51 protein-coding genes, 1 tRNA gene and 1 pseudogene (2 of these 53 cut by a window edge) are annotated in these 57,289 nt (G+C 57.8%); 14 read left to right on the top strand and 39 right to left on the bottom strand.

All coding sequences use genetic code 11. The features are described from left to right. Both EQM14_RS00520 and EQM14_RS00525 read right to left on the bottom strand, forming a co-directional pair. Positions 1-394, bottom strand: partial view of a potassium channel family protein gene (locus tag EQM14_RS00520; RefSeq protein WP_128741122.1) — the 5' portion only. The gene continues 230 nt to the left of window position 1, outside the view; only the first 394 of its 624 coding nucleotides appear in the window; it begins with the start codon at positions 392-394; its stop codon lies off the left edge, out of view. Between the two features lie 444 nt (positions 395-838). Continuing rightward, a tRNA-Arg gene (locus EQM14_RS00525) sits at positions 839-916 on the bottom strand. A 146-nt stretch (positions 917-1,062) separates the two neighbouring features. Between EQM14_RS00525 and EQM14_RS00530 the strand changes: the two genes are divergently transcribed. Continuing rightward, the gene (locus EQM14_RS00530; RefSeq protein WP_164918897.1) at positions 1,063-1,989 is read left to right on the top strand and encodes a dipeptidase; all 927 of its coding nucleotides are present in this window, start codon (positions 1,063-1,065) and stop codon (positions 1,987-1,989) included. Between the two features lie 188 nt (positions 1,990-2,177). On the opposite strand, the gene EQM14_RS00535 is transcribed toward EQM14_RS00530, so the two are convergent. From EQM14_RS00535 to EQM14_RS00545, 3 genes are all read right to left on the bottom strand, one after another. After that, positions 2,178-2,579, bottom strand: coding sequence for a C-GCAxxG-C-C family (seleno)protein (locus tag EQM14_RS00535; protein ID WP_128741124.1), 402 nt, complete (start codon positions 2,577-2,579; stop codon positions 2,178-2,180). 202 nt (positions 2,580-2,781) lie between these two features. Further along, on the bottom strand, positions 2,782-4,707 hold the full coding sequence (locus EQM14_RS00540) for a glycoside hydrolase family 13 protein (protein ID WP_128741125.1): 1,926 nt from the start codon (positions 4,705-4,707) through the stop codon (positions 2,782-2,784). 20 nt (positions 4,708-4,727) lie between these two features. Continuing rightward, the gene (locus tag EQM14_RS00545; protein ID WP_128741126.1) at positions 4,728-7,157 is read right to left on the bottom strand and encodes a glycogen/starch/alpha-glucan phosphorylase; all 2,430 of its coding nucleotides are present in this window, start codon (positions 7,155-7,157) and stop codon (positions 4,728-4,730) included. A 349-nt stretch (positions 7,158-7,506) separates the two neighbouring features. On the opposite strand from EQM14_RS00545, the gene zapA reads away from it, so the two are divergent. The 6 genes from zapA (at position 7,507) to EQM14_RS00575 (ending at position 12,650) form a co-directional block, all read left to right on the top strand. Further along, positions 7,507-8,025 carry a cell division protein ZapA gene (zapA, locus tag EQM14_RS00550; protein ID WP_205703182.1) on the top strand — a complete coding sequence of 173 codons (519 nt, stop codon included), beginning with the start codon at positions 7,507-7,509 and terminating at the stop codon, positions 8,023-8,025. After that, complete coding sequence (locus EQM14_RS00555) at positions 8,015-10,105, top strand: U32 family peptidase (RefSeq protein ID WP_243112569.1); 2,091 nt, start codon at positions 8,015-8,017, stop codon at positions 10,103-10,105. Before zapA ends, EQM14_RS00555 begins: the two co-directional genes overlap by 11 nt. Further along, the gene (dut, locus tag EQM14_RS00560; protein ID WP_128741127.1) at positions 10,102-10,554 is read left to right on the top strand and encodes a dUTP diphosphatase; all 453 of its coding nucleotides are present in this window, start codon (positions 10,102-10,104) and stop codon (positions 10,552-10,554) included. Before EQM14_RS00555 ends, dut begins: the two co-directional genes overlap by 4 nt. 96 nt (positions 10,555-10,650) lie before the next feature. After that, a complete protein-coding gene (locus tag EQM14_RS00565) occupies positions 10,651-10,908 on the top strand; it encodes a DUF4321 domain-containing protein (RefSeq protein WP_128741128.1) in 258 nt (85 codons plus the stop codon). 38 nt (positions 10,909-10,946) lie between these two features. Next, the gene (locus EQM14_RS00570) at positions 10,947-11,519 is read left to right on the top strand and encodes a Maf family protein (RefSeq protein ID WP_128741129.1); all 573 of its coding nucleotides are present in this window, start codon (positions 10,947-10,949) and stop codon (positions 11,517-11,519) included. A 114-nt stretch (positions 11,520-11,633) separates the two neighbouring features. Then, positions 11,634-12,650, top strand: a complete 1,017-nt coding sequence (locus EQM14_RS00575; RefSeq protein WP_128741130.1) for a rod shape-determining protein — start codon at positions 11,634-11,636, stop codon at positions 12,648-12,650. A 48-nt stretch (positions 12,651-12,698) separates the two neighbouring features. Here the strand turns inward: EQM14_RS00575 and EQM14_RS00580 are convergent, their stop codons facing one another. Genes EQM14_RS00580 through EQM14_RS00590 form a run of 3 tightly spaced genes read right to left on the bottom strand, consistent with a single transcriptional unit; the run spans position 12,699 to position 14,610 of the window. Beyond that, positions 12,699-13,466: a class I SAM-dependent methyltransferase gene (locus EQM14_RS00580; protein WP_128741131.1), complete on the bottom strand. Its 768-nt coding sequence runs from the start codon at positions 13,464-13,466 to the stop codon at positions 12,699-12,701. Positions 13,467-13,499: 33 nt separating this feature from the next. Further along, on the bottom strand, positions 13,500-14,237 hold the full coding sequence (locus tag EQM14_RS00585; RefSeq protein ID WP_128741132.1) for an AAA family ATPase: 738 nt from the start codon (positions 14,235-14,237) through the stop codon (positions 13,500-13,502). Positions 14,238-14,265: 28 nt separating this feature from the next. Beyond that, the gene (locus tag EQM14_RS00590) at positions 14,266-14,610 is read right to left on the bottom strand and encodes a GIY-YIG nuclease family protein (RefSeq protein WP_128741133.1); all 345 of its coding nucleotides are present in this window, start codon (positions 14,608-14,610) and stop codon (positions 14,266-14,268) included. A gap of 172 nt (positions 14,611-14,782) precedes the next feature. Between EQM14_RS00590 and EQM14_RS00595 the strand changes: the two genes are divergently transcribed. Next, positions 14,783-15,094, top strand: coding sequence for a hypothetical protein (locus EQM14_RS00595; protein ID WP_128741134.1), 312 nt, complete (start codon positions 14,783-14,785; stop codon positions 15,092-15,094). Positions 15,095-15,401: 307 nt separating this feature from the next. Then, complete coding sequence (abc-f, locus tag EQM14_RS00600) at positions 15,402-16,880, top strand: ribosomal protection-like ABC-F family protein (RefSeq protein WP_128741135.1); 1,479 nt, start codon at positions 15,402-15,404, stop codon at positions 16,878-16,880. Between the two features lie 63 nt (positions 16,881-16,943). On the opposite strand, the gene EQM14_RS00605 is transcribed toward abc-f, so the two are convergent. Further along, positions 16,944-17,696 (bottom strand): DUF2087 domain-containing protein, encoded by a 753-nt coding sequence (locus tag EQM14_RS00605; protein ID WP_128741136.1) that lies wholly within the window; start codon positions 17,694-17,696, stop codon positions 16,944-16,946. A 141-nt stretch (positions 17,697-17,837) separates the two neighbouring features. Here EQM14_RS00605 and EQM14_RS16850 point away from each other — a divergent pair. Together EQM14_RS16850 and EQM14_RS00620 are read left to right on the top strand one after the other, a co-directional pair. Beyond that, positions 17,838-18,725, top strand: a pseudogene (locus tag EQM14_RS16850) (MFS transporter); the annotation flags it as partial. An 83-nt stretch (positions 18,726-18,808) separates the two neighbouring features. After that, positions 18,809-19,057, top strand: coding sequence for a hypothetical protein (locus EQM14_RS00620; protein WP_128741139.1), 249 nt, complete (start codon positions 18,809-18,811; stop codon positions 19,055-19,057). Here EQM14_RS00620 and EQM14_RS00625 read toward each other — a convergent pair. Then, a complete protein-coding gene (locus EQM14_RS00625) occupies positions 19,032-20,204 on the bottom strand; it encodes an MFS transporter (RefSeq protein ID WP_164918899.1) in 1,173 nt (390 codons plus the stop codon). The two genes, EQM14_RS00620 and EQM14_RS00625, sit on opposite strands and share 26 nt — an antisense overlap. 241 nt (positions 20,205-20,445) lie before the next feature. Here EQM14_RS00625 and EQM14_RS00630 point away from each other — a divergent pair, with 241 nt between their 5' ends. Further along, positions 20,446-21,396, top strand: coding sequence for a DUF4349 domain-containing protein (locus EQM14_RS00630; RefSeq protein ID WP_128741141.1), 951 nt, complete (start codon positions 20,446-20,448; stop codon positions 21,394-21,396). Between the two features lie 28 nt (positions 21,397-21,424). Here EQM14_RS00630 and EQM14_RS16175 read toward each other — a convergent pair whose 3' ends face one another. The 19 genes from EQM14_RS16175 to EQM14_RS00720 all read right to left on the bottom strand — a co-directional run bounded on the left by EQM14_RS16175 (position 21,425) and on the right by EQM14_RS00720 (position 41,731). After that, positions 21,425-21,592, bottom strand: coding sequence for a hypothetical protein (locus EQM14_RS16175; RefSeq protein WP_164918900.1), 168 nt, complete (start codon positions 21,590-21,592; stop codon positions 21,425-21,427). Positions 21,593-21,728: 136 nt separating this feature from the next. After that, the gene (locus tag EQM14_RS00635; protein ID WP_128741142.1) at positions 21,729-22,766 is read right to left on the bottom strand and encodes an ABC transporter substrate-binding protein; all 1,038 of its coding nucleotides are present in this window, start codon (positions 22,764-22,766) and stop codon (positions 21,729-21,731) included. A 23-nt stretch (positions 22,767-22,789) separates the two neighbouring features. Further along, a complete protein-coding gene (locus EQM14_RS00640) occupies positions 22,790-23,677 on the bottom strand; it encodes an ABC transporter permease (protein WP_128741143.1) in 888 nt (295 codons plus the stop codon). 17 nt (positions 23,678-23,694) lie between these two features. Further along, complete coding sequence (locus tag EQM14_RS00645; protein ID WP_128741144.1) at positions 23,695-24,483, bottom strand: ABC transporter ATP-binding protein; 789 nt, start codon at positions 24,481-24,483, stop codon at positions 23,695-23,697. Positions 24,484-24,561: 78 nt separating this feature from the next. After that, positions 24,562-24,930 carry a Na-translocating system protein MpsC family protein gene (locus EQM14_RS00650; protein WP_128741145.1) on the bottom strand — a complete coding sequence of 123 codons (369 nt, stop codon included), beginning with the start codon at positions 24,928-24,930 and terminating at the stop codon, positions 24,562-24,564. 396 nt (positions 24,931-25,326) lie between these two features. Continuing rightward, a complete protein-coding gene (locus EQM14_RS00655) occupies positions 25,327-26,616 on the bottom strand; it encodes an FAD-dependent oxidoreductase (RefSeq protein WP_128741146.1) in 1,290 nt (429 codons plus the stop codon). Between the two features lie 161 nt (positions 26,617-26,777). Beyond that, positions 26,778-28,541, bottom strand: a complete 1,764-nt coding sequence (locus EQM14_RS00660; protein WP_128741147.1) for a trypsin-like peptidase domain-containing protein — start codon at positions 28,539-28,541, stop codon at positions 26,778-26,780. Positions 28,542-28,553: 12 nt separating this feature from the next. Next, positions 28,554-30,071, bottom strand: a complete 1,518-nt coding sequence (locus EQM14_RS00665; RefSeq protein WP_128741148.1) for a sensor histidine kinase — start codon at positions 30,069-30,071, stop codon at positions 28,554-28,556. Positions 30,072-30,098: 27 nt separating this feature from the next. Further along, positions 30,099-30,788 (bottom strand): response regulator transcription factor, encoded by a 690-nt coding sequence (locus EQM14_RS00670; protein ID WP_128741149.1) that lies wholly within the window; start codon positions 30,786-30,788, stop codon positions 30,099-30,101. 264 nt (positions 30,789-31,052) lie between these two features. After that, positions 31,053-31,751, bottom strand: coding sequence for a hypothetical protein (locus EQM14_RS00675; protein ID WP_128741150.1), 699 nt, complete (start codon positions 31,749-31,751; stop codon positions 31,053-31,055). Between the two features lie 7 nt (positions 31,752-31,758). Next, positions 31,759-33,270 (bottom strand): lysine--tRNA ligase, encoded by a 1,512-nt coding sequence (gene lysS, locus EQM14_RS00680; RefSeq protein WP_128741151.1) that lies wholly within the window; start codon positions 33,268-33,270, stop codon positions 31,759-31,761. 121 nt (positions 33,271-33,391) lie between these two features. Next, positions 33,392-33,877 (bottom strand): transcription elongation factor GreA, encoded by a 486-nt coding sequence (greA, locus tag EQM14_RS00685; RefSeq protein ID WP_128741152.1) that lies wholly within the window; start codon positions 33,875-33,877, stop codon positions 33,392-33,394. 156 nt (positions 33,878-34,033) lie between these two features. After that, entirely contained in the window at positions 34,034-35,368 is a 1,335-nt protein-coding gene (locus EQM14_RS00690; RefSeq protein ID WP_128741153.1) for a S41 family peptidase, read from the bottom strand. A 19-nt stretch (positions 35,369-35,387) separates the two neighbouring features. Further along, positions 35,388-36,581: a murein hydrolase activator EnvC family protein gene (locus EQM14_RS00695; RefSeq protein WP_128741154.1), complete on the bottom strand. Its 1,194-nt coding sequence runs from the start codon at positions 36,579-36,581 to the stop codon at positions 35,388-35,390. Continuing rightward, the gene (ftsX, locus tag EQM14_RS00700; protein WP_128741155.1) at positions 36,571-37,482 is read right to left on the bottom strand and encodes a permease-like cell division protein FtsX; all 912 of its coding nucleotides are present in this window, start codon (positions 37,480-37,482) and stop codon (positions 36,571-36,573) included. Before ftsX ends, EQM14_RS00695 begins: the two co-directional genes overlap by 11 nt. Continuing rightward, positions 37,472-38,158: a cell division ATP-binding protein FtsE gene (gene ftsE, locus EQM14_RS00705; RefSeq protein WP_128741156.1), complete on the bottom strand. Its 687-nt coding sequence runs from the start codon at positions 38,156-38,158 to the stop codon at positions 37,472-37,474. The genes ftsX and ftsE overlap by 11 nt, the downstream gene beginning before the upstream one ends. 164 nt (positions 38,159-38,322) lie before the next feature. Beyond that, positions 38,323-39,408 carry a PucR family transcriptional regulator gene (locus EQM14_RS00710; RefSeq protein ID WP_128741157.1) on the bottom strand — a complete coding sequence of 362 codons (1,086 nt, stop codon included), beginning with the start codon at positions 39,406-39,408 and terminating at the stop codon, positions 38,323-38,325. 252 nt (positions 39,409-39,660) lie between these two features. Next, complete coding sequence (locus EQM14_RS00715; protein ID WP_128741158.1) at positions 39,661-40,773, bottom strand: ABC transporter ATP-binding protein; 1,113 nt, start codon at positions 40,771-40,773, stop codon at positions 39,661-39,663. A 223-nt stretch (positions 40,774-40,996) separates the two neighbouring features. After that, positions 40,997-41,731 carry a pseudouridine synthase gene (locus EQM14_RS00720; protein WP_128741159.1) on the bottom strand — a complete coding sequence of 245 codons (735 nt, stop codon included), beginning with the start codon at positions 41,729-41,731 and terminating at the stop codon, positions 40,997-40,999. Between the two features lie 418 nt (positions 41,732-42,149). On the opposite strand from EQM14_RS00720, the gene EQM14_RS00725 reads away from it, so the two are divergent. Continuing rightward, complete coding sequence (locus tag EQM14_RS00725) at positions 42,150-43,115, top strand: IS30 family transposase (protein ID WP_128741069.1); 966 nt, start codon at positions 42,150-42,152, stop codon at positions 43,113-43,115. A gap of 209 nt (positions 43,116-43,324) precedes the next feature. Here EQM14_RS00725 and EQM14_RS00730 read toward each other — a convergent pair whose 3' ends face one another. The 7 genes from EQM14_RS00730 to EQM14_RS00760 all read right to left on the bottom strand — a co-directional run bounded on the left by EQM14_RS00730 (position 43,325) and on the right by EQM14_RS00760 (position 52,742). Beyond that, a complete protein-coding gene (locus tag EQM14_RS00730) occupies positions 43,325-44,506 on the bottom strand; it encodes a sugar ABC transporter permease (protein WP_128741160.1) in 1,182 nt (393 codons plus the stop codon). 12 nt (positions 44,507-44,518) lie between these two features. After that, the gene (locus EQM14_RS00735) at positions 44,519-46,042 is read right to left on the bottom strand and encodes a sugar ABC transporter ATP-binding protein (RefSeq protein WP_128741161.1); all 1,524 of its coding nucleotides are present in this window, start codon (positions 46,040-46,042) and stop codon (positions 44,519-44,521) included. Between the two features lie 83 nt (positions 46,043-46,125). Beyond that, positions 46,126-47,277: a sugar ABC transporter substrate-binding protein gene (locus EQM14_RS00740; protein ID WP_243112570.1), complete on the bottom strand. Its 1,152-nt coding sequence runs from the start codon at positions 47,275-47,277 to the stop codon at positions 46,126-46,128. 283 nt (positions 47,278-47,560) lie between these two features. Next, positions 47,561-48,637: a sugar ABC transporter substrate-binding protein gene (locus tag EQM14_RS00745; RefSeq protein ID WP_128741162.1), complete on the bottom strand. Its 1,077-nt coding sequence runs from the start codon at positions 48,635-48,637 to the stop codon at positions 47,561-47,563. A 5-nt stretch (positions 48,638-48,642) separates the two neighbouring features. After that, positions 48,643-50,235, bottom strand: coding sequence for a response regulator (locus EQM14_RS00750; RefSeq protein ID WP_128741163.1), 1,593 nt, complete (start codon positions 50,233-50,235; stop codon positions 48,643-48,645). Further along, complete coding sequence (locus EQM14_RS00755) at positions 50,213-51,763, bottom strand: sensor histidine kinase (protein WP_164918902.1); 1,551 nt, start codon at positions 51,761-51,763, stop codon at positions 50,213-50,215. Before EQM14_RS00755 ends, EQM14_RS00750 begins: the two co-directional genes overlap by 23 nt. Then, positions 51,753-52,742: a sugar ABC transporter substrate-binding protein gene (locus EQM14_RS00760; RefSeq protein WP_128741165.1), complete on the bottom strand. Its 990-nt coding sequence runs from the start codon at positions 52,740-52,742 to the stop codon at positions 51,753-51,755. The genes EQM14_RS00755 and EQM14_RS00760 overlap by 11 nt, the downstream gene beginning before the upstream one ends. A 398-nt stretch (positions 52,743-53,140) precedes the next feature. On the opposite strand from EQM14_RS00760, the gene EQM14_RS00765 reads away from it, so the two are divergent. Continuing rightward, a complete protein-coding gene (locus EQM14_RS00765) occupies positions 53,141-53,335 on the top strand; it encodes a hypothetical protein (RefSeq protein WP_128741166.1) in 195 nt (64 codons plus the stop codon). 127 nt (positions 53,336-53,462) lie between these two features. Here the strand turns inward: EQM14_RS00765 and EQM14_RS00770 are convergent, their stop codons facing one another. The 3 genes in view from EQM14_RS00770 to EQM14_RS00780 are tightly spaced (each overlapping or abutting the next) and all read right to left on the bottom strand, a layout consistent with a single transcriptional unit that may run on beyond the window. Next, complete coding sequence (locus EQM14_RS00770) at positions 53,463-55,817, bottom strand: hypothetical protein (RefSeq protein ID WP_128741167.1); 2,355 nt, start codon at positions 55,815-55,817, stop codon at positions 53,463-53,465. Next, positions 55,814-56,527, bottom strand: coding sequence for an HAD family hydrolase (locus EQM14_RS00775; protein WP_128741168.1), 714 nt, complete (start codon positions 56,525-56,527; stop codon positions 55,814-55,816). Before EQM14_RS00775 ends, EQM14_RS00770 begins: the two co-directional genes overlap by 4 nt. Then, positions 56,527-57,289, bottom strand: partial view of a UbiA prenyltransferase family protein gene (locus tag EQM14_RS00780; RefSeq protein ID WP_128741169.1) — the 3' portion only. Its footprint extends 209 nt past the window's final position; the window shows 763 of its 972 coding nt (coding positions 210-972); its start codon lies off the right edge, out of view — the gene reads right to left on this strand; its stop codon occupies positions 56,527-56,529. Before EQM14_RS00780 ends, EQM14_RS00775 begins: the two co-directional genes overlap by 1 nt.

Consider the following 57,289-nt stretch of genomic DNA (forward strand, 5'->3'; position numbering starts at 1 on the left):
GCGTCAGCGCGGTTGCCATGGCGTCCCCCGCCAGGTTGGTCGGGCATACCGTCTTTAGGCCGAAGCGTTTGAAAATATTTTCGCGCAGGGGGTCCGAAATGCGCGCCACAACATTTTCAATCCCGAAAAATTCACGCGCCATCTGCGAAACCGTGATGTTCAGGTTGTCGTCCGGCGTAACCACCGCCATGGCATCGCAGCCCTCCACGCCGGCGCTGCGGAGGACCTTGCTGTCCATCGGCATTCCGACAACGGTGATGCCTCCGAACTCTTTTTTCAGATTGTGAAAGGAATCCGGGTCCGAGTCCACAACGGTGACGTCATGGCCCTGCTCATCCAGGATACCGGCAAGCCGTGAGCCAAGGCGTCCGCAGCCGATCACGAGTACGTTCACTTTCGTTCCCTCCTGCTGTTCCGATGTCTATTTTTTTGAAAAGCCGCTGCCGCCGGCCAAATGATCCGAAAGAAGAAAAAACAATCGGTGGATATGAACACAGGCGGGTTATAAAAACCCGCCTGTGTTTATTTTGGCCCGCCCGGAGGGATTTACCGGCAGTCTTACCGCCGACGGCTGGCGGCACAGCCGCGGCGCCGCTCCTCGCTGAAATTGTGCCGCAGGCACAATTCCCGGACGCTCGGACCCTTTCGGGTTCGAATCCCTCTGGGGGATTTGTGAAAAACGTTGGCCCGCCCGGAGGGATTTACCGGCGGTCTCACCGCCGACGGCTGGCGGCACAGCCGCGGCGCCGCTCCTCGCTGAAATTGTGCCGCAGGCACAATTCCCGGACGCTCGGACCCTTTCGGGTTCGAATCCCTCTGGGAGATTTGTGAAAAACGTTGGCCCGCCCGGAGGGATTCGAACCCCCGGCCTTCAGAATCGGAATCTGCTGCTATATCCGGACTTAGCTACGGGCGGATAACTACTGTATTATAGCACAGATGCGGCAAAAGTCAAATGCCAAAAAAAGAAAAGAAACCGCATCTTCAATTTTTCCTGTTTCCCCGCCCCAAATCTGTATTATAATAGAAAAAATCAAGGCAAAAACCGGAAAGGGGCATCATATGAAATATTTTGACCTGCACTGCGACACCGCGTCGGAGTGCTGCAAAAAAGGGCTTGGGCTTTCCTACAACGGGCTGCACATCAGCCTCGAAAAAACGGAGCGGTTCGAGCGGTGGGCTCAGGTGTTCGCGGTCTGGATCAGCGACGACCTGCGGGGGGAGGCCGCTTTCCGCTATTTTCAGGAGGTCACCGCGGATTTTAAACGGAAACTTTCCGCGGAGAAGGGGAAGGCGCCCGTTTTCTGCGTGGATGGGCCGGAACTGGAAAAGGCGGATTCCGCCGGGAAGAATATGGCACTGCTCTCCATTGAGGGCGGCGCCGCGCTGGGCGGCGAGCTTTCGCATCTGAACGAGGCATGGGAAACGGGCGTGCGCCTGATGACCCTGACCTGGAACGGACCGAACGAGCTCGGTGACGGCTGCATGACGCCAGGAGCCGACGGCCTGGCCCGATTCGGGAAAGAAGTCGTGAAACAGATGGGCGAGCTCGGCATGGTGGTCGACGTGTCCCATCTGTCGGAAAAAGGGTTTTGGGACGTCGCCCGGCTGGCGAAAGGCCCGTTTGTCGCGACGCACTCCGACTCGAAGGCGGTCGAGGACCACCCGCGCAACCTGACGGACGATCAGTTTCGTGAAATCGCGCAGCGCGGCGGTCTGGTCGGGCTGAATCTGTACGCGCCGTTTGTCGGCGGCGAAGGCTCGATCGACGGCCTGCTGCGGCACGCGGAGCATTTCCTGGAGCTTGGCGGCGAGGGGACCGTCGCGGTCGGCGCGGATTTCGACGGCTGCAAGCTCCGGGCCGAAATCCAGGGAGTCGGGGACATGGGACTGCTTTACGACGCGATGCGCGCGCGGTTTGGTGAAGAAATCGCGGACGGCATTTTTTTCCGCAACGCGTACCGGTTTTTCACGGCAGCGTACCGCTGAACCGATGCTCCATCCGGAACGCGGGGAAGGCTGAGTTTGGCGGGAGAGCTGAGGCGGACGCCTCCCGGTGACAAGGAAGCCTGACGCGTGTGATACGTAGGGCCTGCCAGGGCGCGCGGGAAAGCGAACCGATAATCTCCATCAGCTGTGTCCGACACAGCCACTTCCGGTCCGGAGGACTGATGTCGTCAGGCGTTCCGCTCTTTGGCGAACTCCTCAAACACGTCCGCGGCAAGCATCACGGTATCGAGGCACCGGGTCTCTTCCTTCTTGTACTTTTGGGTGAGCGCCGAGCATTCCGTGTCTCCCAGCGTTTCGGTGAATTTTTCCACCAGTGCGGCACACTGCTCTTTAAAACCGGGCGTCGCGTGCGCGCGCTCCCCAACGCTCATCTTTCCGAGGGCGGCGATGCAGGCGCAGAGCGCCCCGCAGGTTTTTCCGCAGCCCAGCCCCGCGCCGAAGCCGGCGACCAGCTTGAACGCTTCTTCCGGAAGGTCCAGATGGTATTCGTCGTCAATGGCGTGCAGGGTCGTTTCCGCGCAGTTGTTGTCTTTTACTAGGTAATAATCGCGAACTCTGTCTCGAAGCATGGTATCATCCTCTTTATTTTTATTAAGTGAGCCGCCGTGGCGGACGCATAGCGTCTTTTGCGCCTACGGCGTTCACGGCTTTCGCTTTCGGGAGGTTCCTTCTGTCCCGCCAGACTAAGCAAACGGCTTTTTCCGTTCTGACTGGCGGGCCGTCCCGACCGGATGGTCCGCTCCTAAGGCGGACACACAGTGTCTTTCGCGCCTATGGCGTTCCCGGCTTTAGCTTTCGGGAGGTTCCCGCCAAACAAAGCAGACGGCTTTTTCCGTTCTGACTGGCGGGCCGAAGACGCAGCGTCACGCTGCCGAACGGCGGAAGGGTCAGAACGCCGCGCGCGTCCGGGATGCTGCCGAACACCGGCTCCGCGGCGCTCCATTCGGGCGGTACCACCACCTGGCGCTCCTCCGGGGCGCGATTGACCGCGCAGAGCAGCGAATCTCCTCCGCCGGAGCGGATGTAGCAGAGCACGTCGCCGGAGGCCGCGACCGGAATCAGTTTCCCGTCCTTCAGGCACTCGCACCGCGCGCGCAGCCTTCCGAGTGCCCGGTACCAATCCGTCAGTTCCTCGTCCTGCCGCCCCCACGGGAACGGGGCGCGGTTGAACGGGTCCGCGTAGCCCTCCATCCCGGCTTCATCCCCATAATAAAGGCACGGAACACCCGGCAGGGTGTATTGAAGCAGCGACGCGCAGCGCAGCAGGGCCAGCCCCCGGCGGCGCTGTTCCGGAGAAAGCCGCGCCGCGCTCTGCCATTCGCGTCCCCGGCCCCGGCGCGGCTCCCCGGCCAGCACGGTCAGCGCGCGTTCCGTGTCGTGCGTTCCGATGTTGTTCATCAGGACCCGCACCACCTGCGGCGGATAGTTCTCCAGCACCGAGAGAATCGTCTCCATTGCCGCCGCCGCATCCCCGCCGGTCAGAAAGCTGAGGATCGCGTTGCGGAACGGGTAGTTCATCACGCTGTCGAGCTGCTTCCCCAACAGGTATTGCCGCCGTTTTCCGTAGGCGACCTTGTTGGAGGCGTCCTCCCAGACCTCGCCCGCGATCAGCGCGTCCGGTTTCTCCGCTTTCGCGGCGGCGCGCAGGGCTTCCAGAAACCCATCCGGCAGTTCGTCGGCCACGTCGAGCCGCCACCCCGCGGCTCCGGCCCGCAGCCAGCGGCGGATGATCCCGTTTTCCCCGCAGATATATTCTCTGTACTCCGGGTTCCCTTCCTCAACGTTCGGCAGAGTGGGGAAGTTCCACCAGCAGGCGTATTCATCGGGCCAGTTTTTAAAGGAATACCACGGATAATACGGAGATTCTTTCGATTGATACGCGCCCGGCCCGGAGTAGCGCCCTTCCCGGTTGAAATAGATGCTGTCGCTGCCCGTGTGGTTGAACACGCCGTCGAGCAGCACGCGGATGCCAAGCTCCGCCGCCGCCCCGCACAGCGCGCGGAAATCGTCCCCGTTCCCCAGCAGGGGGTCTGTTTTCGTATAGTCCGCCGTGTTGTACCGGTGGTTCGAGTGCGCCTCGAAGATCGGATTGAGGTACAGGCAGGTCACGCCGAGGGATTTTAAATACGGCAGCTTTTCCCGGATGCCCGCGAGGTCGCCGCCGAAATAGTCGGAGTTCGTGATCTTCCCTCTCGTGTCCGGCCGCCAGTCCGGCGTTTCGTCCCAGTCTCCGTGCAGCTTCCGGTCCGCCGGAACGCCGTCTTTTTTCTGCCCGGAGGAAAAAAATCGGTCCGGAAAAATCTGGTACAGCACCCCGCCAGCCAGCCAGTCCGGCGTCGCGAACTCTTTCCCGCAGACCGTCAGCTGCCACCGCGCGCCGCCGTCGAACCCGGCTTCGCCGCCCGGCCCGCGCGTCAGGCGGCGGGGCCCGCACGGCGTTTCCAGTTTAAAATCATAGAAATAGACGCCCGGCTCCTCGGCGGGGAAATGGCATTCCCACCATTCCGCCGCGTCCCCGTTCATGCCGCACCAGAACAGGCCGAACACCTGCTCCGGCCCGCCCGCGCCGTTCCGGACGATCAGATTTACGCCGGAGCAGCCAAGATTGCGCGGCAGCGTGATCTTAAAATGCACGCGGGTCCCGGCGGGCACCGCCCCCACCGGATCGCGGTAGATCGAGTTGCGGGAATTGAACATCGCGCATTCCCCCCGGTCCCTTAATTGACGCGTTTTCCGTGCGGGTCCGGAGCGGGCGACGCATGCCAGATCCCCTCCGCATATTCGCGGATCGCCCGGTCGGCTGAAAAGATTCCCGCCTGCGCCGTGTTAATCAGGCACATTCTCCGCCATTTCGCCGTGTCGAGATAGAGCTGCTCCGACCTAAGCCGCGCTTTTTCAAAGGAAGCGAAATCCGCCAGAACCATATAGGGGTCGGAGGAAAGCAGCGAATCCGCGATGTCCCGGAACGAAACGCCGCAGAATCCCGCGTCCATCGCGGCAAGGGCGGCTTTCAGCTCCGGGTTGTGGTCCGCGATGGCGCGCGGCTGGTAGCCGGCCTGTTTCAGTCCCTGCGCCTCCCCGGCATTCATGCCGAACAGGATCATGTTGTCATCTCCGACCGCTTCGCGGATTTCGATGTTCGCGCCATCCAGCGTGCCGAGCGTGACCGCGCCGTTGATCATGAATTTCATGTTGCCGGTCCCGCTGGCCTCCGTCCCCGCGAGCGAAATCTGTTCGCTGAGGTCCGCCGCCGGCATCAGAAGCTCCGCGAGCGTCACGCGGTAATCCTCCAGATAGATGACCTTCATCTTTTGGTTGACGCGCTCGTCGGCGTCGATCGTTTTGCCCAGATCAATGATAAAGCGGATGATCTGTTTTGCAAAGTAATATCCGGGCGCGGCCTTCGCGCCGAACAGATAGGTCCGCGGCGTGAACTCCATTTCGGGGTTCTCGCGCAGGCGCAGGTAGTCGGTCAGAATCTGCAGAGCGTTCAGGTGCTGGCGCTTGTATTCGTGCAGCCTTTTCACCTGCACGTCGAAAATCGAGTCCGGGTCGAGATCGACGCCATTTTCCCGTTTGACGTACCGGGCGAGCCGGAGCTTGTTCTCCCGTTTGACCGCCGCCATTTTTTCCAGCGCCGCCGGGTCGTTCTGATAGTTCATCAGGTTTTGGAGCTCGGAAGCGTCTCGCACGAAGCCGTCCCCGATCAACTCGGTCAGGAGCGCGGCCAGGCCCGGATTCGCCTGGCAGAGCCAGCGCCGGTGCGCGATCCCGTTGGTCACGTTCGTAAATTTTTCCGGCATTTCCGTATAAAAATCGTGGAACACGCGGTCCTTCAGGATTTCGGAGTGCAGCTTCGAAACTCCGTTGACGCTGTGGCAGGAAACCACGGCCAGATTCGCCATTTTAACGAATCCGTCGTTCCACGGGGCCATGCGGCCCACCTTGTAGCCGTCCACGCCCCGGTTGTGCATCCCGGCGCAGAAGCGGCGGTTGATTTCCTCCACGATCTGGTAGATGCGGGGCAGGCGCATGCGGAACAGGTCGATTCCCCAGCACTCGAGCGCCTCCGCCATCACCGTGTGGTTCGTGTAGGCGAAGACTTCCCGCACGATGTCCCACGCGGCGTCCCAGCCGTAGCCGCACTCGTCCAGCATGACGCGCATCATCTCGGGAATCGCCAGCACCGGATGCGTGTCGTTCAGGTGGATTGCGGCGCAGTCGGGCAGGTTGTCGAGCGTCCGGTTCTGGAACAGATGGTGCCGGATAATGTCCTGCACGGCGGCCGAAACCAGGAAATACTGCTGCGAAAGCCGGAGGCTTTTTCCCTCCGGATGGTTGTCGTCCGGGTAGAGCACCTTCGTGATGCTCTCCGCCGTCGCCTTCTGCTCGACGGCGCGCAGGTAATCCCCGCCGTTGAACAGATTCATGTCGAAATCCTCGCTGGTCGCCGACCACAGCCGAAGCCGGCTGACGCCCCGGCCGTCCATTCCCGGAACATAAAGGTCGCTCGGCACGGCCGTGACCTTCGTGTAATTCTTGTGGTTCACCACATGAAACCCGTTGTTCCAGTAGTCTTCGATCTTCCCGTTGAAATGGACCTCCACGCTTTTTTCCGGCTCGCTCCGGAGCCAGATCTTGCCGCCCGGAAGCCAGAAGTCCGGCAGCTCCGTCTGCCAGCCGTCCACCAGCTTCTGCCGGAAGATGCCGTACTCGTAGCGCAGGGAATACCCCGTCGCCGGGTATCCGAGCGTCGCCAGCGCGTCCAGGAAACAGGCCGCGAGACGGCCCAGCCCCCCGTTTCCGAGGCCCGCGTCCGGCTCCTGCTCGTAGAGCGCGTCGAGCTTGAGTCCCAGCCCGGAAAGCGCCTGCCGGTAATCCTCCTCGATTCCCAGATTGAAAAGGCAGTTTTTCAGCGAACGCCCCAGAAGGAACTCCATGCAAAGATAGTAGATGTGTTTGGTCCCCGCTTTCTCGGCTCCCCTGATAAATTCGCTGCGCCCCTTCTCCATCAGGTCGCGCACGCACAGCGCCGCGGCCTTGTAGCACTGCTCGTCGGTGGCGTTCTTCAGGCTGACCCCGAACACCAGCTCCAGCATGCTGCAGATGGACTCCTGTATCTTTTTGACCGGCTGCCTGTAAATCATCGGAACGGCCCCCCGATTTCATCAAATTTATTTCTGTCTATGATACACCAATATTACCGCTTTTTCAAGTGCAGCAACGCATCTTCACAGCGTTCTTTGAAACTGCCCGTTTTTCCCTATATGACGCGGTTTTCAGGCAATTTTCAAATTTTATTTCAATGCGCTTACTAAAGAACATTTTTCAGCGGAATTTATACACTTTCACTAAAAAATGAAATTTGCTCCGCCTGTTGTTTTCCCCGTGGGAAAAGGCCTTATAAAAAGTCGGAATATCCCTTTCATATTATAGCGAAATAGATTATAATAAGCTATATAAAAAACGCGGCTTTCACGAAAGGGAATGAATGATTTGAGCAAAAACAGGATCAAACTGAATATCTGCGGCTGTGAATGCGTCGTCAGTTCCGAGGACAGCGAGGGGTACATGCGCTCCGTCGGCGAAAAGGTCCAGAAGACCATCGAGGCGATGCTGGACCGGAACGAGCGCATCTCCATCACCATGGCCGCGATCTCCGCCGCGTTAAGCTACTGTGACGACGCCAACAAGGCGGCGGACGCGGCGGAAAATCTCCGCACGCAGATCAAGGATTATCTGGAGGATTCCTCCCATGCCCGCCTGGAGGCGGAGGAATCCCGCAGGGAAATCGAGCGCCTGAAGCGCGAGATCCAGACGCTGCGCGCCCGGCTCTCCGCCGCGGGCGAAACGCCGCCGGAGGGCGCTTCCCCGGAAAAAGCGCCGCCGATCGCTCCGGGGGCGGACGTGCCCCGCCCGCAGACGGGCAGCTTTTCCCGCGTGACCCCCCAGGCGGACGGCCCGGACCCCGAGGGATTCATGAGCTTTTTCGAAAAGAAAACCGATGAGCCATAAGATTGAGATTCTCGCTCCGGCCGGTTCGCCGGAAAGCCTGACGGCAGCCGTCCGCGCGGGGGCGGATGCCGTTTATCTGGGCGGGGCCCAGTTTTCCGCACGGGCGGGCGCAAAGAATTTTTCACAGGAAGAACTGCGGCAGGCCGTGCAATATTGTCACGCGCGTGACGTGAAAGTATACCTCGCGGTCAACACGCTGCTGCTGGACGATGAGCTCCCCGCGGCGCTTGATTTCGTGCGCTTTGCCTGCTCCCTTCCGGTGGACGCGCTTCTGGTGCAGGACATGGGCCTCGCCTCGCGCCTTCTCCGGCACGCGCCGGGCTTAAGGCTGCACGCTTCCACCCAGACCGGCGTCCACACGCCCGCGGGGACAAAAGCGCTGTACGATCTCGGCTTTCAGCGGGTCGTTTTAGCCCGCGAACTCTCCCTGGAAGAAATCTCGGAGATCCACCGCTCCTGCCCGATCGAACTGGAAACTTTTGTCCACGGCGCCCTGTGCATGTCGGTCAGCGGGCAGTGCTATTTCAGCTCCGTGCTCGGTTCCCGCAGTGGAAACCGGGGCATGTGCGCGCAGCCCTGCCGCCTGCCGTTTTCGGCGCCGGGGGGAACGGGGCACGACCTGAGCCTCAAGGACCTTTCCATGATCCCGCGGCTTTCGGAGCTCTCCGGGGCGGGCGCGGTCTGCGCAAAGATCGAGGGCAGGCTCAAACGGCCGGAATACGTCGCCGCCGCCACCGCCGCCTGCCGTTTCGCGGCGGACGGGAAGGAAATCCCTTCGGGGCTTCTGAAAAATCTCGGCGCGGTTTTTTCGCGTTCCGGCTTTACCACCGGCTATCCGGACGCAAAGCGCGGCCGGGCCATGTTCGGCGTGCGCTCGAAGGAAGACGCGGCCGCGGCGACCGGGGAGGTTCTTTCCGGGCTGAAGAATCTTTATTCCAGGGAATTTATAAAAATTCCCGTTGATTTTACGCTGAAAATCAAATATAATAAGCCGATGCAGTTGACCGCCGCCGACCGGAACGGCATGGAATTCACCGTTTGCGGGGCGGTACCCGAACGCGCGGAACACCGTGCGCTCGATGGGAAACGATGCGAAGATCAGCTTTCCAAAACAGGCGGAACACCGTTTTACGCGGACCGCGTCGCCGTGGACCTGGACGATGGGCTGACGGCGCCTGTTTCCGAACTGAACCGCATGCGGCGCGAAGCTCTGGAAACCCTGCTGGAACGCCGCGCCGACCGCCCCGGAATTCCGTGGACGGACTGCGGCGATCCCGGTTTTGCGCCCCACCGTGCGGGGCCGTTCCGGTTCCGGGCGCGGTTTTCCCGCGCGGAACTGCCCGAAAACGCCAAAAAGCTGGAACTTTGCTACATCCCTTATCATACGGAACCTCACCGTATCGCGCGGCTGCTCGAAGAGGGATTCCAGGCGGCGGCGGAACTGCCCCGAGGCTTGTTCGGCATGGAGAGCGCCGTTCGGCGAAGCCTGGAAAACGCGAAGGCCGCCGGCGTCACGGACGTCTGGGCCGGCACGCCCGACGGGGTCCGGCTCGCGCTGGACTGCGGTTTTACGGTTCACGGCGGGTTTTCCCTGAACATCACAAATACCCCCGCGCTGGAATTCTACCGGTCGATGGGCGTGGCCGACGCGGAGCTTTCTTACGAACTGACGCTGCGGCAGGCGGCGCGCATCGGCGGCTCCGTGCCGCGCGGGCTGTTCCTTTACGGCAGGCTTCCGCTGATGCTCTGCCGGAACTGCCCGGCCGCGAATTCGCCGAAGGGCTGTCTTGCCTGTAAATCGTCGCCGGAGCTGACCGACCGCCGCGGCGTGAAATTCCCGGTGCAATGTTACGGCGCGTGCAGCGAGGTGCTCAACTCCGTCCCGCTGTCGCTTGCCGGCCGCATGGGCGATGTGGAAAACGTTGATTTCGGCCTGCTCCGCTTTTCGACGGAAGACACACGGGAAACAGAGCGGATCATCGATGAAATTTTAAACGGAACCGAAAAAAATGCGGAGCCGAACTCCTTTACGCGCGGACTTTACTACCGCGGCTTCGCCGCCCGGCGGGAGGACTCATGAAAATCAAGATCAAAAAAATCAGGGAAAACGCGTTGCTGCCGACGCGCGGCAGCAACGGGGCGGCCGGTCTGGACCTGTACGCCTGCATCGACGAGCCGGTCCTGATCGAGCCGCGCGGGCTGTACCGCATCCCGACGGGCGTGGCGATCGCGCTGCCCGGCCCCGAAACGGTCGGCCTGATTTTCGCGCGCAGCGGGCTCGGCGTCCGGCACGGCGTTTCGCTGCCCAACGCCGTCGGCGTCATCGACAGCGACTACCGGGGCGAATTGATCGTAGGCATCGGCAACACGGGGGAAACTTCCTATCTTCTTTCCCCGGGAGAACGGTTCGCGCAGCTGGTCGTCATGCCCGTCTTTCAGGTGGAACTGCTTGAAACGGACGACCTGGGCGAAACGGTCCGGGGAGCGGGCGCTTTCGGGTCGACCGGAAGATACGGCGATTCTACATAGAGTTTACCTGATGCAAGCTCCCCGCCGGACCAGAAATATTTCCAGGCTGATTCCCTCCGTTGGCCTGAGACAAAATTTTCCGGAGATATTTTTTATATGAAAAAGGGCATTCTAAAAACGCTTCTGTTGATCGTTCTGCTTGTCCTTGCGGTTGTTCTTGGAAAAGCTGTTTCGGACGCGGCGGCCGGCGTGCGTTTTCTTTCCTTTCTGAGCGCCGGGGCCAGCTTCGGGATTTCCACCGTAAACGTCGATCTCTCCATTCTCCGCTTTACCTTCGGAATGACCGTGGATCTGCACGTCGCCCAGGCTCTTCTGCTGATCGCCGCAATTTTAGGGTATAACAGAATACACTGAAAGAAGAATTCATCAAAGAGATAGGAGTTTTCTTTACCATGTTACTGCTAGCGTCTTCATCGCCGCGCCGCAGCGAGCTGCTGAAAATGGCCGGTTATGAATTTACCGTTGTGCCGGCCAACGTGAGCGAAACCTTCCTGCACGGAACGCCTCCCATGCAGATTGTGGAGCAGCTTTCCGCGCGCAAGGCGCAGGCCGTTGCAAAACAGCATCCGGAAGCCGTCATTCTGGCGGCCGACACCGTTGTTGTGTTCAAGGGCAGGATTCTGGGAAAACCGAAGGACGCGGAGGCGGCGAAGGCCATGCTGAAACTTCTTTCCGCCAACGTACATCAGGTCTACACCGGCTACACCGTCATCAGCGGCAAAAAGCTCATCAACGGCCACGAGTGCACCTCGGTGGAGTTCTACACGCTGTCTCAGGCGGAAATCGACGCTTATGTCGAGACGGAGGAGCCGTTCGACAAGGCCGGGGCCTACGGGATCCAGGGCCGGGGCGCTCTTTTTGTCAAGCGCATCAACGGCGATTATTACAATATCGTCGGCCTGCCGATCGCCAAAATCCACCGGATCCTCGCCGGCCTTCAGGAAAAAGCCGAGCAGCCTTCCTGACGCGCGGAATTCTGAATTAAAGGTTGAGAATCTCCGGCATTCGGGTTATAATAAGAAAAGATCGGATCATTCGGAACCGGCCGCGGCCCGGATGCGTTGAAAGGGGAAAAACAGATGTTTTCAAAAGATATAGGAATCGACCTGGGCACCGCCAACACCCTGGTCTTTATGAAGGGAAAAGGAATCGTCATGCGCGAGCCGTCCGTCGTTGCCGTGGACGTCCGCTCCGACACCGTTCTGGCGGTCGGCCAGCAGGCCAAGGAGATGATCGGCCGCACGCCGGGTTCCATCGTGGCCGTCCGCCCGATGAAGGACGGCGTGATCGCAGACTTTGACATCACGGCGACGATGCTCAAGCATTTTATCCGCAAAGCGGTGAAAGCGAACGCTTTTTCCAAGCCGCATATCATCATCTGCATCCCTTCCGGCGTAACGGAGGTCGAGCGCCGCGCCGTGGAAGATGCCGCGCGCCAGGCCGGAGCGAACAACGTCGAGCTGATCGAGGAACCGATGGCCGCCGCGATCGGCGCAGGGCTGCCCGTCTCCGAGCCGACCGGCAACCTGGTCGTGGATATCGGCGGAGGCACGGCGGAGGTCGCCGTCATCTCGCTGGGGGATATCGTCACCTCCGTTTCGGTCCGCTGCGCGGGGGACAAGTTCGACGAATCCATTATTTCCTATGTGAAGAAGAAGTACAACCTTCTCATCGGCGAGCGCACCGCCGAGGAAATCAAGATCAAGATCGGCTCCGCGTTCCCGACCGAGGACAATGAGGGCTCTTCCGTCGAGATCAAAGGGCGCAACCTGGTGGACGGCCTGCCGAAAAACGTGACCATCAGCGCCGGGGAAGTGCGGGAGGCCCTGAGTGATCCGCTGGCCCTGATCGTCGACGCGATCAAGAGCACGCTGGAAAAGACCCCGCCGGAGCTTTCGGCGGACATCATTGACCACGGCATCATGCTGACCGGCGGCGGCGCGCTGCTGCGCGGGCTGGACCGGCTGGTGGAGCAGGAAACCGGAATGCCCGTTCACGTGGCGGAAAATCCCCTGGACTGCGTGGTCAACGGCACCGGGAAACGGTTGGAGGTCAACATGCCGTCCTCCTACTACAAAGAAAATAAAAAGCACTGAATTTTACAGAGTGTAAAACCCCCTCCAGCATAGCCGGAGGGGGTTTTTTTACGGCTTCACCGCGCGGGTGGCGAGATAGGTCGGCGCAAAATCCTGCAACCGCCCATTGCCCGGCAGGTCGCGGTCCTCATAGAGGTTGGTCAGGCGAAATCCGGCTTTCAGCTGGCCTCCGACCTGCTCCTCCATCGTGTGGCTGAACTGCAGCCCGTCGTCGTTTTTCATCAGTTCCTCGTAAAGAGCCGGATTTTTCAGCGGATTGAACGGCAGCGGATTTTCCACCACCAGACGGTCGTAGTCGTTGAAAAGGAAATTGAGGCCGTTGTCCATCCCGGCGAGAAGGACCCCGCCGGGTTTCAGCACCCGGAAGCATTCGTCCCACACGGGCTGGACCTCCTCGATATAGCAGTTGGAAACCGGATGGAAAATCAGGTCGAAGCTCCCGTCGTGGAAAGGGAGCGGCTTTGTCATGTCTCCTCTGACGATTTTGACCTGATAGTTTTCGCGCTCCGCGACTATCCGCTCGCTTTCCAACTGCCGGGCGGAGTTGTCGAAAATCGTGCATTCGGCCCCAAGCGCCGTGAAAATCGGCATCTGCTGCCCGCCCCCGCTGGCAAGACCCAAAATCTTCAGTCCCGGAAACGGCGGAAACCAATCTTTCGGAACCGGCCTGACCGGCGTAAGCAACACATCCCATTCGCCCTGCCTGGCCCGCAGGAATTCTTCGCGGGAAACCGGGATGCTCCATTGATTCCCTTCCTCTGCCCAGCGATCCCATGTTTCCGAATTGACCTTTGTATAATTTTCTCTTTGCTTCATGATTCTCTCCTTTGCAGCCGGCTGAATCCCGGCTCAGTCCAGCAGTTCCCGCAGCATGCGGGGGTACCGGTTCAAAAATTCCTTCGTCACCCGGAAGTTGTCCGTTTCCTCATATGCGCGCCGATGAATCCCGTCGGCGGAAAGCTCGTAGATGACGCTGTCCGGGTAAGCGGTCAGGATCGGCGAATGCGTCGCGATGACGAGCTGGGATTCCTGTTTGACCAGCTCGTCGATCCGGCAGAGCATCGCGAGCTGCCGCCGGGGCGAGAGCGCGGCTTCCGGCTCGTCGAAGATGTAAAGCCCGTGCCCGCCGAGGCGGTTCATCAGCAGCGCGAAAAAGCTCTCCCCATGTGATTTTTCGTGCAATGAGCCGCCGTAGCTGTATTTGATCTTCGGCCCCCTGCCGCCCTCGTCCAACTGCTCAATATTGGTCGCAACGTTGTAAAAGCTTTCGGCCCGCAGAAAATACCCGTCGCGCGGATGCCGGACGCCCTTGTACAGGGTAAGATAATCGCAAAGCTCCGAGTGGGAGCTGTACGTCTCAAAATTGAAGTTCCGGCTGCCGCCTTCCGGGTTGAAACCGCAGCAAATGGCGATCGCCTCGGTCAGCGTCGATTTTCCCGTGCCGTTTTCCCCGACCAGGAACGTGACGCTCCCGTGCAGCGGCAGCTCCGAAAGGGCGCGGACCGCCGGGACGGAAAACGGGTACCGGTCAAAATCCGTCACCCGGTCCCGCCGCAGCGCGACGGCGTTGATATACTGCTCCCGCATTGTGCCCTCCTTCCGGCGCGCCGGCCTCTCAGTACAGCGTCTTTGGGTCCATCTGCTCCGTTCGGAGCTCCAGAAGTGTTTTCAGGTCCTCTGAAAATTCCTTCGGCGTCTGCGTCTCTTTCTGCTCCAGTTCTTCCAGGACCTCCAGCCGGAACGCCTCCGCGCCGAACTCGTCCCAATCCCTTTGAAGCTTCAGGCTCAGCCCGCTTCCGGTTTTTTGGGCGAATTCAAACCGGTTTTGGAAGCCGCGCAGATCCGGCGCGGCGGTCAGCAGGACTTTCCCGTTTTTTGTGTTCCGGATCCCACAGATCCCGCCGATCTTTTTGCGTTCCCGGTATTCGCTGATTCGTTCCTTTTTCTCCTGCTTTTCCATGTATTTCTCCGTTTCCGCGGCGGAGCGCCGCCGCAGTTATTTTTATCTTATCACAGGCGGACTTGGTTTGCAAATTCCCCATTCGGGAACTTAAATTGAAAATCTGGGAAAATTTGTTGTTATGAGGATACTAAGATGTGAATTCTCGGTCGACTATTTTTGAGGAGCGTCTATGGTCAAATTTTTTAAGGTTCTGGGCTGGGCTGTGGTTCTCGGCAGCATTCTGCTCTTTCTCCTCGCGATAAAGGACCTGACCTTTTTCCAATTCCTTGGCATGGTGCTGGGGCTTTCCCTGGGGCTTGCTTTCCTCGCGGTCGGCGACCTGATGGAGCGGGTGTCCGATCTGGAATCACGTCTTGATCCGCCGCCGATGGAACCGGAAGAAGAGGACATTCAAAAAGTTGTCTGTCCGAACTGTTACAAGAAATACGGCCTGGATTTTCCCAAATGCCCGGACTGCGGAACCCAAAACAGCCTTTGGTAGATTTTCTTTCCGGCCATGATCTTGACAAAAGACGACGTTCCGGGGTATGATTGCTTTAGAAATTTAAGATGGGAGTTGAAAGGATGCGCCATTTTTCCCGCTGATTACAGTTCGCCAATCGGTTGGACGGCCTGATTCCAGGCTGTCTTTGTCGCCGTGCGGCTGCGGGAGAATCTGCGCATCCGAAAGCTCCTTTTTTTCGGGAGCTCCATCCGCCGGCAAACGCCGGCGGATGGAGTCCTTTCGTTGCAAAGGGCCGCGGGGAGTGAGGTTTCCCGCGGCCCCTGCGCATTTTCGGGAGGATTCCATGTCTCTGATTCAAATTTCAAACCTTACTTTTTCCTATGATGGAAGCCCGGAGCCCATTTTTCAAAACGCATCGTTCGATTTCGATACCGACTGGAAGCTCGGGCTGATCGGGCGGAACGGGAAGGGCAAGACCACCCTGCTGAACCTCTTGATGGGAAAATACGAATACCGCGGAACCATTTCCTCCGGCATTGCATTCGACTATTTCCCGTTTTCGGTTCCGGACGAATCGAAAAGCGCCTTGGAGCTGATTCGCGGGATGGTCCCGGGCTGCGAGGACTGGCGCGCTCAGCGGGAGCTGTCCCTTCTGGACGTTTCGGAGGATGCCTCCGGACGGCCCTTTTCCACCCTGAGCAGGGGGGAGCGCACCAAAGTGCTGCTGGCCGCTCTGTTTTTAAGGGAAAACCGCTTTCTGCTGATCGACGAACCGACCAGCCACCTCGATCTGGAAGCCCGCGGGCGCACGGCCCGCTATCTGCGCGGAAAGCGCGGATTTTTGCTGGTTTCGCATGACAGGGCGTTTCTGGACGGCTGCGTGGACCATATTCTTTCGATCAATCGCAAAACCATCGAGCTGGAAAAGGGAAACTGCTCGTCCTTCCTGGAAAACAAGCGCCGCCGGGACGAGTTCGAACTGGCCGAGCACCAAAAGCTGGAGCAAACGGCCAGGCGCCTGTCCGAAGCCGCCGCTCGGACGTCGGGCTGGTCGGACCGCGTGGAGCAGACCAAATACGGCACGAAGAATTCCGGCCTGCGGCCCGACCGGGGTTACATCGGTCACAAGTCCGCCAAAATGATGAAGCGCGCCAAAACGATCCAGGCAAGGCGCGAACAGGCGGCGCGGGAGCAGTCCGCGCTTCTGAAAGATCTCGACACGGCGGAGGACCTGAAAATCCATCCCCTGTCTCCTCCGAAAAGCACCTTGCTGGAGGCGCGGGACCTCTGCCTGTATTATGGAGGCCGCAAAGTCTGCGGCCCGGTTTCGTTCCGCCTGAACGCGGGCGGCCGGCTGTTTCTGCGCGGGCGCAACGGCTGCGGAAAATCCAGTGTTTTGAAGCTGCTGACCGGGCAGCCGGTCGACCACACCGGCAGCCTGTGGATTGGGCCGTGGCTGACCGTTTCCCATGTGCCGCAGGAAGCCGATTTTTTAAGCGGCGGGCTCATGGAATACGCCGAATCGCGCGGCATCGACAAAACCCTGCTCTTTTCCATCCTGCGCAAGCTGGATTTTTCGCGCGGGCTGTTCGAGCGCGACATGGCCGGGTACAGCGAGGGACAGAAAAAGAAGGTGCTTCTCGCCGCCAGCCTGTGCGAGCCCGCGCACCTTTACGTCTGGGACGAGCCGCTCAACTATATCGATCTGCTTTCGCGCATGCAGCTTGAGGAAATGATCTTATCCGCCTCCCCGACCATGCTTCTGGTCGAGCATGACCGCGCGTTCCAGGAAGCGGTTGCGACAGGCTTTGCCGATCTCTGAAAACACCGCGCGGCCTCTCCCGGCGGAACCCGGGGCTCCATTTAAAAAATGGAGCTTCTTTTTTTATGCCCGGACCCAGTAACAGGAGCCGTCTTTTTTGCGGTCGAGGAAGCCGTACTCGATCAATTCCCTGCGAACCGTGACGTAATCGGCGCAAATCCTTTGCAGCAAACGGTTGACCTCTTTTTCAGTGTATCCCCGTCCCGGCGCAAACAGCGCCGCGATCTGCCGCAGCACCACAAGCTTTTTCTTCTCCTTTGCCGGGAATTCCTTCAGATGCCCCGCTTCATCGAAATACGCGCGCCGGATTCTTTCGCTTTCCTCCTCGGTCACCGCGTACCGCAAATCGACCATCGCGGCGCTTTTGGGCACGGGGAGCAGCCGCCCCGCCCCCTCCTCTGCGGCGTTTTGCTCCACAAGCCGGTGAATCGCGAGGAAAACCTTTGCCTGGTTTGCCTTTTCCCGCAGCTTAAACCGATGGTTCCTCACGGTCGATTCGCTGCAACCGATTTCTTTCGCCGTTTCTCGGTCGGAACGCCTCTGATACGCGCTGATCAGGTACTCCTTCTGGACCTCGCTCAGACCGGTGCAGCGTTTGTCAAGGCCGACCAGGTAATCAAACGCCGAACCGTGTTCGGCGGCAATATGTTTTTCAATATACTTTCTCGCCTCATAAAAGGCGCAGTTATCCTGATACACCGCCCCGTCCTCGAATCGCTCCCCGCAGATCAGGCAGATGTAAAATCCGTCCCGCAGCGCATATCCGCGCGCGATTTCTTCGACCGACGCGCTCCAGAACAGTTCCGAAAGTTCCATTTCCGTCCCCTTCTTTTTTGATATCATATCACGATTTTACAAATATGTAAACAATTTTTAATTTCGTCTACACATTGACAAACAAATTTTCAATGTGTATGATGCTTTTATTGTCTGCAAGGGTGGGAACCGAATGGGCCGTTGGAAAAAACGCCGGAATTACCTGCTTTTTTTACAGGGTCAGTTCGTCTCGTCGGCGGGGGACGCCCTGTATGAAATCGCGCTGGGATTCTTTCTTCTGCGAACGTACCGCTCCAGCGCGCTGATGGCAATGATAGTCGCCGTCTCCGCCGTTCCCGGACTGCTCGCCGCGCCGTTCGCCGGCGTGGTGATCGACCGGATGGATCAGAAGCGGATTCTCGTTTTTGCGGATCTTCTTCGCGGGGCCTCCATGACCGCAACGGCGGCATGGACCTGCCTTGGCCATCCTCCTCTGTGGGTGTTCTGCGTAACGGGGGCGATTCTCAGCATCGGCGGCGCGTTCTTTACTCCCTGCGTCAAATCGCTGATTCCCCGCATCGTGGAGCGGACCGGCTGATGCGGGCGAACTCGGCCCTGAATGTCGCCCAGAACCTCACGCAGACCGCCGGAAACTCGTTGGGAGGATTTTTGTATCGGTTCAGCGGCGCGGGAGGAATGTTTCTGATGAATGGGATTTCCTATCTCTTCTCAGGATTTTTGTCCCTTTTCCTGAAGGTCAGAAATCCGCCGGAAAACAAAAAGGCGGGTTCCGAACCGCTTTCCTTTTGGAAAGATCTGAAAAGCGGAATCGGATACACCGCGAAATTCACAGGCTTAAAAGATCTGATTCTCATGGCCTTTATTCTTAATTTCTTTGCAAGCGGTTCCTTTCTCCTGCTTCAGCCGTTGTTTCTCAGCACGCCGGGATTCGGAATTCAGAGATATGGAATCGCGGCGGGCGCAATCAGCGCGGGCAACCTGATGGGAATGCTGTTCACCTCCGTTTTCCGGATTCCATCCGGGAAACAGATGACCCTCTTTCTTGCGGCGGCCGCGGCGACACGGTCCTGAACGCGCTGTTCCCGTTTGCCGGGCCCGGAGCCGGCCTGATTCTTCCATGTGCCGCCGGATTTGGGAACTCCGTCGTCAATGTGTTGATTCTGACCGCCGTCCAGCGAAGCGTTTCGGAAAAGATGCGGGGAAAAGTGTTTTCCCTTATTTCCATGGGCGCCCATGGGATCGCCCCTATGGGAATTGCCGCCGCCGGGGCCGCCGCCGAAATTTTTCCTATCAAATACCTGATTTTTACCTGCAATTTCATCAATCTGCTTTGTTTTTCTTTCTTCGCGTTCCAAAAGCCGTTCCGAGACCTGATCAATTCCGGGACGCGCCGCGAATGACTCCGCCCCGGCGCGCCCAGACGAGGTACAGGACCAGCCCCGCCGCGCAGAAAGCGGAGCCGAGAGCGAACGCGCGGCTCAGGCCGGAGCCGGCCGCCTTCCCGAGCGCCGCGCTGACGGGAGCGGAAAAGCCGTCGGCCGCCATCGAATAAATGCTCAAAACCGCCGCGCGCGCGAAGGCAGCTGCGCTCTGGCGGTTCTGGACTGTCATTGCCGCCGGGGCGAGCAGCGCGGCGGCGGCATTCAAAGCCGCGACGCAAAAAGTCGAAAGCGCCGCATTCCGGGTGACCGATAAAACGGCGCATGAGGCAGCGGCAAGCAGGAAAAGCGCGGAGGTAAACGCCGTTTCGCCGATCCGGGCGGAAATCCGATGGGAAAACACGGCGGAGAGCGCCGCCCCCTGCACCGCGAGATAGCACAGGCCCATCGCTTCGACCGCGATCCCGCACTCCCGATACTGCAATTGGCTCAGAAAGACCGCCGCCGTCTGCACCGTCTGGGTCAGCAGCGCGCACGCGGCCAGATAGAGCAGGAACCGCAGGGCATTCCGGCCTTCCGACCGCAGCAGCCGCGCCGCCCGTGAGAACGGGACCGGCTCCGCGCGCGGCCCCCCGGCCTCCGGAAGAAGAAACGAAAGGGCGGCGGCAATTCCGTAGGTTCCCGCCGTCAGCCCGGCGGAACGGCTCAGATCCCCGCCGATCCCGAATGTAAACACCAGCGCGGCAATCACGATTCCCAGGGCCGTGAAAGCGTGATAAAGGCTGAACGCCGCCGCGCTGCGTTCCCTGCCGGCGCAGGCGTAAAGGTAGGCCGAATCGCACCCGGACAGCCCCGCGCACACAACGGCGAGAACCGCCCGCTCCAGCAGAAACAGCGCAAAGCTGTCCGCCCGCCAGAATACCAGCTTGGAAAGAAAATACAGAAGGTTGCAGATCAGGATGGTCCTCCGGTACCCGGTCCGCTCGGCCAGAAATCCCATCGGGAGTTCGAGCGCGATCATCAGCAGCAGGGAGACGCTCTCGATCAGCGTGATCTGGAACACGCTCAGCCCGCGTTCCACCCGGTACAGGCCCGCCGCGGGCGCGTAAAACACCATGCCCTGCAAAAGGACAATGACATAATAAATCTGATATTTAGTTTTAAACAAAAAAATCCTCCTGACTGTTTTTTGCATCGGAACAAGGCCCGCTGTCTGCGGGCCGGGACATGCAAAAAAACAATCAGGTTGGATTTCTCATGGCGGTTCTCCCGTTACAGATTTTATACTGGTTCCATGATATGATTTTCCGCGCGGAAAGTCAAGAGCGGACCCGCCGCCTTGCTTCCGCCCCGTTTTTCGTGTAGAATGAGAATCGAATGAAAATCCGAAAAACGAAAGGGGGATTCCATTGAAAAAAGCAGGATTTTTTATGCTTTTGATGACGATCTTCTGCCTGACGGCCGCGGCGGGGTGCGCCTCCGGCGCCTCCGCTCCTCCGGGCCGGACGAATGCCGCCTCGCCGTCCTCCGGGACGGAATACGCCGCCGCGGACGCCGCGGGCCTGGAGAACGGGGCACAGAAAGCCTCTGCCAGGTCCGCCGCCGAAAGCAGGCCGGCTTCCGACTCCCGCAAGGTGATCAGGAGCGCGGATCTGGACCTTCAGACCACCCGTTACGATGAGGCCAACGAGAAGCTGGGGACTCTGGCCGCGTCGTTCGGCGGGTACATCGAGAGCTCCACGGTCCAGGGGGACGCCTCCGGCAGCGGAGCGCTGCGAAGCGCCTCCTTCACCGTGCGGGTGCCGTCGGACCGGCTGGACGAGTTCCTGACCGGAGCCGGGAACCTCGGCAGCGTGGTCCGCAAGAGCGTCGCCGGGCAGGACGTGACGCAGAATTATTTTGATTCCGAAACGCGGCTGAAAACGCTGCGCGCGGAGCAGGACCGGATCCTGGAGCTGATGGGAAAAGCCGAAAAGATCGACGATGTCCTTGCGATTGAAAAGCGCCTGACGGAGGTGCAGAACGAGATCGAACAGCTCACCGGGCAGCTCAAGCAGTGGGATTCCCTCATCAGCCTGTCCACCGTAACCGTTGCGGTCAAGGAGGTCGCGGCGATCACCGCGCCTCCGGCGAAGGGCCTGGGCGGACAGGTCGGTTCCATCTTCCGCGCCTCGCTGCGCGCGCTTGGGGAGGCGTGCCGTTATCTTGTCCTCGCCGTCACGGCGGCCCTTCCGTTTCTGGCGGTTGCGGCCGTCATCGGCGCCGCAGTGCTCTTCTTCCGCCGGAAAATCAAAAAGGGCCGGAGCACCCTCCCCGGCGGACCCGGCAAAGAAGAATCCGGCAAGCCGGACGCGAAGTAGCCGCCTCTCCCGGCCTGCCGGGCGAAACCTAATACCAGACCAGGAACAGAAAAGCCAGCACGCCGGCGCACAGCGACAGCAGAAACAGCAGCAGGGCCGTGACCGCCTGGAGCAGGGTTTCCCGCTCCCCGCCGCGCACGGCGGCCAGAAGGCCGAGAAACGACAGCAGAATCGTGACTCCCGCCAGGATGCTCATGTGTTTTCCTCCCTCCGCGCCGCCGGTTACTAAAATCTACGGCGGGGCGGGGAAAACTATTCCCCGCGGACAAAATAAGAGCGCGCTTTTTCGGAAGAAATCAATCCGTCCTCCGAAGCGGCGCGCTTTTCTGCCGTTATTTCTTTACAAATTCCATATCCACCAGGGTGTCGTAGGAATAGCTCCCGGTATAAATGCCGGTCTTTAAAAGCATATCCATGTCGGTCGTGACGGCCTGCTTGCTGATGATCCCGTCCGGGCTCCACAGATTATCCTGGTAGGCGCGGTCGAGGGAAGCCTGAATTTCAGCATCGGAAAGAGTCGGGAATTCCAGCTTCAGCACTTTTTTCGCCGTATCGTGGTCGTCCTGGACGACTTTGAGGGCCTTTTTCATCGCGCTCACGAACTTCTGCACGGTCTCCGGGTCCTTTTCGATGGTCGATTTCTTCACGCTGAGCACGGAGTAAGAGAAATCGCCGAGGTCGGTGAACTTGTAGAAGGGCTCCTCCCAGATTCCCTTGGAAATTCCCTCGCAGATCTGCGGCTCCGCGCCGTTGCCGATATCCCCGTTGCCGTTCTGCAGCATGGAGACCACCGTGGCGGCGTCGGCATTCTCAACCAGGCGCACATCCTTCTCGGGGTCCAGCCCCAGATTGATCAGCAGATAGCGTGTCAGAAGGTTCGGACTCCCGCCGTGACGGCCCGCGACAATGCTTTTTCCTTTCAGAAACTCTTTCAGGTCCGCATTGTTCCCGCTCTTGGGGGCCGTTCCCTCTTTGGAGAACAGATACACGTTCGCACGGTTGACGCAGTTGCATACCGCGGTGACCGGGTCGGAATTGTTCTTGTTGCCCAGCGCGATGGAATCGACTCCGGCGATCACGCCCCAGGCGTCGCCGCTGACGACGGCCGTCACATGGTTGCCGCCGGTCGCCTGGATCACCCTGACGTCCAGTCCCTGTTCCTTAAAATATCCTTCGTGCTGCGCGACATACAGCGGCAGGTAGCCGCTCAGATGCACGGGCTCCGCGATGACGAGCTTTTTCAGCTGCGCCGCCTGGGAATCCGTCTGCGCCGGGGAGGCTGCCGAACAGCCCGTTAGCAGCACAACCGCAAGGCCGGCCGCGGCCGCGAGCAGTTTTCTGCCCGCGGAAGAGATCCACCTGTTTTTCATCTTGTTTTCCCTCCAAAAAAGATTTATGAGGAAATGATCGCCAGTCGTTTGGACAACCATTTTTCCAGAAGAATGACTCCCCAATACATCAGCATGGAGAGAACGGAAAGGACGAACACGCCCACCCAGACCAGGTTGATATCGAGAATCGTGCCCGCGTAGATGATCATGCGGCCCACGCCCTGTTCGGAGGAGATGAACTCGCCGACGATGGAGCCTGCCAGAGCCAGCGCGATGTTGATCCGCAGGCTGGAGATGATCCACGGCATCGACCACGGCACGACGACCTTTGAAAAGACCTGCCGCCGCTTCGCGCCGAGGGACACCATCAGCGTTTCCAGCGCGGGGTCCACGCTCTTGACCCCGCCGTAGGCGGAAATCGCGCTGGTCACCACGGTCATCAGAAAGGCGAGCACGGCCTTGGAAAAGAAGCCGATGCCGAACAGGATGACCAGAACGGGGCCGAGCGCCAGCTTCGGCAGCGCGTTCAGGATGATGAGAAAAGGCTCGCTGATCCCGGCGTAGGTTTTCGACCACCAGAACGACAGGCCCAGCAGGGCGCCGGTCAGCGTGCCGGCGACAAAACCGATGATTGTGGAGCCGGAGGTGTAGACAATATCGCGCAGCAGCGTACCCTGGGTCATCTGTACCCACGCCGTCTGGAGGATCGCGCTCGGGCAGCTCCAGTAATAGGAGTCCAGCCAGCCGATGCGGGTAAAGAATTCCCACCCGGCGAACAGAAGGACACCCACCAGAATTCTTCCGGCGAGCACCCGCCGCCTGCGCTTTTTTTCCTCTGTTTCCCCGTCGTAGGATTCGATCAGGCGCGCCGTCTTCTCTTCTTCCCGCAAAGGTTCGCCGTCCGCCGCACGGCGAACCGCGCAACAGGTTTCCTGATTGATGACAGCCATTTTTTTCACTCCCGTCCCTATGAAATTTCCTCCGCCCGAGCCTGCCCGGCGGAGAGCAGCTCCAGCAGATGATGTTTCAGTTCCATAAACCGCGGGGTCGTCAGATCCTCCGGCTTTCTCGGGCGTGCGATCGGCACCTCGATTTTCGCCAGCACCCGCCCCGGTCTCTGCGAAAAGACATAAATATCATCGGAGAGGTAGACGGCTTCGTCGATATCGTGCGTGACAAAAAGGATCGTCTTCCCGAAATCCTGCCAGATCTCAAGCAGCCAGTTCTGCATCGAAAGCCTGGTCTGGGCGTCCAGCGCGCCGAACGGTTCATCCAGCAGCAGGATATCGCGGTCATACAGCAGCGTGCGCAGCAGCGCCGCCCGCTGCCGCATTCCGCCCGAGAGTTCGTTCGGGTAATGGCTGTCAAAGCCCCCCAGCCCGTATTTTTCCATCAGGGGAAGGGCCCGCTCCACGGCCTGCGCGCGCGGCACGCCGCGGATCTCTAGCCCAAGGATAATGTTGTCCAGAATGGTTCGCCAGGGCAGCAGGAGGTCTTTCTGCAGCATATAGCCGACTGTTCCGGCCTTTCCTACAATACTCCGCCCGTCGACGGTGACGTCCCCCGCGGTCGGCGGCATCAGCCCGGCGATAATATGAAACAGGGTCGACTTTCCGCAGCCGGACGGGCCGATGATGCTCGCGAAACGCCCTTCCTGAACGGCCAGGTCCGTTTCCGCCAGGGCGGCCACGTTTGTTCCGTTTTTGCGAAAAATTTTGCTGACCCCGGTCACTTCGATTTTACAGGGTTCGCGCATTCAAAACTCTTCCTTTCTTGAACTGATTCGGCCCGCCCCGGGCAGACCCCGGGCAGGCTTTCGCGCCGGCTCTTTTTCTCAAAGCTCCGGCAGTTCATTCAGACAGGCATCTACATCGCGGTCAAGGCATAGGATCGTGCCGGAGAATTCCGACGCCGCGTCATAGTCCTTGAAAACGGCGATTACATTCAGATGAAACCGTTTTTCTATTGCTGTTTTAATTTCCTTTTTAAAAACCTGCGTCAGCAGGTGATCCATATAGTCCGTTGTGCCGGAATGTTTGTCGTCCAGAAGCTTTAGAGCGGGAATTCGGGTGTTCAGGGACAGAATGATGATTTTGCTGCCGGCAAACTCGACATTCTGCTGCCTTACGCCGGTATTGAAAATCTGCCTGTTGACACTGTTGTATACTTTCAGAATTTCCTGCTTGAAAGTACCGGCGACCATGGCGCGCCCCCTTTTCCTTTTGTAACCAAGAAGATCCCCGCCGGCAAGCCGGCGTTGTTTTCCAACGCAAAGAAAGGATTTTCTTCCCGCGGTCCGTGAGAAGGCATCTCGCGGGAATATCTTCGTTTCCTGCCCTCTTTCGGACGCAAAACGTCCCCGGCGCCGGCGCCGAGGACGCCCCCTGGCGCAAACGCTTTTTCAATGATCGTCAATCGCCATGAAATTCTTGATACAAAGAAAGACGCTTTAAGTGCTCCTTAAAGCGTCTTTTCTCTCAGCGTTCCAATCGCTGCGTTTCCTGATTCTTTCACATCTGATACCATAATAGATCAATCCGGGAAAATTGACACCGGTTCAATAAAAACAATCAAAAGAAAAGCGCCGTCCCCGGAAGGCTCAGGCGCTGATCCGCGGACGCAGAACATTGGTCAGCCCAAGGTTTTCCACCCGTTCTCTGATGCGCTGCGGGTCGGCGGAATCCAGCCCGAGCGTCTTCATCCGCTCGTACAGTACGGAACCGGAAAACGTGTATTTCCTGGAGAGCCCCTGCTCGGAGCCCATCTGCTCCCGGACGAAGGCGATGGCCTCGCCGCAGGCGAGAACCCGCGGCAGAACCCGCGGCGCCTCTCCGGACGCCGTCCTCGCGGCGTTGACCCCGGCGAGCGACCCCGTGACGATCGCCTCCGTGTGGCCGACGAGCAACCCCGCTTTTTCCCCCGCGCAGAACAGATTTTTCATTCCGCGTACCAGAAGAGAATCGTCGCGCGGCGCCATCGCCAGAAAGCGCACCGAATTCCCGCGGCCGCCCGCGCAAGGGTCGAGAAAGCTCGCGTTTTCAAAGCCGGGCACCCGCCGCAGCCTGTGAAGATCGAAGAACGGGGCCATCAGCTTTGCGTGGCCCGTGTCGAGCAGAATCAGATTTTCGCGGTACTCCGGCAGCGCGTACTGCTGACACGCTTTTTTCGCGAGGTGGTCCTCAACAAGCTCCTTCGGGAGAGGGACAATCACGACCCCCGCCGCTTCCAGGCGCTCCACGATGGAGGGCGCGAGAGACTCTTTCAGCAGCTTGCAGGCGCCGCTCATCGCGCCCGTCCCGCCCTCGGCGTTTTTCCCCTGAATCTCCGGCACGCCGGCAAGCGCCGTCAGGCTGACCCGCCCGCCGAAGCTCGGGCATCGCAGGACGCACATCGCGCAGCCGTTGCCGTATTGCGCGCAGTTGCCCGGCGGCCCGGCGGAGCCGGTCGCGTCGACGAACACATCGCCTTCAAAGACCCTTCCCCTGTCGTCCGTCACGCTGCGCAAGGTCCCTTCCGCCGCTTCCGCCTTCCGCACGCGCGCCTGATACTCGACCTGAACGCCGATTTCGCTCAGATACCGTTCGACCGCGGCCGGCGTCCTGGTTACATCGTACAGGCTCGCATGCCTGTGCCCCGGAAAATCGACGTCACGGTGCCGGGCATAGTCGTCCGTGATGCGGAACAGCTCTCCGGCTCCGAACGCGGCGCACTCCTCCTGCGCCGTGAAACGCCCGTTGTTGCGCATGATCCCGCCGACCAGGCCCGTGCCGAGCAGCAGATCCGTCCGCTCCAGCAAAACCGTCTCCATCCCGCATTTTACCGCGGATACCGCCGCGGCGCAGCCGGCCCAGCCGCCCCCGGCGATCACCGCCCGTCTCTTCTGTCCCATACCGGCATCTCCTTTCGAAAACTCCACAGCCCGAAGGAAAGAACCTCCCCGCGGCCGCCTCGATATTATCATGCGCAGCCGCGCTCCGGAGATACTCTGACAGTACATTTTCGGCCAAGCGTGCCAAAAAGCCGGCCCCCGCGGGGCCGGCCGGTAGGAAGTTACTGTGTTTCTCCCTTGTCTTCCAGAAGCTTTACGCTGACTTCCTTTGTGGCGCCGGCTTTGCCGCCGCCCGCGGTTTCGGAAAGGGAGGTGGAATAAATTTTCATCTTGATCGTGTCGCCGGGCTTATGCCGGTTCAGGACCGCGTACAGGCCGTCCATATCGGTGATTTTCGTCCCGTCCGCTTCCGTGATGATGTCGCCCTGGACGGCGCCGCTGTTTTTCAGGGAGCTGTCGGAATCAATGCCGACGATCAGCACGCCCTGCGGATATCCGTAAAGCTGCGTGTAGAGCTCCTCAACCGTCTTGGCCTTGACGCCCAGCCGGGTGCGGCCGGACACATAGCCGTGGGCGACCAGGTCATCGATGATGGTCTTGGCCCGGCTGACAGGAATCGCAAAGCCCATGCCCTCGTAGCCCGTCGCGACGATTTTGTTGGAATTGATGCCGACGACCTGCCCGTACAGATTCACCAGCGGCCCGCCGGAGTTGCCGGGGTTGATCGCCGCGTCCGTCTGGATATAGGTCATGCCGTTGTCGCTGTGCTCCTCGATCGAGCGGTCCAGCGCCGAGATATATCCGCCGGTCAGGGAGCCGGCGAAGCTCATTCCGCCGGGATTGCCGATCGCGATGACCTGGTCGCCCACCTGCATGCCGTCCACGGTGCCGAACGTCGCCGGGGAAAGCCCCGTCGCGTTGATTTTCAGCACCGCCAGGTCGGAGGTCTTGTCGTATCCTACGACCTTTGCCTCGTAACCTTTGTTGTTATGCAGGATCACCTTGACGGGGTAGCTCTTGGAATAGTTGATCACGTGCGCGTTGGTGAGGATATAGCCGTCCGAAGAGGCGATAATGCCGGTTCCTTCGCTGGTGCCGCTCTGCTGGATCGTCGTCTGAACGCCGACCACGCTCTGAATCACCCGCTTGTAAACCTCCGTCGCGGTCAGCTCGCCGCCGGACGGATGCGGCTGCACCGCGATCCCGCCTGCATTCGGATTGGTTCCGTCGCCCTCCACGCCGCCGATGAGGCTGCCGGAGGAAGAGGGGGAGGAAGAAATACCGCCCTGTTCTCCCGAAGCGGAGGAGGAAGCTGAATTTTCGCTGCTTGCGGCCGCCGGATTCTGATTTGAGATCCGGTATCCGTAAACGGCGGTCCCGACGATCAGTCCGACGACCAGCACGCCCAGCACCCAGAAAAGCGCCTTCAGGCCGGTCCCCATTTTTTTGGGCGGCACGGGCGGCTGGCTCGGTTGGCCGTACTGCCCGCCGCCGGAATAATTCCAGTACGACTGGCCGTAGGGATTGTCGTACTGCGCGCCTCCCGGCTGGCTCCCGTTTTGATTTCCGTAGCCGCCGTAATTCTGCTGCTGTCCGTAGGGGGCGCCGTAAGGAGAGCCGTAGGGCGCTCCATACGGCCCGTAGCCGTTCCCCCCGTAAGGGGGCGTTCCGTACTGCCCATAGGGGGGAACCGGCGGCTGTCCGGGAGCCTGCCCCGGATTTTGTCCCTGCTGCGCGGACTCCGGCGGCTTTTCCCCCTGAGGCGGCGGCGCGCTCTGTCCGGAGGGCTCTCCTTCGGGCGGAGCCGGTTGCCGGGGTTCCTCCTCCGGCTCTTCCGGAGGAGGAGCCGAAGCTTCACCGTCCTCCGCTTTTCCGTCCTCCGCGGCGTCCTGCGGCGCCGATTCCTGTTTTGCCTCGTCCTGCTGACGGTCTCCGTATTCCCATGGGTCTTTTTCACTGTTTGGATCAAAGCCGTTGTCGTTCATAAAAAAGCCCTTTCATTTCTTTTTCGGTTCTTCCTTCGGTTCCTCGCCGCGGGTTTCCACCAGATGGCGCTGGTCTTCGCGGGGTTTTTCGATCCGCCTGGGGAGCCAGAATTCAAACCGGCAGTTTTCATGCCAGACGCTTTGGGCGGTGATCTCGCCGCCGTGCAGCCGGATGATGGTCTTCACAATGTACAGGCCCAGCCCCATGCCCTTTTTGTCCTGGCTTCGGGACTTGTCGGTCTTGTAAAAACGCTCGAACACCATCGGCAGTTCATCCGGAGAGATTCCGTCGCCGCTGTTTTCAACGGAAACGGTCGTCCGGTCCGTTTCCTGACGGATGCCGATTTCGATATAGCCGCCCTCATTTGTAAATTTTACGGCGTTGTCGATCAGATTATACACGACCTGATGAATCATGTCGGGGTCGCCGTCCACGAACAGGCTTTCGGCGTTTTCCAGCCCCCGGACTTCGATCTTTTTATCCTCGATCGCCTTTTCAAACGACAGCATCGCGGAGAGCACGGTGCCCATCAGGTCGAACCGCGCCGGCCGCAGCCTCAGCTCGCCGCTGTCGATGCGGGAAAGGTCCAGCATGGTCCGCACCAGGCGCGAAAGGCGCTTGACCTCCTGCGAAACGATGCGGAGGTACTGGTTCTGTTTTTCCGGAGGAATGGTTCCGTCCAGAATGCCGTCGATAAATCCGGCGATCGTCGTCATCGGCGTCTTCAGTTCATGGGACACATTCGCGATAAAATCGCGCCGCACGTGTTCCACCGACGCGAGAGAATCCGCCATGTTGTTGAACGCCACCGAAAGCTGGCCGATCTCGTCCTGGCTCGCGACCGGCACGCGCACGGAAAAATTTCCTTCCCCGAAGCACCGCGCGGCGGCGGCCATGTTTCGCAGCGGCTGCACCAGCTTGTAAGAAAACAGCCAGATCACGCAGAAGGAGATCGCAAACGCCGCAAGCGCGGCGAAGATGATCATCTTCAGAACGTCCAGCCGGAATGCGTTGAACGATTTCACGCTGTAGGCCGCGAACACCGCGCCGATCTGCACGGGAGTTCCGCTCACCGTGACGGAAATCGGCACTCCGACGATATAATATTTCTGGTTGTAAAAGCCGTTCATCGTCCCTTGCTCGGAATAGCCGCCGCTCAGCGCCTTCTGCATGATCTCCGAGCTGACCCGTTTGGTGGAATCCACGTTTCCGCCGCTGCCGTAAGCCGCCAGCAGGGTCTGCCCGTTCAGCTTGGTGACGAAAATGTCCGCGTCGATATTCTCCGCAAACGCAAGGATAAAGGTCTGCATCCTCACCCCGTCCACCTGATACTCGTTTCGGTTGACCGTGATCACGCTGTCGGCCGCGATCCGGGCGACGCTTTCCGCGTTTTTCCGGAGAAGATTCTGGTTTTCCGTCTTCCAGTAGCTTGAAATCGCGATCAGCAGAACGAAGCTGAGCAGAAAGAAGCTGATAAGGATGACCAGGGAAGTGATCCTCAGGTATTTTTTAAAAAGGGTTTTCTGCATTGCATCCCCCCGGAGGCGGTTCTCCGGTTATTCTTTCACCTCGAATTTATAACCGACGCCCCAGACTGTTTTCAGCTCCCACTGGTCCGAAACGCCCTCCAGCTTTTCGCGCAGACGCTTGACATGCACGTCCACCGTCCGGCTGTCCCCGTAGTAATCGAACCCCCAGACCTCGTCGAGAAGCTGGTCGCGCGTAAACACGCGGTTCGGATTGCTGGCCAGATGATAAATCAGCTCCATCTCCTTCGGCGGCGTGTCCACCTGAACGCCGTTGACCTTCAGCTCATAGTTGGTCAGGTTGATGGAGAGCTTGTCGTATTTGACCTCTTTCACGGCCTCGCCGCCGTTTTTGCCCAGCCGGCGCAGAACGGCCTTGATGCGGGCCACGACCTCCTTCGCCTCGAACGGCTTGACCACGTAATCGTCCGCGCCGAGCTCCAGGCCCAGCACTTTATCGAACACTTCGCCCTTCGCGGTCAGCATGATGATGGGGCACTGCGATTTTTTCCGGATTTCCCGGCAGACCTGCCAGCCGTCCAGCTCCGGAAGCATGATGTCCAGCAGAATCAGGTCCGGGTTTTCCTTATCAAACTCATCCAGCGCCTTTCTGCCGTTGTCCGCCAGCACCACGTCGTATCCCTCTTTTTCCAGGTACAGCCGCAGCAGCTCGCAGATATTCTGGTCGTCGTCCACCACAAGAATTTTTCCCGCCGCCATTTTGATCTCCCTTCCTCACTCCGCCTGTATCAGGCCTTGTATTAAAAATCAAGAGTCTTGTCCCTATCCGCCGGAATTGCGTCCGGACGCGCCCGGCAATTCTGTGCAGGCACGCCAGGGTTTCATATAATTTGATTATAATAGATTTGGGAATGAAATTATGAATATATTTTAAAAGTTTTTCGCGTAAAATGCAAAATAAACGCGGCAGCAGGACCTGCGCCGCGCTATTTTGAACCGATCCGGAAAGAGGGCAAAGAGACATCATCCGGAAGCGAGTTTTTGGAACAGGCGCCGGGAAGCGTTCCAGTAGGCGTCTTTTTTTCCATCGACCGCGGTGTCCCTGTAAACCCGCAGGGACAGGCCCAGCCTTTCCATCAGGTTTTCTCCCTCCGCCGTCCGGTAGGACAGCCCCGCCAGAGCTTTCAGCCCGGAAAGGGGAATTCGCATCCCTCCGGGACCGCTTTCGCCCGCTTCCGGCGTACTGCCGTCCGTCCTGGCGAACATTCCCAGCTTGCTCTGCTGCTGAGAAAATGAATCCGCGTCGGTCAGGAACAGCATGCAGTCTCCCGCAGAGAGATCCGCTTCCAGCTTGACCTGGTTGGCGGCCTGAATCCCGGAGCCGCCGTTTTCCGCGCCGGCCGCGTAGCTGTCGATCTGCACGGTCACGCGGCCGTCTCCGTTTAAATCCTCGCCGCACTTTGCAATGTTTTTTTCCAGCAGGCCGACGGCTTCCTGCGGAAAACCGTTGGCCGTGACCAGCCCGATTTCATAATCGGCCCCGGGGCGCGTCAGGTCCCGCGCCAGAAAAATCAGGAAAACCGCCGCCGCAAGCAGAACCAGCGCGTGCCATTTGTGGTAATACCAGAAGTTTTCCCATTTTTTCCTCGGAGTATCCGGTGTTGGACTCTGCGGCTCCGGATATTCCCCGTCTCCATGAATCAGGAGGCCCTCCCGTGCCATCGGAACGTCAGTCCTCCCGCGGTTTCATCGTCGGGAACAGCAGAACGTCGCGGATGGAGGCGCTGTCCGTCAGCAGCATCACAAGGCGGTCGATGCCCATTCCCATTCCCCCGGTCGGCGGCATGCCGTATTCCATCGCCGTCAGGAAATCCTCGTCGATCACGTCGGTCTCCTCCTCGCCGGAGGCGCGAAGCTCCGCCTGGTGCACAAAACGGCCGCGCTGGTCGATCGGGTCGTTCAGCTCCGAATAGGCGTTGGCGAATTCGCAGCGGTTGATAAACAGCTCGAAGCGCTCCACGAGCTCCGGCGTGCCGCGCTTGCGCTTCGTCAGCGGGGAAACCTCCACCGGATAATCGTAGATGAACGTCGGCTGGACGAGCTTATCCTCGGCGGTCGCCTCGAAGGCCTTCGCCATGATGTCGCCCCATTTGTCGGCGGGACCCAGCTCCAGATGGAGCTGCCCCGCGGCCTCGCGCGCCTTTTCGTCGTCGCCCTTGAACGAGAGGAAATCAATCCCCGCGTATTTCTGAATCGCGTCGTTCATCGAAAGGCGGGCGAACTCCCCTGAAAGGTCGATTTCCTCGCCCTGCCAGGTGACATGCTCGGTGCCGCAGGCCTTCCTGGCGCATTCCTGGACCAGCAGCTCGGTGCGGTCCATCATGCCGTGGTAATCGGTATAGGCCTCGTACAGCTCCAGGCTGGTGTACTCCGGATTGTGCTTCACGTCCATGCCCTCGTTGCGGAAGCAGCGGCCGATTTCATACACCCGCTCCATGCCGCCGACGATGAGGCGCTTTAGGTGCAGCTCCGTCGCGATGCGAAGGTACATGTCCATGTCGAGGGTGTTGTGGTGGGTAACGAACGGGCGGGCCGCCGCGCCGCCCGCGACGGTGTTCAGAACAGGCGTCTCGACTTCCACATAGCCCAGGCCGTCGAGCACGTCGCGGATGGCGCGGATGATGGCGCTGCGCTTTAAGAACGTATCCCTGACTTCCGGATTCATGATCAGGTCGAGATACCTCTGGCGGTACCGCAGGTCCGTGTCCTTCAGGCCGTGGAATTTTTCCGGCAGGGGCAGAAGCGATTTGGAAAGAAGCCGTATTTCCTTCGCATGGACGGAAATCTCCCCCCGGCGGGTCTTGAACACATACCCCCTGACGCTGATAATATCGCCGACATCCCAGAAATTTTTCAGGTCGGTGTAGCTTTCCTCTCCGACCTGGTCGATCTTCATGTAGACCTGGATCCGGCCGCTGCGGTCGGAAAGGTCCATAAACCCGGCCTTGCCCATATCGCGCCATCCTACAATCCGGCCCGCGATGCAGACATCCTTGTTCTCCAGCTCCGAAAAGCGGTCCCGGATCTCCTGCGCCGAACAGTCGTGGGGGCAGGTGGTGATGTGAAAGGGGTCCTTGCCCGCTTTCTGCAGCGCGGTCAGCTTTTCCCTCCGGATCTCCGCCTCGCTTCTGTTCTCCGGATTTTCCGCATTTCCTGTCAGTTCCATTGTGCCGTCGCTCATGTTCATTCTCCTAAATATTTTAGTGATGAGGAATTTCCCGCCGCGCCGTTTCAGTGCGGGTCCGGCGGGCCGGAATGGAAAAAGGGCAGGAAAGCCTCCCGGCCGTTCCTGCCCGCAGTTTTCACTTGGATATGGCTAGAATCTCATATTCCATGACTCCGGCGGGCACTTCCACCGTGACTTTATCGCCAATCCCGTGATCCAGGAGGGCCCTGCCCACCACGGACTCATCCGAAATGCAGCCGTTGACCGGGTCCGCCTCATTGGAGCCGACCATCCGGTAATTGACCACATTGCTGCCGCCGGTCTTCGGATTTACGACGCGCAGCTCCACCTTTGAACCGATGTGCACGTTCTCGCCGCTCAGTTCGCTTTCGTCGATCACGCGGACATTCTTCATCATCACTTCGATGTCCGCGATGCGGGCCTCGACGATTGCCTGTTCGTTTTTTGCCTCATCGTATTCGCTGTTTTCGGACAAATCGCCGAACGAAAGGGCGACCTTGATTTTTTCAGCGACCTCTTTCCGTTTGACGCTTTTCAGCTCTTCAAGCTCACTTTCCAGCTTGTCAAGGCCCTCTTTTGTCAGGATCACCTGTTTGACCATTTTATTACCACCCTTTTCTCCTGGACATTAAAATCAGATATTTGCGGCCTTGCCTGTAACCTCGTTACAAACAGGGCCGAAACAGAATAATTCCATTATAGTAAGGCGAACCCGTTCTGTCAACAAAATCCGGGGCGAATCCGAGGGCCCCACCGCTCAATCGGCGCCGGCGCCGGAAGCCGGCACCGAGGATGCCGAGGACGCCGAAGACGCGGAACCGGAAACGCCGGGCGCCCGCTGCACCGCGGCGCCCTGCCGGATCAGCGCGGTCACGCCCGCCTGAATCTGCGGGTCCTCTGCAAACGGAAGCTGATTGCGCGTGAGAAGGCCCGCCTGCGCGTCGGTCAGGCTCTTTCCGATATCAGGCTCGATGCCGGTCCCCTGGAACGCCGCGCCTCCGACGGTAAGGTAATCCGCGACGGAAAGGATCATCGCGGAGCCGTCGGAAAGCGGCACCGCCTCGTCCTTTGTGCCGTATCCGGCCGTCTTCTCCCCGACGAGCATTCCCTTTTTGAAGTCTCTGATGTCCGCCGCGAAGATTTCCGCTGCGCCGTAGGTGCTGCCGTTCATCACGACGCTGACCGGCAGATCGACCTCTCCGGTTTTGGAGGCGTACTCCACCGTGACCTTCCCGCTTTTGTCCCGGCTGCTGACCGTATTTCCCGCGGGCAGAAGAAGATCCAGAACCTTTGCCGCGGAATCGACGCTGCCGCCCGGATTGTTGCGCAGATCCACGATGATGCCGCACGCTTTCCCGCCGATCAGCTTGTTCAGCGCAGCGCTGAAATTCGTCGGCGTATCCTCCGTGAATTCGGAGACTTTCAGATACGCGGCGTTTCCGTTGATCATGGAATAGGTGATGGTCCGGTCGGTATATTCCGCCCGCGTCACCGTAAACGTGAGGCTCTGCGACGCCGCGCCGGAAGAGACGGAGGAAGCGGAGCCTGTCTGAGCGCCCGGACGAAGGACTCCCAGCGCCACCTTGGTCCCCGCCGTGCCGTCCAGTTTGTTCAGCGCGTCGCCGTAGGTGATGCGGACAACTTCCTTCCCGTCCATCGAGACGATCACGTCGCCCCTTTTGAGTCCCGACGCTTCCGCCGGAGAATTCGGCAGCACTTCCGTCACTTCCATGTTCCCGTCCTCATCCTGCACGGTCCTGATCCCGACGCCGATGCTTTTCGCGCTGTTCGCCGCCAGATATTCCTTGTACTTCTGCGCGGAAAGATACTGCGCGTGGGAGTCTCCCAGCCCCGCGACATAACCGGCGCAGATGCCGTCCGTCAAAGCGGACTCGTCGATGGCGCCGATGAAATCCTGTCTCGCCTTCTGGTCGATTTCGCTCAGCTTCTGATACATGGCCTGGCGCTCGTTGATGTCGGCCACCTTCGAATTGAAGCTGTCCATCGCGTAGACGTAAGTGAGCGAAACCGTGACGGCCGCCGTGACGGCCGCAATCGACACCGCCGCGCCCAGCGAGAATTTTTTGCCCATTGCCTTCAGTCCTTATCGATTACTTGGAAAACCAGTTCAGCGGGTTTTTCGCAACGCCGTTGACGCGGATCTCAAAATGGCAGTGAGGTCCGCTTGAGTCCCCGGTGGAACCGACATATCCGATCGTCTGTCCCTTCGTCACCTGCTGGCCCTTGCTGACCGCCACGCGGCTCATATGCCCGTACAGCGTGGAGTATCCGCCGCCGTGGTCGATGGCGACCACGTTGCCGTACCCGCCGTACCCCGTTCCATAGTTGCCGTAGCCCGCCTGCATCACTTTGCCGGAATCCGCCGCGACGATCTGCGCGCCGTAAATGCCGGAGCGGGAAATGTCGATTCCTTTGTGGACCGTGCCCCACCTGGGCCCGAATCCGCTCGTGATACTGGTGCAGCTCGGCACCGGCCACATGAAGTTGCCCGTGCTGACGTAGCCGCCGCTGCCGCCCGTGCCGCCGCCTTTTGACGCATAGTACTCCGCGTACCACGCGTCAATCGCTTTGGAGGCTTCGTCCTCCTGCTTGGCAAGCGCTTTGCTCTGCGCTTGTGCGGCCGACTGGTCCGCCGCGATGTCGGCCAGGGCGCTGTTCGCCTCGTTGACATAACTCGTCAGTTCGGTCTGCTTCTGGTCGTATTCCTTCTTGTTCGCCGCCACGGCGTCCCGGTTCTTCTCAATGTCCGTTTTCTGGTCCGAAACGGACTGCATTTCCTCTTTCAGCCGGTCGATCAGCTCCGTGTCGTGCTGGGTGATTGCCTGCAGAATCTCCGTCTTGTCGGCGAGGTCCATAACGCTTTTCGCGTTCAGGATAATTTCCATGGTGGACGCGTCGCCCGTCAGGTAAATCGCGTACAGGCGTTCCTTGAGCTTGTCGAAGTCCGTGTCGATCTCCTTCTGCTTTTGGGCAATCTGGCTTTCTTTTTCTTTGATATCGCTGTTCAGGCCGGCAATCTGGTCGTTCAGATTGTCAATTTGTTCCTCCACAGTGTTAATTTGCGACGTCAGAGCGTCTTTATACTGCTGTTTTTTCGTTTCATCGTTTTTCAGGCTCTTGATCTGCGCGTCCACCTGCGCTTTTTTCTGTTTCAGACCGCTTTGCTTTTTCTGCAGGTCGCTCAGTGTGGAAGCCTGGGCCGGCTGGACTGCCGGAACGGAAAACAGAAGCAGAAACGCCGCCAGAACCGCGGCGAGAATCCTCACGGCCTTGTTACCACTCAACGATTTCGCCTCCCTCTCTTTTCAGGTATTTTCCGATTGAGATCGCCCCGCCGACCGCGCCGAACAGGGAGCCGGCAAGCAGGAACAGCAGCGTGATCTTCCACTGTATCGCCCCGATGGAGAGCGGCGAAAACAGCGTGATGGAAGTCAGCGTGCCGGTCAGCTTGTCGTAGAGAAGACGCAGGATCAGGCTCCCGAAAAGACCCGAGAGCAGGCCGATGATGATCCCCTCCACCACGAACGGCACGCGCACGAACCAGTTGGTCGCGCCCACCGATTTCATGATGCTGATCTCCAGCCTGCGGGAGAACATGGTCACGCGGATGGTGTTGGAGATGATGAACAGCGAAACCAGGCTGAGGAGCAGAATGATCCAGAAGCCGACCGTCGTGACCAGACGGTGCAGGCTGGTCAGCTTCGCCGCAATGTCGGAATAGTCGTTGATGGAGGAGACTCCGTCGATCTTCCTGATCTGCGCCACGGTATCCTTATATTTGGAGAGATCCCTGAACGAAACCTGGAACGCGTCGGGCAGGGGGTTGTCCTTCCCGGTCATATCCTTTAACAGGGAGGAATCCTTTTCCCCCAGCATCCCCATGACCTGCTTGAGCGCGTTGTCCTTCGACACAAACTGGCAGCTTTTGATGTTGTCCAGCTTTTTGATCTGCTCGCCGGCCTTGAGGGACGCCAGAACGGGAAGGTCCTTGTCCATGTAGATCTTCACCGAATTGTTTCCCTCCACGGCCGCCATCGCGGTGCTGATGTTCAGGGAGAACAAAATCGCGGCGCCCGTTAAAAGCAGGCAGGAAACCAGAACGCCGACCGAAGCGAGGGACATGGTCCGGTTGCTCCAGATGTTCCGCACGCCCTCGCGAAACAGGTAGCGGATATTATTGATCATGGCGCGCCTCCCAGTTGCAGCTGTCCGCAACAACGGAGCCGCCGTGTATTTCAATGACCCTGCGCCCGAAGCGCTTGACCAGGGAATGCTCGTGCGTCACCATCAGGATCGTGGTGCCGCGCTTGTTGATTTCGCTGAACAGGTCGACGATTTCAAACGAAAGCGCCGGGTCGATGTTCCCGGTGGGCTCGTCCGCGATGAGAAGGCGCGGCGAATTGATCAGCGCGCGCGCCAGGCCCACGCGCTGCTGCTCCCCTCCGGAAAGCTCGCGCGGGTGGCAGTCCGCCTTGTCCTGCAGATTCACAAGGCCGAGTATGTAAGGGACGCGCCTCCGGATATCCCGGCTGGAAGCTCCGACGACGTGCATGGCAAACGCCACGTTTTCGTAAACCGTCATTTTCTGAATCAGCCTGAAATCCTGGAACACCATCCCCATCCTGCGCCGCAGGTACGGCACGTCGCCCCGTTTCAGCTCGGAAAGCTTCTGCTCTCCCACGGTGATCTCACCCTCGCTGGGCCGCTCCTCGCAGGTAATCAGTTTTAGAAACGTGCTCTTCCCCGCGCCGGACGACCCCACGATAAAAACGAACTCCCCGTCGTCCACGCGGAGGCTGACGTCCTTCAGGGCTTTCGTGCCGTTGGAATAGATTTTGCTCACGTTCTGAAAATCAATCAATTCCATCTCTCCATATTCTAAAATCCCATTATCTTTCCTGTTATGACCATTTTCCGAGCGTAAAAAACACAGCCCATTGGTACGTTTACATAATACCAACGGGCCTCAAAAATATTATTCCAATATAAAAATATTTTGTAATATTTTTGTAATTTTTTATATTGTCAAAATTTAACGGGATCGGAGGAAAGATATTTTTTCACCATCAGCGCCACCTTGAAAATAATGGCGTCCTCGAATTCCCGCAGGTCCAGGCCTGTGATTTTCTTGATTTTTTCCAGGCGGTACACCAGGGTGTTGCGGTGGACGAACAGTTTGCGCGAGGTTTCTGAAACATTCAGGTTGTTTTCAAAGAACCGCTGAATGGTGAACAGCGTCTCATGGTCCAGCGAGTCGATGGAGCCGCGCTTGAAAACCTCCTTTAAAAACGCCTCGCACAGCGTGGTGGGCAGCTGGTAAATCAGACGGGCGATGCCGAGGTTGTCGTAGCTGACGATCAGGCGCTCCGTGTCGAACACCTTTCCGACTTCCAGCGCGACCTGCGCCTCCTTGAACGAGCGGGCGAGATCCTTGATGCCGGTCACGATGGTCCCGATGCCGACGACGCAGTGGGTGTAGAACTCGCTGCTGAGCGTGTCGACGATCGAGCCCGCGAGCTTATCCAGGTCCTTCATCTCGATGCCGGGCTTGATCTCCTTGACGAGCGCGATGTCGGTTTCATTGATATTGATGACGAAATCCTTGTTCTTGTCGGGGAAGAGGTTCTGGATCACGTCGAACGCGGAGATATCCGACTTGTTCGTGATCTTGATGAGCATGCACACGCGGCTGACATCCGAATTGAAGCGGAGCTCCCTCGCCTTCAGATAGATGTCGCCGGGCAGGATATTGTCCAGGATGACGTTTTTGATAAAGTTGCTGCGGTCGTATTTTTCGTCGTAATACTGTTTGATGCTGCTGAGCGAAATCGCGAGCAGCGACGCATACCTGCCGGCCTCCGGGTCGCTGCCGGAAACAAAGACCGCGTATTCCGGGCGCGGGCGGTTGCCGAAGGACCGATAGGTGTAGCCGTTGATGACAAAAGTGCCGGGAGCGGTGAGCGCCTCCGCGGTCACGCTGTCGTTGACCTCGCCGATCCGCCCGAGCTCGCTGCACGCGATGATGACGGAAGTCTCGTCGATCACTCCGATGGTGCGGTCGACCGCGTCCTTCATTTGGTGAATGACTCCCTGAAACAGCCTGTTAGACATGGTATCCCCTCATTTCCAGATCTGTCTGATCTATCTGAACTTTTCTCTTTCAAATAAGTAAATCTATCATCATTTTACACAAAGACGAATAAGATTTCAACCGTATCTTTCATATTATGGGAAAAAAAGCTGTGAAATATCGTTATAACCGTAAAAAATATTGCTGACGGCGGCTGAAATTTTCGCCAACGGATAAAAAAACGGGCCGTACAGACGCCGAATGCGCCCGTGCGGCCCGCCGGTTGCGGAAAATCAGTTCAGGATTGCCTTTTCCGTTTCCTTGTCAAACAGATGGATCTTGTTCAGTTCAAACGCGGTCTTGATCCGGTCCCCGGATTTCGCCGTCGAGGAGGGGTCGACCCTGGCGGTGAGGCTCACTCCCTCGCAGTTTAAGTACAGGTAGGTCTCCGCGCCCATCAGCTCGGTAACCTCCACGTCGGCCTCCACGATGCCGTCGGTCGCCTTTTTCAAAAATTCCGGTTCGTCATGCACGTTCTCGGGGCGGATGCCCAAAACGACCTGCTTGCCGACGTAGTCTTTCAGCACGTCGTCCCTGTTCTTGTCCGCCGGAATCGGGACGCTGTACCCGCCGAACCGGAACGCGTATCCCGAACCGGTTTTCTCGACGGTCCCGTCGAGAAAGTTCATCTGCGGCGAGCCCATGAACCCGGCGACGAACTGGTTGACCGGGTAATCGTACAGATTCTGCGGCGTGTCCACCTGCTGGATGAATCCGTCCTTCATCACGACGATCCGGTCGCCCATCGTCATGGCCTCCGTCTGGTCGTGCGTGACGTAGATGAACGTCGTGCCCAGCCGTTTGTGCAGCTTTGCGATCTCCGTCCTCATCTGGGCGCGCAGCTTCGCGTCCAGGTTGGAGAGAGGCTCGTCCAGCAGAAAGACCTTCGGGTCGCGCACGATGGCGCGGCCCAGCGCGACGCGCTGGCGCTGGCCGCCGGAGAGCGCCTTCGGCTTGCGGTCCAGCAGGTGGGAAATGTCCAGGTTCCGGGCGGCTTCCTCCACCCGGCGCTTGATTTCGTCCTTCGGGATCTTGCGGAGCTTCAGGCCGAACGCCATGTTGTCGAACACCGTCATGTGCGGGTAGAGCGCGTAGTTCTGGAACACCATCGCGATGTCGCGGTCCTTCGGCGCCACGTCGTTCGAGAGGGCGTCCCCGATGTAGAGCTCGCCCTTCGTGATTTCCTCCAGCCCCGCGATCATCCGCAGCGTGGTCGATTTTCCGCAGCCGGAGGGACCGACCAGAATCACGAACTCCTTGTCTTTGATCTCAAGGCTGAAATCCGTGACCGCGGTGACATTCCCGCTGTAAACTTTATAGACATTTTTAAGCGTTACGCTTGCCATGTGCACAACCTCCTGATTCATCCGTTCCTTCGCCGGCCTTACGAAGAACAATCCGTTTTTTCCTGTTGAAGCCATCATAACAGAAGCGGGAATGGATGAACAAGGTCCTTTTTACCCAAAGTTTCTTTTTTCGCTTTATGGAAATCCGATAAAACACAAATTGCAAGGCGCTTTTTCGTCTATTTTGTCTGCGGGGAACTAAAAAAAGCGGGGCGATTTTCGTCTATTTTATCCATGGCGCTGTGCGAAACACCAGCGCGGCTTCTTCCGCTTCCAGTTCCCTGGCCGCGCCTTCGGCTAGCTCCGGGTCGAGCGCGAGGCCGCCGATGCGCACCCGCCGCAGCGAGAGCACGCGGTTTCCGCAGGCCAGGAACATCCGCTTGACCTGGTGGAATTTTCCTTCCCGCAGGCCCGCCAGGACCAAAGGGGTTTCCCCTTCCCGCAGAACCGAAAGCCCGGCGGACAGGCAGACCGTGCCGTCCGCCAGCGCCACGCCCCGGCGGAACCGGAGGACGTCCGCTTCCGAAACGGGAGATTCCAGAACGGCCTCGTACCATTTCGTCACATGGCTTTTCGGCGAAAGCATCCGGTGCGCGAACCCGCCGTCGTCGGTCAGGATCAGAAGCCCGCGGGTATCCTTGTCCAGCCGGCCGGCGGGAAACAGGCCGCGGCGGCGCAGGCCGGGTGGCAGCAGATCCACGACCGTGCGGGCGCGCGGGTCGCGCGACGCCGACAGCACGCCGTCCGGTTTGTTCATCATCAGATAGACATGCCTTTTGAAGTTCAGGACCTGACTGTCCACCGCGATGACGTCCGCCTCCGGGTCGGCCTTCCATTCGGGCCGCCTTACCTCCGTTCCGCCCACGGAGACCCGTCCCGCGCGGATCAGCGCGCCGACCTCCTTCCGGCTCCCCAGGTTCTGCGAGGCCAGGATCTTATCCAGGCGTTCTTTTCCCATCCGCCGTCCCACCTTCCGATGGGACCAGTATATCCGTTCCCCCGGAAAAGATCAAGGGCGGCGAGTCGCCGCCGACTTCGGCCCGCCGGTCAGCACGCGGAAGAAGGCGGGCTGAGACGGGCGGGACGGAGGCAGGAAATTCCCGAAAACTAAAGCCGGGAACGCCGTAGGCGCGTCCCGTCCGGAGGGACTGCGCTCGGGCCGCGCGGGGCCTATTCCTCCCGGACCCATGGCCGGGTGCCCCTTAACCGAAATTTCTTCTTGTTTTTTCATTTGCGCTCAGGCCGCGCAGGCCCCTCCTTTCGTTCAAGGGTGAATTAAAATAGCAAGTGCAACAGGAGGGTAGAAAGAGTCCACAAAAAGCCAAATCCATGATACAGTAGGAGTTGAAAAGACACCACTGAAGGAGAGGCTTTTTATGGACTACCACCATCTTACACCAAAAGAGCGCGCATTGATAGCCCAATTGTGGAATAACGGGATCAGTATGAGGCAGCTTGCACGCAGGTTGCAAAGGGATCCGGGCACAATCAGCCGGGAGATCAAGAGGAACCGTTCGGGACAAAAATATCTTAGCGTTCCGGCACGGGCCCGGTACCTTGAACGGCGAATGGAATGCCGCCGGAAGAGGCTGTATCAAAACCCACGTCTGACAGCTTACATATCCGAAAAGCTTGAATTGTCATGGTCGCCCGAACAAATTGCCGGAAGAATCCGGTTAGACTATCCGGATGACCGGGACATGAAAATCTCGCACAGCAGCATATATCGGTGGCTACGCGCGGACTTGCTGCCACGTTCCGTACAACTTACGATGAAACTGCGTCACTATGGCCGTCAGCATGGAGAAACTCGTGGGTACAAGGCCGGGGCGCGGGAAATCCGGGAGAGAAGCAAAGAAGCTCTACGCAGAAAGAGACTTGGAGACTGGGAAGCTGACACGATCGGGTTCGGACAAGCAAAACGCGCTTATTTGCTGAATGTGACCGACCGAAAAAGTCGATACTGCTGCCTGGCCGTCCTGCGCAACATCAGACGGGAAGAAGTCATGCGGGGCTTTGAGTTCTTCTTTGAAGGCGGAAAGGTTCCGCTCCGCACGGTAACGTCGGATCGAGGGATCGAATTCAACTGCCACCGTGAATTTGAGAGCCGCTTTGAAGCGTTGTATTATTACACTCGCCCAGCCTCTCCGTGGCAGAAGCCAACTGTGGAAAATACGAACGGATTGATTCGTCAGTTTTTCCCCAGAGGAACCCGTTTTACAGAACTTACCCCAGAAGCCGTGGCATTTGTCATGGAGCGTCTCAACGACCGCCCGCGTAAATGTTTGAATTGGAAAACTCCTGCTGAAGTCATTTCTTCTTATCTGTTGCACTTCACTTGACAATTCACCTATATCAGAAAGGCGGGGCCCGTGCGAGTAGGTTAAGGGGTACCGGGCCGTAAATGCGGCGGACCATTGGGGCGATGCCGAATGGAAGGTCGGATGCGCCGGAAGGAATGGTTAGACCTGTTTGCCGCCGATGAGGAACTTCACGGGAATCGTCCGCATGAGGCTCCCGCGTTCGTGGAAATATTCCAAATGCGCGGGGATCAATCCACTTTTCTGTTTTTACGGGTCGTAATGTCAAAAATGACTGCAAGGACAAGGATCGCCCCTTTGATAATGTACTGGTAGGAAATACCGATGCCCATCAGGTTCATGCCGTTCATCAGCGAAGACATGACAAGGGCGCCCACGATGGAGCCCGTCACCTTACCGACACCGCCGTCCGCTGATACGCCGCCCACATAGGCCGCGGCAATGGCGTCCATTTCAAACGCCGTGCCTGCTGTCGGGGTTGCGGATTTCGACCTCGCGGTGAACAGAATGCCGGCCAGGGCCGCAAGCAGGCCCATTGACGCGAACACCAGGAACGTCACCTTTTTCACATTGACGCCGGCAAGCTCTGCGGCCTGCGCGTTGCCCCCTACGCCGTAAATGTGACGTCCAAGCGGCGTTTTATTTAGGATGAAGCTGTAAATGGCTACGACGACCGCCACAACGACCAGTGTCCATGAAATGCCCTTGAATCCGGCCAGAATATAGTCAATGTATCCGATAATCAGAGAAATAAAGATCAGCTTGATTACAAACATGGGTACGGACAGGACCTGAAAATGATACTGGAGCTGATTATTGCGCGTCTTGATCTGCGAGAAGATATAAAAAATAATCGTTAACACGCCGATCAGTATCGTCAGGATGTGCAGGCCGTTCACTGTGCCGATGTCCGGGATAAACCCATTTCCAAGCGCGTTGTAGCCTTCGTCCGATACAATGATCGTCCCGGTGCCTTCCGTGACCCACAGCAGAAGCCCCCGGAATGCAAGCATGCCCGCAAGCGTGACCACAAAAGACGGAACGCCGACTTTCGCCACCAGAAAACCCCCGAACATACCGATCACAAGGCCGAGCAGAAGCGAAAGCACAATCGACAGCCATGCCGGAACGTGGGCCTGCGTCATCAAAATAGCGGAAATGGCGCCGATGAAGCCGCACAGGAACCCGACGGAGATATCGATGTGTCGGATGATCAGGATGAGCGTCATTCCAACGGCAAGAACGGCGATGTAGCCGGTCTGGTTGATCCAGTTGCTGATGTTTCTCGGTGAAATGAAGTCGCCGCCCGTGCTGACGCTGAAGATGACGATAATGGCGGCCAGGGCGATATACATTCCGTAATCACGGATGTTTTTCTTTAGCAGCGTTTTTGTCTCGGTCCAAAGATTCATATTCTCTCGCTCCTAACTGACCGTAGCCATTGTCATGATTTTTTCTTCCGTCGCTTCCCCGGTCGGAAGTTCCCCGGTGATCCTGCCTTCGGACATCACGTAAATGCGGTCGCTCATGCCGAGAATCTCGGGGAGTTCGGAAGATATCATAAGGATGCTCATGCCGTTTGCCACAAGTCGGTTCATAATGGTGTAAATTTCATATTTGGCGCCCACGTCGATGCCGCGGGTCGGCTCATCCAGAATCAGGGTATGCGGATCGATGAACAGGCATTTGCTCAGCGAAACCTTCTGCTGGTTCCCGCCGCTTAAATTACCGACCACCTGATCCACGGACGGCGCCTTGATATTGATCGATTTCATATACCCGTTGGCGGAGATTACTTCCTCGTTTTCATTGATGATTCCTTTTCTGCATATTTTTTTAAGATTGGACATGACGATGTTCTGCTTTATGTCCTGAATCAGAATCAGACCGTTCGCCTTCCGATCCTCCGTCATATACGCGAGCCCGCCACGAATCGCTTTTGCCGGATGATGGTAGCTCACTTTTTCTCCGTTGATGAACATGTCGCCCGACACCTTGTACCCGCGTGGATTCCCGAACACGCTCAGCGCGAATTCGGTGCGGCCCGCGCCCATCAGCCCCGCGATGCCGACGATCTCGCCCTTTCGCACATTCAGGCCGACATGGTGAAGAATCTCCCTGCCGGCAGCGGGGTCGTACGCCGACCAGTCCTTTACTTCAAAACTGACTTCGCCGATTGTACGCTGCTCCTTGGGAGGATAAACGTTGTCGATCTCCCGCCCTACCATATGGCGGATGATCACATTTTCCGGAACCTTCTGTTTTGTCGCATCCATGGAGCAAATGGTTTTGCCGTCGCGCAGTATTGTGATGCTGTCGGCGATTTCAGATATTTCCTTTAGCTTGTGGGATATCATGATGCAGGTGACCCCCTGCGTTTTCAATTTTCTCAGCAGGTCCAGCAAATGTGCGCTGTCGGCTTCCGTCAGGGCGGCCGTAGGCTCGTCGAGAATCAGCAGCTTTATGTCCTTGCTGAGCGCCTTCGCGATCTCAATGAGCTGCCGCGTGCCGACGCCGAAGTCCTTGACTTTTGCGACAGGATTCGCGCCGCACCCTACCTTCTCCAGTATTTCCCTGGCGTCGATGATGGTCTTGTTCCAGTCCACCGTCTTCCCGTTCATGATCTCATGGCCGAAATAGATATTTTCGTAAACAGTCAGCTCGGGAATCAGCGCAAGCTCCTGATAGATGATGGCGACGCCGGCTTTCTCGCTGTCGGCGATATTTGTGAAATGCTGCTCCGCGCCGTTCAGGATGATCTGTCCACTGTAAGTGCCATAAGGATAGACCCCCGAGAGAACTTTCATCAAGGTGGACTTTCCGGCTCCGTTTTCGCCCACAAGGCAGTGGATTTCTCCCTTCCTTACCTGGAAGTTGACCCGGTCCAGAGCTTTGACCCCCGGGAATTCCTTTGTGATATCCTTCATTTCAAGTATGTAATCACCCATACGCAAAATCTCCCTTAATATGCTGTAAAAACAGATGGGACACTGGATCTTTGTCACCAGTATCCCATCTGCTTTTTGTCACGTTACTTCAGGTTGGTGAAATCGGAAGCCTGATAGTATCCGGAGTCGATAATGGCACTCTTCACATTTTTGGAATCCACGACCTGAACGTCTGTCTGTTTTGCCTTGACGTCGACCATTTTATTGTTGTATGTTCCTGTTGTCTCGGGAGTTTTGCCTTGGAGGATGGAAATCGCCATCGCAATGGAGTCCTTGACGAGAATGCGTACATCCTTGAACACGGTCATGGACTGTTTGCCGTCGATGATATACTGGATCGACGCCTTTTCGGCGTCCTGCCCGGTGATCTTATAGCTTGTCACCGCCGTGTCCGCCGCGAACACATCCGAAATGGAGCGCGCCGTGCCGTCGTTTGGCGCAAGGATATAAACGTTGCCCTTGTCGGCCGCCTTCGCCGCCGTCAGATGAGCTTCGGCCTTATTCTTCGCTTCGTTGAAATCCCAGTTAGTGGTGACCTGTGCGATGATCTTGCTTTCCTCGTCGCGGGTCAAGGTCGCTTTGGACTGAAGATTGACGGCTTCGCTGGAGTTCTTGATGACGAACGTCCCGTCCGCAATCTTCGGCTGAAGAACGTCCCATGCGCCCTCAAAGAAAAGGAACGCGTTGTTGTCGGTCGCGGCTCCGGTGTAGAGATACAGCGGATTGCCTTTTCCGGCCGCATTGTCGATCAGATACTGTCCCTGCGCCTTGCCGACCGAAATGCTGTCGAATGTGACGTAATAGTCGACCGATTTCGTATCCGTGATGAGTCTGTCGTAGGAAATGACGGTGATGCCTTCCTCTTTGGCTTCGTCAACCGCCGCCGCCGCTGCTGCCGCATCCTGCGGGCAGATGATCAGCACCTTGATACCCTTGGCCATCAGTGCTTCTACATTTTCCTTTTCCTTTGCGGAAGAACCCTGGCTGAATAGAACTTCAATGGAATAATTGGATTCCTTCAGCGCGTCCCTGAATCTTGTTTCATCCTGCACCCACCTTGGTTCGTCCTTTGTAGGAAGGATAATGCCCACATCGATTCCGCCCGATTTTGCCGCGCCGCCCGAGGACTGGGCCTCCCCGGACGAGGCCGGCGCGACGTCGGCCGGTTTTGATTCGCAGGCCGTTAGCCCCGCGATCAGCATGACCGATAACAGTACAGCAAAAAACCTTTTCAAATTTTCAATCCACCTTCCAATTTCATTTCGATAGCAATGCACATAAATCACAGGACCGTTTGCTATCTTTTTGTGATATTCATCATACTATTGAAAGGCTTCGTTTACAATGAACCGGATTGCTGTGTATCATTCTTATATTGCCGAGTTCTGCGATCCACCCGGTTGAAGCAGCGTTTTATTGCCGCAATAATAAAAAGGAGCCTCTGTGAACAAACAGTTCACAGAGGCCAAAGGCAGTCCCCGCAGTGCGGAAAAAAGCGGGACTCCTGTGTGGTGAAGCTTATTTCGAGGAGACCTCAGGCGTGCGGTATACGTCCTCTCTGAGATGGAAGCCGTCCCTGATTACCGTTTCGTCGATATTACCCTTTGTCACCCCGACTACGTCGATCATGAGAAAAGGGACATTGTAGGTTCCGTCGCTTATGGTGCGGCTGTAGGAAAGCTTTTCCCCGTCGGCGAGAAGCTTGCAGGTTTTTACCGCCTGATCCACCAGCTTTTCGATCGGCTTGTAGACGGTGAGATGCTGCGTCCCGTCCACGATGCGCTGACAGGCGGCCAGGTCGGCGTCCTCCCCTACGACCAGCACCTTTTTGGCAAGCTTCGCTTCTGAAAGGGCGTCGATGGCGCCCCATGCGAGGGAGTCGTTGCCCGCGATGATCGCCTTGATCTGGTCCGGATGCTGCCTGAGCTGGTCGGAAACGAAGCTGTAGGCTCCTTCTCTGCGCCAGTCCTCCACCCATGTTTCCGCGACGATCCGGATCTTCCCGGCCTGAATCGGCCCGTTCAGCACGCTCATGCAGCCGTCGTGGGACATGGAGGTGTTGTTGTCGTCCTTTGACCCGTTTATTAGAAGATATCCGCCCTCGGGAACAGCTTTGACCAGCGAGCCTGCCTGCAATTCGCCGACCTTCACGGTGTCGAATGAAACATAGACGTCGGCATTGGCGTTCCTGACGAGCCGGTCGTACGCGATCACGGGGATTCCGGCCTTTTTGGCTTCCTGAACGCACGCCGCCGCGTCATCGCGGTCCTGCGGCGCGATGACCAGAACGTCGATCTTCTTCCGAATCATGTCCTGCACTTGTTCCCGCTGCATGGCGGCGTCGTTGTTAGCGTTGGAAACAATGACGTCCAGTCCCTCCTGTTTCGCTTTTGCGGAGAAGATATCGCGGTCCCGGAGCCATCGGTCTTCCTTGAGCGTTGCCATGGAGAATCCAACCAGTATTCTGTGACCTCCGCCCTCCGAGGACTCCGGAGCCTGCTTTGCGCCGCATCCCGTGCAGACCGCTCCGAGCACGACGGCAAGCAGCGCCGCCACCAGCCCGCCTTTACGCCGTTTGAAAGGTTTTGCTGTCACAAGACTCACTTCCCATAATGTTCTTTATACTCGCTTGCCGTGACGCCGACAATCTTTTTGAACAGTTTTGAAAAATAATTGGGATCGGCATACCCTACCTGTTTGGCGGCGTCCTTGACGGACGCATCCGTGGACGCTAAAATGTGTTTCGCCTTTTCAATGCGGATCCTGATCAACTTATCAATAAAATTTACGCCTGTTTCCTCCTTGTAAAAATGGCTGAAATAATAGGGGCTCAAGTTGACTTCTCTTGAAATTCCACCCAGCGTGACCTCGCTCTCGTAATGCGACTCCATGTAGGAATCGGCCTTCCGAATAATGTCGTTCGCCCTTTTCTTTTTCCCTGAGGCGATTTCATTCACCGCCCCTGCAATAAAGCGGCTGCAGATATGACAAAGCTCCGTCTGGCTGCATGCGGCGGCCGCCTCCCCGAGTGCGGCGGGGTAGTCCCGGATCCAGTTTCCCCACTTCCGGTCGAATCCAACGATCAGTGAGATGCAGTTGTTTTTCAGTTCATCGAAATCGGGCATGACGTCCGCGCACATCCGGTCGAAAATATTGGAAAAAGCGAACAGGGCCCCTCCCGCGTCGCCTTCATCCGCCTTGGTGCAGACCGCCTGAACAAGCTGCTGCGCGTAATAGTTCCCCGTGCCCTTCTTTTCCTCCAATATGTCCTCGTAATGCAGGATGGGGATTTCGCTTTTCAGCCGCGAAAGATACTCCAGCGCGCAAAGCGCCTGCCGATAGGATTCGCGCGCCCCCCGAACGTCCGGACAGTACCCCCCGATTCCGGCGGATAAACCCAGTTTCAGTTTCTGCGCCTGATGGAGAAAACGCCGCGCCGTTTCCACCGCCGCGAGCTTCTGCTCAAACCCAGGGGAATGTTCGTCCAGCACGTAAACGATCAGGCGGTTAAGCATAAGTGGCCCCACGACACACACACATACATTTTTCAGAATGTCGCGGTAGTTTTGATAAAACTTCTGGCTTTGTACTCCGATTCCGATTCTGTTCTGCACTTCACCCCCGTCCGTTTCCCCGAACTGGACGGCGAGAACATAGCCGCCCGTCCTTTCAAACCCAAAAAGCCGGCAGTACTTTTGAAGGTCTTCCTCGGAACCGTCCAGCATGCAGATGGAACTGATGAATCCCGTTTCCAGCACGGGGATCACCATTTCAAATTTTTCTTTCAGTTCCAGCTCCCGCTTGACCTTGTCGCGGCGCTCGTCGATCCGGTGGACCACCTTTTCCAGCGTTTGCACCAGCTTTTCCTCTTTTACCGGCTTTAGGAGATATTCGTCCACGTTCAGCGCGACGGCTTCCACCGCGTAGTTGAAATAGTCGAAGGCTGAAATGATGATGAAGTGGACCGCCGGGTTTTCTCTGCGGATATGCTTCATGGCGTCCAGTCCGTTGATGCCCGGCATGTTGATGTCCATAATTACTATATCGGGGTGAAGGCTGTCTGATTTTTCAACGGCGGCCCGTCCGGAGCCGGCCGTACCCACGACTTCAAGCCTGTCGAGATCGTTTCGGATTATGTACTCGACGGATTTCACCGCGATCGGTTCGTCGTCAACGATCAGCACCCGGTACATTTTCGCCACTCCCTTCGTAATTCAGCGGCAAGACCAGAATGAATTTTGTCAGACCGCCCGCGCAATCGATCCACATGACGTCACGCCTGTCAAAGAAAAGCCGCAGCCTTTTCAGCACGTTGTCGAGTCCGATCCCCGTCGTGTGCCCCCGCTCATGGGGCCTGTCGTCGCCGGTATCTTCGGGGGATCCGTTCAGAATGGATTCGATCTGCTCCGGCGGCAGGCCGCTCCCGCTGTCGCAGACCTCAATATGGGCAAGCTTTCCCTCCTTCCATGCTCTCAGCCGGATGGTGCCGCCTTCTTCCATTTTGCTGATGCCGTGAATATAGGCGTTTTCAACGAGCGGCTGCAAAGTCATCCGGGGAACAACGAGTCCCATCAGCTCCGAATCCGTTTCGTCGGCCTCGAGCGAAAACCGGATCGTGTCGCCGAAGCGCATCTGCAAAAGATACATATAGGACACGACGTTGTCGATTTCCTGCTTCAGCGTGGCGTTGGAGTCCAGCCCGTTCAAGTTATAGCGGAAAATATCGGCCGCGTTTTCAAGGTAGGTGCAGGTAGCCCTGTCTCCCTGGAGCATGGCGATCTTTGCCCCTATGTTGATTGTGTTGAAAATAAAATGAGGGTTTACCTGCGACTGGAGCGCCAGAAGCTCCGACTCGTGCAGCGCGTTTTTCATTTTCAGGTTATTCAGCTTCTCTTCACTCAGCGTGCGTTCCAGGCGCCTTTTCTCCTGGATCTGGTCGACATATTCCCTGATGCTGACCACCATGGAGGCGAACACACTGTACAGCGTATGGATTTCTCCGCTGGTCCTGTCCGGCTGGATGGCAATGTCAAAATCGCCGTCCGCAATCCTCTGGGCGTATCCGGCAAGCCTTGTGATGGGTTTGGTCACCTCGAAACTGAACAGAATGATCATGGCGATGACGAATCCCATGACGCACGCGATTAAGATATCGTTGAGCAGAGACGTGTTTTGCTGCCGGACGCTGATCTCCTCAAACTTTTCCGAACTGTCGATGACGTCGCGGCTCATGATCTCTTCCATATAGACCGTGATGTAGTCGCTTTCCTTTACGATTTCCTCATAATCGGCCGTGTAGGCGGAGATATTTCTTCCTCTTTTTTCGTTTATGGCAGCTTCAGCTTTATCAAGGTAGTTCAAAATCATATTTGCTACGTTTTTGATTTTAATCCCCCGCTCCGTGTAGGAAACCTCCGAAAGCAGTTCGGCGGCGTTTTCGTTGAGGGAGGAACTGTCGTTGTAAAATGCGATGAGACTGTCCGAACTGCTGGTGGAAAGATAAATTTCAATATCGTTCTGAACCTTTTCCAGTCTGCTGTAGGCCACTGTGAGCTCCAGATTCTTTTTCAGCATCTGGTTCGTGTCCCCCATCAGGATCTGGGAGGAAAGGTAGGCGAAAAGGCTGGCGAGCATGATGGTGGAAACGGCAAGCAGGAAAAAGGCCATTAGTTTCGTGCGGTATTTCATCCCGCCGAATGACGGCCTCGTTTTAATTTTCATCATTAGCCACCTGATACCGGTCGACATTTGCCGCATCGATGGAAAACAGATCCGTATTCAGGCTGTCGGAGATATGGTTCCCTTTCAGAATCGAGTTGAGCTGCTGAACGCAATTATAGCCGATATGGTAGGCGTCCGGGCAGACGGAACCATAAATGACACCACGTCCGATGTAATTCAAAGTCTGGGGCATGGCCCCATAGCCGATGACTGAAACGTCTCCCACGCGGTTCTCGTCGACCAGTACCTGAGCAATGCCGGGCGTGCTGCGCTCGTCCGTGCAGAGAATCAGGTTGATTTTCGGGTCCTGTGTCAGAATGGTACTCATCAGTTTTTCCGTTTCGAACATGCCGGAATCCAGCGCATATATTTTCTGAACCTGAATTCCCTTGTTTTTGGAGAAAACGTCCATCATGCCCTGCAGCTTCAGGTTTTTATACTGGCTGCTTTCCTTGCTTCCGCTGCCGTTCACAATGATCGCCGCGTTCCCTTTGCCGCCGCAGGCCTTTACGCCCATCTCGCCCTCGCGGAAGCCGATGTCGTAGCTGCTGGAACCCACCGTGGGAACTTCGGGAATAAAGAAGTGGTCGTTCTCGAAAGTAAGTATGGCAATTTTTTTCTGCCGCGCTTCCGAGGCAAGGGCGGATGTCTTTTCAATATCCTCCGCCTGAAGCGCGATTCCGTCAACATTGGAGAGGAGAGCTTTCTCAAGAGTTTTCACCGAGGTGTCTTCATTGTTCTGGGCGACATCTACGAATTCAACATACACATTCAATTTTTTTCCGGCATCGGAAGCTCCTTTTTTAAACGTCGTCCAAAAATGCTCATTTGTGCTCTGCGTCACAAGCTGAACGTGGTAAGCGGGTTTGCCCACAGGCTCCTGCCCGTTTGTCCGGCTGCGTCCGGTGTCGTAAAGACCGTACAGCATAGCGGAAATCATGATCAGCACGATGACCAGAGACGCAAAAATGCCTTTCATGCGATTTCATCTCCATCGGAAGGAAATTACGTTTTTAAGAGGTTTCCTCCCAGGCCTTTCGGGCCGGGGCAGCGTCAAATCCTATATTAGAATAATAGCATTTCTTAGTAGAATATAATTCCTTCTATGAACGATATTTGCCTCTCCAATTTATTATTACCAATTAATGGATATAAACGGAATACCCTGAAGGTCATTGTCAATGACAAGCCATTGCATTTTTCCCTGTCGGGCTGCCTGGCCGCCGGTCTTCCATATCCGAATAACGGACCCGAAAGAGGGAATATCGTGTCTTCCGAAGGGGCGGTGCGGGTATCAGACAGCAGAATTCGCGCCACGTTTTCAAAGGTATCCCAGAGGAAGCGGAGCAGGCAGCTTCTGAGCAAGGGGGTGCTGAAATGGCGAGAAAAAGTAGAATCTATGCACAGCCTCTTAATGCAGCGCTGCCAAACCGTGTTTACAAAAGTCTGTATGTGCGCCTTTCCGTTATGGACAGCGGCAAGTTGGACAGCGATATGCTGCAAAATCAGAAAAGCCCCCTGCGCGCTTATATGGCGGGCAACAGAGTTTTCTCTTTACGAGGTCTATATTGACAACGGAGAAACCGGGGTAAGCTTTCCCTGTTCGAGTGACGCACTGATCCTTGGACATGCTCTGGGTCGTGGCCGCCGGAGGCGCAAAAGGCGCTTTGTGTCCGGGCCATAGATGCGGGCGATGCCGCTACCAGAACATGCAGAGCCGTTCCAGATTCGCGTAAAAGGCCGGGTCGGTGTAATAGATCGTGTTCCTCTCGTTGCCGAAAATCACCGCGGTCCCCACAAGAATGGTGAGAATCAGGCTGGCGCAGGACAGCGCGTAAGAAGGGGAGCGGCCCCCCGCCGCCGGGGAGGACCGGGCGCATTCCCGGTTGAGATCCAGAATGACAAGCAGCGAAAGCGCCGACAGCAGCGGCGAAAAGTCCGTGACATAGCGGATATCCATGCCGGAAACGGAGTAATTCAGCACGGCGATTCCGAGCGAGAGCAGAAGGACCGTCCAAAAAAACAGCCGCGCGTCGCTTCTTTCCCGGTAGACCGGGGAGCGGCGCATCCCGAAAATCCACCACAGGCTGGGAAAACTCATCATGCCGAGCATCACGATATGCAGTTTATACGAGGAGTAATAATTGAACTGCCTGTCAACAACGTGGAGAAACGGAAACCTGGGGTCAAGGCTGGGAAACTGCAAGAAGTAATGGTAGACGGCGGGGATGAGGTTCAGGATGCTGAAGCGGTTGCAGCTCATGTTGTCGATGGTAAGCTGATACGTCGTGCCGAATTCGAACGGCGAGCCGAACCGCAGAAAATTGTATTCCATGAGCGCCAGCGCGCCGCAGAGGACCGGCAGGGCGAACGCGCCGAGCCGCAGCAGCCGGCGCGAAATCCGTCCCTCTCCGTGCAGCAGCTCCTTCAGGAGCGCCGGCAGGACCAGCACGATGGACAGGGCGGCGACCGGCCTGCTTCCCACGGCGAGGACATAGGCGATGCCGCCGAGAAACAGAAGGAACGCCCGCAGTCCCGCCCGGCTCTCTCGGTCCGACCGGAAGATCAGGAAAAGAAAGGCGCACAGAAACAGCATTTCGGACAGATAGGCGATGTAATAAAAGTCCGCTGAAATCTGGAGCATGAACAGCATGCTGGAAAAAACGGCCGCCGCCGTCCCAAGCAGAAATAAGAGAAGATTGATTTTTTTGCAGTACCGCAGCGCGAGTTCGCGCAGCAGCAGAAAGAGGAACGGGATGGCCCAAAGCGCCAGAATGGCACCGGCCTGCGAATCCGCCGGCAAAGAGTGAAACAGAAAATAATAAGGATAGTAAACGGTGAAGAGGGGCGTCAAGCCGAAATACGAGTAGTATTTTCCATTATAATAGGAACGGTCCCAGCTGAACGAGACGCCATCCGCCACACGGGCGCTGTAATCATAGGGATTTTTCATTGCCCCCAGCTTCGGGTCGACGCTCAGATCCAGGTTCAGCTGCCCCTTCTGGAACGCGTCGAATTGCTGGATATAGCAGCCGTAGGCTTCCGGGGCCCCCCGCAGCGGGTACGAAATCTCCTTTCCCGCGCCGGCGGCGTTGCAGAGGGCAACCGACACAAAGCACAGAAGGACCGCCAGCCAGACAATGATCCGATTGTGGGTATGGGAGGTCCGATCGTAGAAAACCGTCCAGGCTTTTTTCCGGATGATGCACAAGGTTCCGACCGCCAGCAGGGAAAGCAGCAGAAAACGGCCCCAGGAAAAGAAGAAACCCGGCTGGTTGACCGAGATTCCCTGAATGCGCAGGCCGGCGCAGCTGTCGTCGAAGACGAAGCGGACCGAATCCAGTTTTCCGGCGGAGTAGACCGGAAGGACCGTGGTCCGGGCGGAATCGGCGCTGAAGTCGTAGGTGCCGCAATGGTAAAAGTCGGCGGCCATGTTCTCGTCGCGGAGTTCCACTTTCACGATGCAGACTTTTCCGTTGTCCTTCGCCTGAATCCGGAAGCAGCAGGTCGTTCGGCCGACCCCGTCAAAGGTCACGGACCCGCCGTTGTCTCCAATGGAGATTTCCCCTCCGGAAAAGGAGGCCCCGTTTTCCAGTTTGGCGCCGTCGAGGGGGAGGGATCCCGCGGACATATTTTTTACGGAAGGAACGAAACTTAAATAATTGAAAACAAAGAGTTCACAGAAAAGGCAAAGGGCAACAAGGATGCAGGCGGTTTTCATGATGGAATAGAGTTCTCTTCCAGAGAAGAATTCCCCCATCTGCCGCAGCATCCAGACACAGAGGACGGACGCGCAGAACAGAGCGGCTTCTAAAAAGAGGATCGGCCATCCGGTTCTGAGAAAGGCGTCCGGGGTGGATTCCGCCCTGCCGATGAAATTACCGGTCAGAAACAGGATGGCAAAGCACAGGAGCGCCGAGAGGCCGCACATCACGGCATAATTCCGTTTCCCGAAGGAAAAAACCGATTCCCGGTGCCGCATTCCGAACAGGAGGAAGCCCGGAGCGAAAGTGCCGGCCGCCAGCAGGGCGGAGAGGAGCAGCAGCTGAGTCAAGTTTTATCCCCCGTTTCGTGTTTTTGCGGAAAGCCCGTGGCCTGTCCCAAAAGCCGGACGGCTTCTTTTCGCCCTTTTCCGGCAGGGAGGATCAGATAATCCATCCCGGCGTTTTCCGCCGCCTTTCCGTCCCGGTCGAACCGGTCCCCCGCCATCAGGCAGTCCGAGGGAGAAAGTTCATTTTTGCCCAGAATTGCCCGCAGCCCGGCGGGGTCGGGCTTCAGCCGCCGGATTTCCGGGTCCGCGGCGCAGTAACAGCCGTCCGCTGAAAGCCGGAGGGCTTTCAGCTTTTCCGCCGCGGGGTAGTCGGAATAAATGAAAACAAGAATTCCCCGGCCGCGGAGTTCGGGGATCAGCTTTTGCAGCCGCCGGTCCCGGCAGGCATAGAGATGGGAGAGCGGGGCCTTGAGCATCCACGTTTCGACGGTACGCCGGACGGCGTCTTCGGGGAGGTGTAATCTCCGCGCGACGGCGGAGTACTGCTCCGTTTCCCAATCTCCCGAAAAACATTCCGTTTCGCGGTTTTTCCGGTAACCGGAGAGAATTTTGCAGTCGCGAAGCCCTTCCCGTCCGTGCCGCAGGCAGTGCCGAAGCAGCTCGGCGGCCATGAAAAGGCGGAGCGCCCGCTGATGATAGAGTGTGCCGTCCATGTCGAAAATAACCGCCCGATAGGGCCTCCCTTTGGAAGTGAGGCTCTTTTTTATCCGCATCAGCTTACCTCGATCAGGCTGTCGCTCAGGAAAACGCTGAGCTGTGGAATATTGACGAACAGCAGGACTACCACCAAAACGAGAAAACAGACCAGGTACAGCATCAAAAATTTTTCACGGAACAGTTTTTCCGGCTTCTGTGCCGCAGAGTCCTTTTTCAGCCCGATGGAAAAATAGAGACAGAACAAACCGCACAGAAACGGGACCGCCAGAAGCAGCTCAATCCGGTACTTGACCAGAAAGACGCCGAGAAAAAACACCGAGAACATCGCGTAAAAAAAAGAAGAGATCAGCAGCGACTTCTCCGAATAGTGCAGAAAGGATTTCCGGTATTTTCCGGCCAGGGCAGGGTCGGCGATCATCCTGTATTCGGAAAAGCGCTTGACCGCCATTAAAAAAGCCCCGCCGAACCAGAACCCGAGTATGATGCTGACGGGCGGGTAATACCGGTCTGTGATGATAAACCACCCGAGGTAAAACCGAAGCGCGTTATTGACCGATTCGGTGAGGACGTCCAGGTAAGGCAGGTCCTTCAGTCTCAGCGGGCGCACATTGTAGAGGAGGCCCATCGCGAGAAGCACGAGCTCCGCCGTCAGAAAACAGCGGTTGATCCGGGCGGAAAGCAGGAGCCCGCCCGCGCAGAGAAGACAATACTCCAGAAGTAAAAACCTGACGCTCATCTGTTCCGTGACGAAGGGCCGGAATTTTTTCGTCGGGTGAAACCGGTCGAAATCGGCGTCCAGCCATTCGTTGATGACGTAG

It is taken from the genome of Caproiciproducens sp. NJN-50 (assembly GCF_004103755.1).
GTDB lineage: Bacteria > Bacillota > Clostridia > Oscillospirales > Acutalibacteraceae > Caproicibacter.

What these genes read in the sequence shown, in the direction of transcription:
- EQM14_RS00690 (WP_128741153.1), bottom strand. Translation starts at nt 35,368, where the DNA reads ATGGGCAAAAAATTCTCGCTGGGCGCGGCGGTGTCGATTGCGGCCGTC.
- EQM14_RS00710 (WP_128741157.1), bottom strand. Translation starts at nt 39,408, where the DNA reads ATGTCTAACAGGCTGTTTCAGGGAGTCATTCACCAAATGAAGGACGCG.
- EQM14_RS00565 (WP_128741128.1), top strand. Translation starts at nt 10,651, where the DNA reads ATGAAAAAGGGCATTCTAAAAACGCTTCTGTTGATCGTTCTGCTTGTC.
- EQM14_RS00670 (WP_128741149.1), bottom strand. Translation starts at nt 30,788, where the DNA reads ATGGCGGCGGGAAAAATTCTTGTGGTGGACGACGACCAGAATATCTGC.
- EQM14_RS00720 (WP_128741159.1), bottom strand. Translation starts at nt 41,731, where the DNA reads ATGGGAAAAGAACGCCTGGATAAGATCCTGGCCTCGCAGAACCTGGGG.
- EQM14_RS00660 (WP_128741147.1), bottom strand. Translation starts at nt 28,541, where the DNA reads ATGAACGACAACGGCTTTGATCCAAACAGTGAAAAAGACCCATGGGAA.
- EQM14_RS00775 (WP_128741168.1), bottom strand. Translation starts at nt 56,527, where the DNA reads ATGCGGATAAAAAAGAGCCTCACTTCCAAAGGGAGGCCCTATCGGGCG.
- EQM14_RS00540 (WP_128741125.1), bottom strand. Translation starts at nt 4,707, where the DNA reads ATGTTCAATTCCCGCAACTCGATCTACCGCGATCCGGTGGGGGCGGTG.
- greA (WP_128741152.1), bottom strand. Translation starts at nt 33,877, where the DNA reads ATGGTCAAACAGGTGATCCTGACAAAAGAGGGCCTTGACAAGCTGGAA.
- EQM14_RS00575 (WP_128741130.1), top strand. Translation starts at nt 11,634, where the DNA reads ATGTTTTCAAAAGATATAGGAATCGACCTGGGCACCGCCAACACCCTG.
- EQM14_RS00545 (WP_128741126.1), bottom strand. Translation starts at nt 7,157, where the DNA reads ATGATTTACAGGCAGCCGGTCAAAAAGATACAGGAGTCCATCTGCAGC.
- EQM14_RS00735 (WP_128741161.1), bottom strand. Translation starts at nt 46,042, where the DNA reads ATGGGTGATTACATACTTGAAATGAAGGATATCACAAAGGAATTCCCG.
- EQM14_RS00645 (WP_128741144.1), bottom strand. Translation starts at nt 24,483, where the DNA reads ATGCGCGAACCCTGTAAAATCGAAGTGACCGGGGTCAGCAAAATTTTT.
- EQM14_RS00640 (WP_128741143.1), bottom strand. Translation starts at nt 23,677, where the DNA reads ATGGCTGTCATCAATCAGGAAACCTGTTGCGCGGTTCGCCGTGCGGCG.
- lysS (WP_128741151.1), bottom strand. Translation starts at nt 33,270, where the DNA reads ATGAGCGACGGCACAATGGAACTGACAGGAAATGCGGAAAATCCGGAG.
- EQM14_RS00585 (WP_128741132.1), bottom strand. Translation starts at nt 14,237, where the DNA reads ATGCGGGAGCAGTATATCAACGCCGTCGCGCTGCGGCGGGACCGGGTG.
- EQM14_RS00555 (WP_243112569.1), top strand. Translation starts at nt 8,015, where the DNA reads ATGAGCCATAAGATTGAGATTCTCGCTCCGGCCGGTTCGCCGGAAAGC.
- EQM14_RS00665 (WP_128741148.1), bottom strand. Translation starts at nt 30,071, where the DNA reads ATGCAGAAAACCCTTTTTAAAAAATACCTGAGGATCACTTCCCTGGTC.
- EQM14_RS00590 (WP_128741133.1), bottom strand. Translation starts at nt 14,610, where the DNA reads ATGGAAAAGCAGGAGAAAAAGGAACGAATCAGCGAATACCGGGAACGC.
- EQM14_RS00580 (WP_128741131.1), bottom strand. Translation starts at nt 13,466, where the DNA reads ATGAAGCAAAGAGAAAATTATACAAAGGTCAATTCGGAAACATGGGAT.
- EQM14_RS00605 (WP_128741136.1), bottom strand. Translation starts at nt 17,696, where the DNA reads ATGGAACTTTCGGAACTGTTCTGGAGCGCGTCGGTCGAAGAAATCGCG.
- EQM14_RS16175 (WP_164918900.1), bottom strand. Translation starts at nt 21,592, where the DNA reads ATGAGCATCCTGGCGGGAGTCACGATTCTGCTGTCGTTTCTCGGCCTT.
- EQM14_RS00530 (WP_164918897.1), top strand. Translation starts at nt 1,063, where the DNA reads ATGAAATATTTTGACCTGCACTGCGACACCGCGTCGGAGTGCTGCAAA.
- EQM14_RS00760 (WP_128741165.1), bottom strand. Translation starts at nt 52,742, where the DNA reads ATGAAAGGCATTTTTGCGTCTCTGGTCATCGTGCTGATCATGATTTCC.
- EQM14_RS00595 (WP_128741134.1), top strand. Translation starts at nt 14,783, where the DNA reads ATGGTCAAATTTTTTAAGGTTCTGGGCTGGGCTGTGGTTCTCGGCAGC.
- EQM14_RS00675 (WP_128741150.1), bottom strand. Translation starts at nt 31,751, where the DNA reads ATGGCACGGGAGGGCCTCCTGATTCATGGAGACGGGGAATATCCGGAG.
- EQM14_RS00650 (WP_128741145.1), bottom strand. Translation starts at nt 24,930, where the DNA reads ATGGTCGCCGGTACTTTCAAGCAGGAAATTCTGAAAGTATACAACAGT.
- EQM14_RS00755 (WP_164918902.1), bottom strand. Translation starts at nt 51,763, where the DNA reads ATGAAAATTAAAACGAGGCCGTCATTCGGCGGGATGAAATACCGCACG.
- EQM14_RS00750 (WP_128741163.1), bottom strand. Translation starts at nt 50,235, where the DNA reads ATGTACCGGGTGCTGATCGTTGACGACGAACCGATCGCGGTGAAATCC.
- abc-f (WP_128741135.1), top strand. Translation starts at nt 15,402, where the DNA reads ATGTCTCTGATTCAAATTTCAAACCTTACTTTTTCCTATGATGGAAGC.
- EQM14_RS00655 (WP_128741146.1), bottom strand. Translation starts at nt 26,616, where the DNA reads ATGGGACAGAAGAGACGGGCGGTGATCGCCGGGGGCGGCTGGGCCGGC.
- EQM14_RS00730 (WP_128741160.1), bottom strand. Translation starts at nt 44,506, where the DNA reads ATGAATCTTTGGACCGAGACAAAAACGCTGCTAAAGAAAAACATCCGT.
- dut (WP_128741127.1), top strand. Translation starts at nt 10,102, where the DNA reads ATGAAAATCAAGATCAAAAAAATCAGGGAAAACGCGTTGCTGCCGACG.
- EQM14_RS00570 (WP_128741129.1), top strand. Translation starts at nt 10,947, where the DNA reads ATGTTACTGCTAGCGTCTTCATCGCCGCGCCGCAGCGAGCTGCTGAAA.
- EQM14_RS00765 (WP_128741166.1), top strand. Translation starts at nt 53,141, where the DNA reads ATGGCGAGAAAAAGTAGAATCTATGCACAGCCTCTTAATGCAGCGCTG.
- EQM14_RS00725 (WP_128741069.1), top strand. Translation starts at nt 42,150, where the DNA reads ATGGACTACCACCATCTTACACCAAAAGAGCGCGCATTGATAGCCCAA.
- EQM14_RS00535 (WP_128741124.1), bottom strand. Translation starts at nt 2,579, where the DNA reads ATGCTTCGAGACAGAGTTCGCGATTATTACCTAGTAAAAGACAACAAC.
- EQM14_RS00635 (WP_128741142.1), bottom strand. Translation starts at nt 22,766, where the DNA reads ATGAAAAACAGGTGGATCTCTTCCGCGGGCAGAAAACTGCTCGCGGCC.
- EQM14_RS00715 (WP_128741158.1), bottom strand. Translation starts at nt 40,773, where the DNA reads ATGGCAAGCGTAACGCTTAAAAATGTCTATAAAGTTTACAGCGGGAAT.
- ftsX (WP_128741155.1), bottom strand. Translation starts at nt 37,482, where the DNA reads ATGATCAATAATATCCGCTACCTGTTTCGCGAGGGCGTGCGGAACATC.